We start from the raw sequence: 57,671 nt of genomic DNA, 5'->3' as shown, positions 1-57,671 counted from the left end.
AGTGGCTCTATGAAGCCGAACTGCGCGACGGCGGCGCAAGCTACAAAGGCTTCATCAAGAACATCCAGAAAGAAGCCCTCAAGCGCTTCAGCCCTGAGCTTCAACAAAGCATCGCCAAGCTCCCCAGGCCCAAGGCCAAAAAGGAACCCGTTTACGTGGCCAAAGGCCCCGGCCAGGCCTGGACCGTACAGACAGCCCTTGCCGCCAGCCAGGACCTCAGCAAAGCCAGCTATGAGAATGGCCGCAAGATGTTCCACGCCACCCTCTGCATCCGCTGCCACACCCACGGCAATGCCGGTGGAGACTCCGGCCCCAACCTCACCAATCTCTCCACCCGCTTTAGCAAGAAAGACATCCTCAAGGCCATTGTCGACCCCTCCGCGGAAGTCTCTGAGCAATACCACTTCCAGCAGATCAACCTCAAGGACGGCACCAGCCTCTTCGGCAAAGTCCTCTCCCGGGACGACAAACAAACCGTCATCGCCACCACCGCCTTCGACCTCCAGCAGACAACCACCATCGATTCCAGCAAGATCCAATCCGTAGCCCCATCCACCACCTCCCCCATGCCTCCAGCCCTCATCTATTCATTGAATCCCGATGAATTGCGCGACCTGATGAAATTCCTGACTACCGGCAAAGAGTGAGATTTCAAGACGACATCTCTCTCTGGCAACGCTCTGTGAATGGATTATTCCAAGCTCTCAACATACACATACTAACGAAATGAAACCTACTCATGCACTCCTTGCTCTCCTCCCGCTGATCTCTCCGCTCACCGCCGCTGAAGATCTCTGCGCCCAGCCATCACCAAAGGAAATGGCCGATGAACTCGGCATCAAACTGCCTCGCTCTCCTTGGCACGTCGCTAACATCTTCTGGACTCTCGAAGAAGACGTCAAAAATTTTGAATCCTTCTCCCAGACCATCACCGTGGACAGGGATGTCCCCGATACCTACAACCTCTATATCTCTCCAGTCGGCAACAGCAAGATCAACGGCCTGCAGTTCTACGGCGGCATCCAGACCAACGTCAACGGATGGGACAACAAGGAATCCCGCACCCGCGTCCACCGTGGTCACGGCGCCATCTTCTCCCGTTGGTCCCATGACCAGAAAACCCCCATCGGCCTGGAGCACGTCCAGACAGCCGACCCATCCTGTCTGGTAGAGAGTGCCGGCTATGAAGGCGAGTTCGCCAGCGTTCGCCGCCCGATCAAGTGGGGCAAAGGCACCTGGACCTACGAAGTGCGCAAGGCCGAGACTGACGAGCAAAAGAACACCTGGTTCGAGTGCCGCATCAAATCCCCGGACGGCACATGGACACCGGTCGGAAAACTCCGCTTCGAGGGAGACAGCTTCACCTTCAGCAAAAACCTCTCCGCTTTCGTCGAGGTCTACAGCACCGCCAAGATCCGCCGCTCTAACATCCCGAAAGTCAACGTCACCTTCGGCTGGCCTCAAATCAACGGCAAGCCCGCCAAGGTCAAGAAGAGCACCGCCTTTTACCCGAACAAGCCCCCACAGGCCTCGCCTGACTGCGCCAAGATCAGCGCCAAAGGCGAAAACACCCTCGTCGAAGTAGGCCCCATCTTCAAACGCGACCCCAAAACCCGCTCCCACAAGCTAGAACACACCGCCCCGAAAGCGGAGTAGGTTGATTCATTATTCATCAACATGCACGTCCAGGCCTAGCTTCTTGAGAAGCTGATTGTACTTCTCAGTTTCTCCAGAGGCAAAGCCTGCGCCTAGCACAGAAAATTCCTCCAACTTCAGATTATTCGTCAGCGTTAATGCTGATAAAATACGGCTACACTGCATACAGAATAATCGTGTCCCTTTAACTCGAATAGATCCTTCTCTGAGTTCAATAAAGTTTCTCTCTGGTAGAATATCATGCACTCCAAAAGCGTGCATCAGCATCTTCATATCACCCTGCTTGAGATAGGGACTCACTCTGGTAATTTCCTCTAACTTTTTAGCAAGCCCAAGATCCTTCACCGTAAGCTCAGACATCTCAACAGGATCTACAAGAAACTTGTCCCTAACTTCTTGAACAACTTCAACATCCTGCGAAAAGCCAAAAAGAGACGAGAGAACGAAAACTAATACCATTGATAGGAGCATTTTACTTCTCATAACGTCATGCTTATCACCACCAAAGCTGTTGAGAAAGTTCATACACAAAGAAACTTCCCGCTTCAGCAAGCCTTTCCGTAACTTCCGTGTATTCCGTGGTCAATAAAACCACCGCATGCTGGCCTCTATCCTCCACGGTGGAAGCTACAAACCACCGTGATTGAAGATACTCTTCTTGCCCACGCTGATCTTGGCTTTGACCAGGAATGCCAGACCGATGAAGATCATGAAGATGGACCAGAACTGACCCTCGGTGATTTCAATCCCGAAGTAGGAACGGTTCACAATTTCCGGTTCGCGGAAATTCTCCATAGAAATGCGGAAGATCGCGTAGAAAATGAAGAACAAGCCTGTGAGCACCCCGTGCGCCAGCTTGGGGAACTTCATCCGTACAGCGAAGAGAATCAGAAATAGCGCAAGCCCCTCAAGAGCCGCCTGGAACAACTGGGACGGATAACGCGGCTCGAGGTATTGCCCCACGGCCTCCTTCACCTTATCGCTCTCCCTGATTCCCTGCAGCAAAGCTTCGCGGTTCAGAGCGCCGGTCTCAGGCCCTATACCCTGTCCCATCTCATTATAGAACTTGGCATAAGTGCCACGAGGGTCAGCATCCACTGCGGCAAGCATCGCCTGACTCACACGCTCAGACTCAGGAGCCCCAGGCTCCCACATCGTTTCAGGAAACTTCATGGCCCAGGCAAAACCACGGTCAATACGCCCATAGAGCTCGCCATTGATAAAGTTAGCGATCCGCCCAAACATCAAGCCCAAGGGAGCCACCACGCAGAGAGCATCCCCCAGACCAGTCCAAGACACCTTCTTCATCCTCGAATACACGAGGGTAAAAATCATCAACCCCAGAATCCCCCCGTGACTTGCCATCCCGCCTTCCCAGACGCGGAAAATCATCGATGGATCCTCCATTAATTCAGCCCTCTGGTAGATCAGTACATTCCCGATTCTACCTCCGAGAAAGACACCAAAAAAGGCTGCGTAAGCGATGAAATCCCCAGCCTGATTCCCCGGGAGAACCCACAGTTTCTTATTCCCCAGCCACTTCAGCAGGTAATACCCCACGACAAAGGCCAGCAAGTACGCCAGTCCGTACCAACGCAGCTTGATGCTATCCGTAATGCTGAAAATCACCGGATCCAGATCGTGAATATAAGTCGCTAACACGCCCGCACCCTAGATCCCCCATCGCGTATGTAAAGTGGTATCTCGGGGCAGAAAGGGCCCTTTATTCGCCGCAACTCCCCCGACCAGCCAACTGGTTTAAGACCAAACCAGATGCTTCCCTTAGCGAGATTTGAAAAGAAGGGCTAGAGTACCCATCCCCAACACACTCACAAAGCCTTATATCAACCCAGTCAAGTCATGAGACTTCTCCACATCCTCGCCTTCACCCTGCTCGCGGCCTCTAGCGCCCTCGCAGAGCACTACAAACTCTTCGTCCTGACCGGCCAGTCAAACTCACTGGGAGTCACTAATTTTGGCGAAGCCGACCCCACCTCCGGATCCGACCCGGCAGATGATCACGTAAAATTCTACTGGCACAATGTCGCGAGCGCCACCACCTCTCTGGGGGACTCCGGCGGCGTCTTCACCAGCCTGCAGGACCAGCAGGGCGGCTACTATCCCGGCAGCGCCACCCACTGGGGACCTGAGATCGAATTCTCCCGTACTCTCTACCGCGCCGGCGTGCGCAATTTTGGCATTATCAAAGCCAGCCGTGGCGGAGGGGGAAACACCCTCTGGTCCAAGTCCGCCGGTGGCCACATGTACTCCCACGTCGTGGATACCGTGACCGCCGCCACTACTACCCTCACCAGCAATGGCGACACCTTTGAAATCGTCGGCCTGCTCTACGTGCAGGGCGAGAGTAACACCAGCACCGAAGCCAGCATCGCGGATACCCGCTTTACCGAGCTCATCACCAGCCTGCGCTCGGACCTCCCCAATGCGACCAACATGTACGGCGTGATCGGCGGAATCACCGCCGCAGGTTCCTCCAGAGACACCACCCGTGCCAAGCACGCCTCCCTCGCAGCCGGCGATGCCACCATCAGCTACATCGACAATCTCGACCTCGAGCTGGGCGGCGACAACCTCCATCTCACCAAAGCCGCCAAGATCCGCTCAGGGGAGCGTTTCGCCCAGGAATTCTTCGCCCAAAACATCGTTTCCCGCTGGTACGGCAAGCTCGCCTTTATCGGTGACTCGATCACTCAGGGAGGAGCCGGTCACTCCAGCTACCGCTATCAGATCTTCAAGAACTTGGCAGAGAAGTCGGTACCGAAAAATGCCACCACGGGTTACCAGTTCGTCGGCTCCGTCACCGGGGCTTATCAGAACAATCCCGGCTCCACGGCCGATCACAACGGCCAGAGCTTCGACAATATCCACGATGGTCACTGGGGCTGGCGCGCCTTCTGGGAAAACGCCCGCGTCCCCCTCCCATCGGGCCGCTACAATACCAACAACCTCGGCCAAGGCACCTTGCTCAACTGGACAGGCCAGAGCCTCACCTTTGAGACCAGCGATGCCCCTACTACCAAGGCTTATACCGGCACCACCTACACGCCGGACACCGCCTCCATCCTCATCGGCATCAACGACCTGGCAGGCGGCTCCTCGCCCACCCAGGTGAGGGATGACATCTCCCTGATGATCGACCAGCTGCAGGCAGCCAATCCAAACGTCAGCATCTTCCTCAACCACGTCCTCCACACCAACCAGGCCGCCTCACTCCAGACCAATGTGGACACCACCAACGGCCTCCTGCAGGCACTGGCGGACAGCAAGACTACTGCCACCTCATCCGTCTGGGTCTGCGATCCCTCCACCGGCTTCGACCCCGTCACCATGACGCATGATAACGTCCACCCCAACCTCACCGGTGAGATCTACGTGGCAGCTCGCATCGCCGCCCGTCTTGGCCTCACGGAAACACCAGAGAACGAAGCTGCTGACAACTCGCCACCTCACGAGGAAAAAGACTGCTCCACCTTCTCTAACAAATATGAGGGGAATGAGATCTACGACGGCAGCAACTACATCAACAGCTGGACCGAAGTCACCCCAGCCGACACAGCAGAAAGCCTCGTCGGTGATGGTACCGACCTCCGCCGTGACCACACCGGCTACACAGGAGGAGCCTGGCTGGAAGGCACGAACACCGGATGGTCTGCGAACAATGACAGCAACTGGACGCTGGAGATCCGCATGAAGGTCACCTCCGCCGCCAATGGGATCGCTCTCTGGTTAGGCACTGGCAATGATATCGCCATGCCCGTCATTTACGATGACCGCACCACCTCTTTCTCCACCCGTTATGATGTAGCCCACACGAACAACGACGGAGCCTACCACACCTTCCGTGTGGCCAATGACGCTAACAACAACGTCTATCACCTCTGGCGCGACGGCGTACGCCTTACACCTGTAGCCGGCGTCAGCTATGACTCCACCAGCAACGACGAGAGACTCATCATCGGAGACACCACCAGCGGAAGCTTGGGAGACAACTACAACGTAGACATCGACTACATCTGCTACGACCAGACCGGAGCCTACCTGCCCATCCATGCCGATACAGATGGCGACGGCATTTCCGATTCATGGGAATACCAGTACTACGGAGACATCCTCAGTGCTGACGCCAGTGCAGATGAAGACAAGGACGACAAAACCACCCTGCAGGAATTCCTCGCCAACACCGATCCGATGGACAACAGCTCCCGCCTTCATCCTGACACCTTCTCTTGGGACCAGAGCGGAAATTTCTCCACCAGCGTCTATTCCTCATCCATACGCCTGTACTCACTCTACACCTCCACCGATCTCGGCAAGAGCGATCCCTGGACACTCGTAGACGGCCCGAAGCAAGGTAACGACACCTTCCTCATCCTACAAGACACCACCTCCGGGAACTCCGCCACCCAGCGCTTCTACCGAATCGAGGCCTCACTCCCCTAACAGATCACCCAGCACAATAATGCACCAAAAAGGCGGGCCGCACTGGCCCGCCTTTTTTATAGATCCGTCTCTGAAACTATCTGCATACTTGAGTGAGAAAACAGCCCCCAATCTCAGCCCACACGCTTGCGAACTGAACACTGGGAACTTTCCACTCCGCCCGCCAGGGCGGCTACAAATATTCCGTGAGAGCACTCACTGCCTTCTCATCAAGCGCTTTCACCACAGCCTTGGAAAGCTTCACCATCTCCAGGTAATCGTGCAAATTGATCATCGCATTATGGGAATGGATGTAGCGGGCCGGGGTTCCTAAAACGATGCTCGGAATCCCTTCGTTGGCGATATTGAAGGATCCCGCATCGGTTCCACCGCTGCTTCTGACCGTGACCTGATACTGGATGCCGTTTTCCTCTGCCACTTTACAGACGAAGTCCACCAGACGTGGATTCATGATCGCACTCGGGTCTTGCAGACGGATCTGCACCCCACCACCAAGCGCCCCCTGGCACTCACTCTTCGGGAAGCCCGGCGTATCATCCGCAGGCGGGCCTTCCAGCACGATGGCCACATCCGGCTTCACTTTATGAGCAGCGGCTTTGGCTCCACGCAGACCTACTTCCTCCTGTACCGTACCGGCAGCGATGAGCGTATTCGGGTGACCCTCCGCCACGATTTCCTGCGCCGCCTGGATCGCACAGGCCATGCCCACGCGGTTGTCAAAGGCCTTGGCCAGGTAGTGGCCATGCTTCTTCATCTCGGTAAACTCGCTCACGGGAGCGATCGGATCGCCCAGCTTGATCTTGAATTCATCCTCCACCTCGGCACGGCTCTCTGCTCCGATATCGATGAACAACGCACTCACGTCCAGCACCTTGGTGCGCTCGGACTCTGGCAGGAAATGCGGTGGCTTGCTGGAGATCACCCCGAGGATCTTCTCCCCGTCGCGATTCAGTACCTCCACACGCTGGCTCAGCAGGGTGTGGGACCACCAGCCACCGACGGGAACAAATTTAATAAAGCCATCCGGAGTAATATTCTGCACGCGGAAGCCAATCTCATCCATGTGACCCGCCAGCAATACGCGCGGGCCGCTACCGCTCTCGAAATACACTCCGCCCATTTTATCCGTACTCAGTTCCCCGCGCACATCCTCGAGTTCATTGACGAAAATCGCCCTGACTTCATCCTCATAGCCCGGTACACTGTGGGCTTCAGTCAGGTCCTTCAAAAGTGATACTGCCTTATCTTTCACGAAAAAAGACTACCCACCCGCAGCCAGTTATGTAAACCAAGAACCAGCAAGTGCTCCCCGAGCACTGCAAATAGTTTTTTATATCTCTATCACACTCCACTTCTTTGTTCAGTCATGGCCCAAGTCACCGACCTCCACGTAACCCAGAACATCCCGCTTCCGGCCCCGGCGCTACTCCTCAATGAGATAGCCCGCAGCCCTGAGCAGGCTGAGTTCATGGCACAGTCCCGCGAAATCATCCGTAACATCCTCAACGGCACCGACCCACGCTTCCTTCTCATCGTCGGCCCTTGCTCCATCCACGATACCAAGGCTGGAATCGAATACGCCCAGAAGCTCGCGAAGCTCGCCGAGGAGGTGAAGGACAAAGTCTACATCGTCATGCGCGTGTACTTCGAGAAGCCGCGTACCACCGTTGGCTGGAAAGGTCTCATCATGGATCCTAAGCTCGACGGCTCAGATAACATCCCGGAAGGTCTTCGCCAGGCGCGCACCTTCCTGCGCCAAGTCATCGACTGCGGCCTGCCGACAGCCACCGAGCTGCTCGACCCGATCACCCCGCAGTACATCGCGGACCTCATTTCCTGGTCAGCCATCGGCGCCCGCACCACCGAGTCCCAGACCCACCGCCAGATGGCATCCGGTCTCTCCATGCCACTCGGCTTCAAGAACACCACTACCGGTGACCTCATCGCCGCCGTCAATGCCATCAAGGCAGCTGGCAAGCCACAGACTTTCCTCGGCGTCTCCGAGCAAGGTGTCGCCTCCGCCGTCACCACCTCCGGCAACCCGGATTGCCACATCATTCTCCGCGGTGGAGACAAGGGGCCGAACTACGGTGCTGATGACGTAGCCACAGCCATCGAATACCTCACTGGCAATGGCGCTTCCGATGCGATCATGATTGACGCTTCCCACGCCAACTGCAGCAAGGACGACAAGAAGATGCCTGCCGTCTATCAGGAAATCGTCCGCCAGCGTGCCGCCGGCAACACCAAGATCATCGGCGCCATGCTCGAGTCCCACCTCGTCGCCGGCAACCAGTCATTCCCGCAACCACTCGAGGATCTCACCTACGGCCAGTCCATCACCGACAAGTGCATCGACTGGGCCACCACCGAGACCCTCGTCCGCGAAACCGCCGACAAGCTCTAGGCTGTTAGCACAAACAATCACCAACCCTGGAAGCGCATGCCCCCGCATGCGCTTTTTTGTTTCATCACGCCATCTATGAACTAACTGGCACGAATAGAAACAGGGAAAACCCAAACTCACGAAACATGAAATCACCCTACTCACCCCGGAGGGGTGATAGAAAGCAGCGCAAAGTCTGCTTCATCCTAAGCAAATGCTACCCTGGGTAAACGGTTACTCCCAACACACCCCCCCAGAGGGTGATGGATAGCGCGGGGTTAAGCAACCAAGAGGAGAGCCACCCTGAGTAATCGGCCGCACGACAGACCACCCCGGAGGGGTGATAGAAGGTAGCGCGGGGTTAAGCGCTGCGAAGCGTGCGTACCCCAGGATAGGTCCTTTTTTATAAAAACCACCCCGAAGGGGTGATGGATAGCGCGGGGTTAAGCATCCAAGGGGAGCGCCACCCTGAGTGATCGGCCGCACGACAGACCACCCCGGAGGGGTGATAGAAGGTAGCGCGGGGTTAAGCAACCAAGAGGAGAGCCACCCTGAGTGATCGGCCGCACGACAGACTACCCCGGAGGGGTGATAGAAGGTAGCGCGGGGTTAAGCAACCAAGAGGAGAGCCACCCTGAGTGATCGGCCGCACGACAGACTACCCCGGAGGGGTGATAGAAGGTAGCGCGGGGTTAAGCGCTGCGAAGCAAGCGTACCCCGGGATAGGTTCTTCTATATGAAAACCACCCCGGAGGGGTGGCAGAAGCGTTTTTACTCCAAATACTTCGGATCATACTTCACTCCCGCTTTCTCCAACATCATCCGATACTCCTCCATAAAACTCCGCTCCCGGTGATGCTCCTCCTGCCGACAAATATACTGCTTTACCTCCTCCAAAGCTATCGGACCCACCGAAAATGCTCCATAACCTTCCTGCCAGGCAAAGGGCTCCATAGATCGCCGTGATTTCATCCACTTTGAACTCTCCCTCTTCAGATCTCTTACGATATTAGCCACACTCTGGCTCGTACCCATCCCCAGCAAAATATGTACGTGATCCGCCACCCCTCCCACAGCAAGAGGAAGCGATCCGCCCCCCTTGGCACAACCACCAATGTAGGCATGGAAGTCTACAATCAAATCTTGCGTGATCCACGGCACCCTCTCTTTTGTCCCAAAAACCAGGTGAACATGCAGAGACGAATGAGTAGAGGACATAATACACTGTTAGACTCTCCCGTTGCGTGATTCCAGCATAATTCTCAGAACACCCTTCTGCCACCCCTCCGGGGTGGTGAGGAAAGGGGGGATCTATTTCCGGGGTACGCTCGCTGCGCTGCGCTTAACCCCGCGCTACCTTCTATCACCCCTCCGGGGTGTCTTCTGACTCCACACCCTTTTTGCTAGACCCGTCACAACGCCTGGATCTAGCATGTGCTGTCGTTTAACACCATGCAAGCCGCCACCCAAAAAACCAAAACCATCAGATACTGGGAACGCAGGCGCATCCTCTGGAACACTCTCCTCGTTCCTCCATCACTATTAGCCTACAAGGTGACAATCGACTTAAAGTCCTACTACGGAACACAATCCACCTTCGGCTGGCCCATGGTCCTCTGGCTCTTCTTCGTATACGCCATCGCTGCCAACATCTGCTACACCTTCGCCTATGTAGCAGAGTTCTGGGTCCTGGAAACCAAATGGGAACATTTCTACCACATACGCGGTCGCAAAATCTTATTTGTGCTCGGCACGCTGCTCGGCATGGCTCTCGCCTTCGCTGGAGGTATAGCCATTGCTCACGTCCAATACCCCATCTAACATAAATGCGATTCTATGAAAAAAATCCTACCACTCCTCCCCTTCTACCTACTTCTACTCTCCTGCAAAGAAGACAAACTCCCCACCGTCACCGTCTACGATGAAGTATCTTCATTTGCTGAAGCCGAAACCAAAACAATCACTGGAGCCAAACTCGTCTTACTAAAGGATATCGAGCCCTACTCGACAGTGAAAGTTGTATCCATAAAACAAGGCAATACCTCTGAACTTTCATCCTTTAGTTTAGCAGAAAAAGACGACAACGAAAAAGCCATCAGTCTCAGATTTCACCCCAATTGGGGAAACAAGAATACATGGTCAGTGCGTTACAGATCCCCCAGTTCAAGCACCCCCATATATAGCGAAGAACTCAAAACCGGATTCCGAGCCAGCTACGCCAATCGCAGCCGCTACGGCAGACTCCGAGAAAAAAAGGAAGTGCTCGATGCCTTTATGATTCTCCCTGAGAACACATTTTATGACGCCCAGCAAATCGACAAATACTTTATATGCCGCGGCATAGAATCCTTTAAAGAATTCTCCAAAACCCTTCCTGAAGCCAAGTTCATCCTACTAACACTCGAATAATCCTCGCACACTCACAATAACACCCGCCTCCGACTTCTGATAACACAAACCTCCGGCCATCCGCACCAAGTATGCCTGGACTCCGCATATTTAGCCTCTTCGCCCCCTTAGCGCTGGCCAGTCACCTGAGCGCCCAGGATGCCATCGTCTATCATGGCGCAATCTATCATAAAGACGCCCAAGCCAAGCTAGGCCGCGATGCCCAGGTTCTCATCCAACTCAAAGAGGCCGATACCTGGGACGAGGTGATCAAACTCGTCCAGAGTGACAAGCTCCTACATATCGCCCCGACAAACATTTCCGTTCTTTCTCCCAGTGGCAAACAGATCCCGATCACTACGCTAGATAGCCGGACTGGCATCAACCTTCTCCATCAGATCAAGAACAAGGAGGACGGCCCCATCAAAGACGCCGTCCACCTCAAACTACGTGAAGAGCCAGAGAAGAAGATTTCCTTTACGCAGGGCAAACCCAAGCACGCCCTCATCTCCATCCATAGAAAAATTAAGGCGAGTGTGGTCATCCAATACCTTGAGCAACTCCACCAACAAAAGGTCGCCTATCTTCCTATCGATCCACTTTAACCCCCTTAAGCCATGTCATTACATCCAGCCATTTTAGGGACACTTCTGGTAGTAGCCATGTTTGTCTGCTCTTTGATCGGAGTCGTCGTCGTGATTTCCGGCAGAAAAGACAAGAAGACCAGGCTCTAAGAACTGGAAGGGGGACGACTACACGATCACCCTCAATAATTCGAACACCCCGCCGCTGTCATTGTCTCATTCTTTATGCGTACTTTCTTAGTCATCCTACTCTCACTGACCCTACCTGCCATAGCTGACGAGCGGCCAAACAACATGGTTCGGGCGGAACTCAAGGCACAGCTCGTCGCTCTTGAGCTCGAGGTGAACCAGCTTCTCGCCAATGGCCTGGATCAGAATCACCCACGGGTGCGCACCCTCAACCAACGAGTCGGCGAACTGAAACAAAGCATCGTCGCACTCAAGCCCCCTGTGGAGGAGACGCTACTCTTTCTCCAAGGCACCACCGCCATCTCCCTCACCAGCAAGGAACCCGTAGAACTGCAGGAGCTACTCAAGCAGGGCTGGCGCATCCGCTCAGTCACACCAGCCGGTGAGAGCAAAGCCTATCTCTGGCTGCAGAAATAAAAAATAGGCAGGGCGGCCCATACCCAACAGACCGCCCTGCACTCCGCATTCAAACAAATCTTTCCTAGAGCAGGATTCCTCCTGACTCATCCTCAATCGTCTGGCATAACCAGCCGACCACTTCCCACATTACACACATCACGACACATAGCTGCTCCCGCAACTAATTCATGTTGCTGTGCGTAAGAAATACTCTCACACATCACGCTACATATCCCGTCAAAGCACTTCACATCTCAACCCAGCGTGAGCACTACTTGACACCCACCTCAAAAAACCCGAGACTCCCTCTCAGACAGGGGAGCCGACGAGGCTGAGAACGCGCACCACCGCACGTGACCCTTCGAACCTGATACGGTTAGCACCGCCGAAGGGAGTCGCATTTCACCAAACAAAAGAAATCCGTCCACCCGTCCGCACCCGCTGCCGACGGGTTTTTTCTTTCTCTCAAGCGGAGGAAGAAATAGAGTGAGCGCTTCCCGAAAGCGCACCGAAAATAGAATTCAATCCGAATGAGTAAAGACAACAGCAATGGATTTTTGATCATCGCCATACTCGGCGTAGGAGTTCTCGTCACCGGCGTCACCGCCATCGGCGGAGCCTTCTATTGCTTTGATGCCGGATTTGAGTCGTCCCCCACCGGTGCTGGTCTCTGCCTCATTGCTGCCGCCATCTCCTTCGTCGGCGGACTCATCGTATTCGAAAAATTAACCAGATAGCCCCCCTCACCCAATCGTCACTCTCAAAACGACCCGTCCCTATTAACAATTAACCAATAACTTTTAACCAATCATGTCCCACCACAACGACAACGAAATCACCCCGGACAACGCGCACCAGCGCTCCGACTACACCGGCAACTTCATCGAGAACATCGACAACTCTGACGAGATCGCTGCCATTGAGAACGACCCGACTATCTTCCCGAACTCCACCCGTATCTATGTGGAGGGACAGATCCACAAGGACGTGCGCGTGCCAATGCGTGAGATCCGCCTTTCCGATACCGAGCACCCGAACGGCCGCGTCGAGCCGAACGCCCCGATCCGCGTATACGATTGCTCCGGCCCATGGGGCGACCCGTCCTTCGAGGGCGATGTCACCCAGGGTCTCCCGGCGCTACGCCGCGACTGGATCCTCGGCCGCGAAGACGTGGAGGAATACGAAGGCCGCGAGGTCAAGCCAGTGGACAACGGCTACCTTTCCGAAAAGCACGCCGAGAAGTACAACGAAGGCAAGGCAGCCAAGAACAAGCTCAAGGAATACCCGGGCCTCAAGCGCAAGCCTCTCCGCGCCTCCGCCGGTCATCCCGTCACCCAGAAGTGGTACGCCGACCAGGGAATCATCACGCCGGAGATGGAATACATCGCCATCCGTGAGAACATGGGCCGCGTCGAGGAATTCAAAACCATCCACGACCGCTACCCGACTCTCGACGAACTCCCGGAAGACGCTTCTGACACCATCAAAGCCTTCGTCGCCAGCAAGAACTCCACCCCGGAAGGCTACGAAATGCCACGCCCGTCCGAGATCGATCCGTTCAAGCAGGTCTCCCGCAATGTGATGAACCACCAGCACCCGGGCCAGACCTACGGCGCTGAGATTCCCAAGCTCATCACCGCAGAGTTCGTCCGCTCCGAGGTCGCCCGTGGCCGCGCCATTATCCCGGCCAACATCAACCACCCGGAAAACGAGCCAATGATCATCGGCCGTAACTTCCTCGTGAAGATCAACGCCAACATCGGCAACTCCGCAGTCGCCTCCACCATCGATGAAGAAGTGGAAAAGATGCGCTGGGCCACCAAATGGGGTGCAGACACCGTGATGGACCTTTCCACCGGCAAGAACATCCACGCCACCCGCGAGTGGATCCTCCGCAACTCCCCGGTCCCGATCGGTACCGTGCCTATCTATCAGGCGCTGGAAAAAGTGAACGGCCGCATCGAAGACCTCACTTGGGAACTCTATCGCGACACCCTCATCGAACAAGCCGAGCAAGGTGTGGACTACTTCACCATCCACGCCGCCGTACTCAAGCGCTTCGTGCCGCACACCGCACGCCGCATGACCGGCATCGTATCTCGCGGTGGATCCATCATGGCCAAGTGGGCACTACACCACAATGCAGAGAACTTCCTCTACACCCACTGGGATGAAATCTGCGACATCTGCGCCGCCTATGACGTTTCCTTCTCCATCGGTGACGGTCTCCGCCCTGGCTCCATCGCGGATGCCAACGACTATGCCCAGCTCGCCGAACTCGAGGTGCAGGGTGAGCTCACCCTCCGCGCCTGGGCAAAAGGTTGCCAGGTCATGAACGAAGGTCCCGGCCACGTGCCGATGCAGCTCATCCAGGAAAACATGGAGAAGCAGATCGAGTGGTGCCACGAAGCTCCTTTCTACACCCTCGGCCCACTCACCACAGACATCGCACCGGGCTACGACCACATCACATCCGGCATCGGTGCCGCAAACATCGGCTGGTACGGCTGCGCGATGCTCTGCTACGTGACTCCTAAGGAGCACCTCGGCCTACCTAACAGGGACGACGTTCGCGAAGGCGTGATCACCTACAAGATCGCCGCCCACGCTGCCGACCTTGCCAAAGGTCACCCGGCTGCCCAGGAGCGCGACAACGCCATCTCCAAGGCCCGCTTCGAGTTCCGCTGGCGCGACCAGTTCGCCCTTGGCCTCGACCCGGCCAGAGCCATCGCCTTCCACGACGAGACACTCCCTGCCGAAGGCGCCAAGACCGCTCACTTCTGCTCCATGTGCGGACCGACCTTCTGCTCCATGAAGATCACCGCAGACGTCCGCAAGTACGCCGAGGAAAACGGTTTCACCGAGCAAGCTCTCGCTGAACAAGCTGGCGTCTAGCAACCAAATCACCAATACTTCATGCCCGCCCCACTCCTCATCATTATCGGCGGCCCGAATGGGGCGGGCAAAACCACCTTCGCCCGTGAGTACCTAACTCACGAAATGAAGGGACTGCGCTTCCTCAATACCGATGAAATCGCACGGGGCCTCTCCCCCTTTGATGTGGATGCCGTCGCCATCAAAGCAGGCCGAACTTTCATTCAAGAGGTCAAATCAGAGATCAAACAAGGCAATAGCCTAGCCATCGAGTCCACTCTCAGCGGCAAAACCCATGCCCAACTGATCGCGCGCGCCAAGAAAGCCGGATATAGGACAAGACTCCATTTCGTCTGGATCCCATCTATCCAGCTATCCAAGCAGCGTGTTGCCCAACGCAAGAAATTAGGAGGACACGATGTTCCCCTGAAAGATATTGAGCGTCGTTTCCCTAGGGTGATGCAAAACCTGACAAGTACCTACCTACCACTGGCAGATGAATGGACGATCTGGAATGGAGCTATCACTCCACCAAAAGTATTGGCAAACCATGATTCCCACACTATCCTGTCTGTAACAGAGTTCCTTGCAGAATGATCAACGTACGCAAAATCACCCTCAAAGGTATTCCCGAGAGCGAGATGGATGAGCAGACCAAGCTTGCCAATCGCGCGATGAAGCGTGCAGCCCGCAAGCTACGCGAAGATTACCGCCGCAAGGGCCTGCCACTCATTGTCGCGGACAAGGACGGCAAGATCATCCGCAAGCCGGCCTAACAACCACATTACAAGCTTTCCCCAAAAGCCCGCTCACTCCGAGCGGGCTTTTTATTTTTCTAAACAAGGCCCTCACAATGAGATCGACTAAGCACCCTCCGCAATCAATACTTCGGATGGTCCCGGACGCGGGACTTGCCCGCCGCTTGCCGGGAAGAAACTATGAACAAGACCTTCATCCGCGATGTGAGCACGGACGACCTCGAGAAACTCCTCCGCATCGAACAGGCGTGCTTTGAAACCGACCGCCTCAGCAGACGTTCCTTCCAACGCTGGATCACAGGCACCAACTCCATCCTCCGGGTGATTGAGCGCGACGGGCAGCTTGTCGGCTATGCACTGGTTCTGCTCCACCGAGGCACCCGCCTAGCCCGACTCTACTCCATCGCCATCAGCCATCCGGCCCGCGGGCAAGGCCTCGGCAAGAAGCTGCTGCAGGACGTCGAGGAAGCCGCCGCTAAACAGGACCGCTTCTTCATGCGCCTAGAGGTCAGCGATAACAACCAAGCCGCGCGTCAGCTCTACCAGTCCACAGGTTACGCCCCCTTTGAGGAAATCCACGACTACTACGAGGACCACAGTGATGCCGTGAGGATGCAGAAGCGCATCCGCCATCCCGACCTAGAGCACATTCCAAATCGTGTTCCTTGGTACCAGCAGACCACCGACTTCACCTGCGGCCCCGCCGCCCTCATGATGGCTATGGCCAGCATCCGGCCGGACATCGGCTTCACCCAGGAGCTTGAGCTAGACCTCTGGCGTGAGGCTACCACTATCTACATGACCTCTGGCCATGGTGGCTGCCACCCGCTAGGCCTCGCCCTTGCAGCCCACCGCCGCCACTATCACCCCAGAGTCCTGCTTAGCCACAAGTGCCCACTCTTCCTGGATGGCGTTCGTAGTGAACACAAAAAGGACATCATGCAGACCGTACACCATCATTTCCTCCAACAGGCGAAAGACAAGGACATCCCCATCCACTACCAACGCATCACCAACGCCAGCCTCGAGCAACACCTTCAGGCTGGAGCCGCCATCTGCATCCTCATCAGCAGCTATCGCCTCAACGGGGACAAAGCCCCTCACTGGGTCGTGATCACAGCCTCCGATTCACTCTGCTTCTACCTGCACGACCCTGATGTAGAAAAACTCACCCGCAGCCCCCTCGACTGCCAGTACATCCCCGTGGCCAAAAACGAATTCGCCAAGATGATCAACTACGGCAGCAAACGCTTCCACTCCGCAGTCATCCTGGAACCTCAAAAATAAGCCCGCACCTCCCAAGCGGGCTTGCTTTCATGACCTGAAATCCTCTGGCCTTATCTTCAGACCAGCATCATTGTTTATGACAGGCATGGCAACATGCCACACTCAAACATTTCACGCACTACTCATGAAGAAAACACGCAATTGCTCTCTATTGATTCCTCTTGCCAGCGCAGCTCTGTGCCTATCGGCAAGCGCAGGCGACCCAGCCAAAGACGTCTACCCGAAGCCTCAGAAGGTGAACCACCTCGGCAAAGCCGAAACCACCGCCGACATGCTCTCCGCTGACGCCAAGAAATTCCCCGCACTCGCCAGCGCACTCCAGTCGCGCAAGATCGAGCCCAAGGGATCTTTCGCCATCACCACCACACAAGGTGAGGCAGCGAAAGCCATCCTGCAAAAGGCCTCCGTCAACGATATCCCCGGCGCCTATGTCCTCGAAGTCTCTGAGACTGGCATCAAGATCGCCGCCACGGACGAAACTGGCATTTTCTACGCCACACAGACACTCGCCCAGATGATCGAAACCGACGGCAAGCTCACACATTGCTTAGTCGCCGACTGGCCGGACATGCCTTTCCGCGGGTCCATCGAAGGCTTCTACGGCAAACCCTGGGAACACCAGCGCCGCCTCAGCCAGATCCAGTTCTATGGCAAGTACAAGATGAACGCCTACATCTACGGACCGAAAGACGATCCCTACTCTGGCTTCAACTCCCACCACTGGCGTGACGAATACCCTGCCGAGCAGGCTAAGCAGATCACCGAACTCGTAGCAGCCGCCAAGCAGAGCCACGTCAACTTCATCTGGGCTCTTCATCCCGGTTCCTCCATCCGCTGGGATGACAAGGATGGAGACGGCACCCCGGATGACATCCTCGTGTCCATTAAGAAGCTCGAGGCCATGTATGATCTGGGTGTCAGATCCTTTGCCGTCTTCTTTGATGACATCGGCGGAGAAGGAGCCAAGGCAGAAATGCAGGCCAAGATGCTCAACCAGATCAACCGTGACTTCATCAAGAAAAAGAAGGACGTCACCCCACTACTCATGTGCCCGACTGACTACGCAGGTGGCCACGGCAGTGAGTACAAGAAAAGCCTCGGCGCAGCCCTGGATAAAGACATTGATATCATGTGGACCGGCCCCGGCATCTGCTCGGACATCCCATCCCGCGTCGTTCAAGAAGTCTCCCAGCACTGGCAGCGCAAGCCCTTCATCTGGTGGAACTGGCCAGTCAATGACTACTGCCGCTACAATCTCCTGTTAGGCCGAACCTACGGACTGGACAAAGCGAACAAAGGTAAACTCTCAGGCTTCGCTTCCAACCCGATGGACAAACCGGAGGCCTCCAAGATCGGTCTCTTCAGCATCGCCGACTGGGCGTGGAACGTAGACGCCTTCGAATCAGAAAACTCCTGGCGCGCCTCATTCCCGCGCCTCTACCCCGGCCTCGCCAAGCCGATGTTCCTCTTCGCCCAGCACAACTCGGACCAAGGCCCGAATGGCCATGGCTACCGCCGCGAGGAATCCGTAGACATGAAGCCCGTCGTGGACAACGCACTGGAGAAGTACCGTGAGACCAAATCCCTTCCACAGGAAGAAGCCGAGGTACTCATGAAGGAGTTCCGCGACATCACGGCCGCGGCCCAAGAAATCAGCAGCAAGCTCCCAGAGAGCGATCCCGCACTCTGGCATGAGATCGAGTACTGGGTGAAATCCTTCGAACAGCTCGGCGAGGCAGGGCAGGCCGCCATCACTCTGGCTACAGGCAAGGCTGGCAACGGCGAGGCCCATATGAAGCTCTTCTCCGCCATCGCCACAGCCAAGGCACGCCAGCAGGAATTCTCAGACGCGCAGAAGAAGCGCCACTTCGAAGAAACATTCCCGAGTGACAAGAAATGGGCCAAAGGCTGCAAGGTGGCCACTCTCGTGCTCACCCCCTTTGTGGACGAAATCTTCAAGACCGAGTGGGACAAAGCCTACAAGCTCCTCGGTGGCAAGAGCACCACTACCAGCGCCATCTACAAGGCATTCTCGAACGCCAAGGGTCTGGACAACATCCAGGCTGAGCGCAGCGGCAAGTACGTCAACCTCACCCGCATTCTTGAAGTCGTGAAGCTCGAGCCACAGCAGCACATCGGCCTCGCCCTGCCAGAGGGCATCTTCGCCACCTACATCCACATCAAGCTGGATAACGAAAAGGCTGCCGAGGCATGCAACATCGAAGTCTCCACCGACGGCTCCAACTGGAAACCCTTCAACGCCAGAAAAGGCAAAGGAGAGATCCAGAATCCAGTAAACGTGAATCATAAGATCCGCTTCTTCCGACTCGTCAACACCTCACAGGAGACCGCCGAGTTCCGCATCAACCAGCTCAAGTTCGACATCCCGGAAGACGCCAAGGAAAACTCCCTGGCAGCCACTGAGGACGGAAACCCCGCCACCTACTTCACCATGGAGAATGAGCAGACCTTCACTGGCCCCGATAAAGCCACCAAAGCCTTTTTCATCACGGACGCACCCAAGGAAGCTATCAAACAAGACGGTAACAAGCTGACCATCTCCCCAGCCGCGGGCAGCAAGGCACACGTCTTCGAGATCATCTGGCGCTAAGTCGACTTCATCCCCTCTTTCCTCAGCCGTACCCTGCTCAAGGGTGCGGTTTTTTTGTGCCGAGAAGTTCGTTTGCGAACAAGTATCCATGTTTTTTTAAAAGCACTGATTCCTTTTCGGAATCACTCATTCATAGGAATTTAGAATTCTATTCATACTCGCGCCGAGTGCTCCGATGACTGCGCAGCAGTTTTTCGGCGCCAGAACACAAAAAACACTCTTCACCATGAAACTCCAAAACCCACGACTCGTCGCAGCCGTCTGCCTCAGCTTGCAACTCAGCGGCTCGGCATTGGAAAGCCCGCTCATGGGCATATCCTCACCTGCAGGCCCCGCAGCCATTGCCCTTTCCTGGGAAGACATGTCCACCAGCGAGACTGGATTTGAAATCGAACGCCACGGCGGAGACAACAGCTGGGCACTCGTAGCCACCGTCCCCGCAAACTCCACCCATTACTACGATCGCGGCCTTAGTGAGCAATCCACCTACAGCTACCGTGTCCGCGCCATTGATTCTGGAAGCAGCTCAGCCTGGCACGATCTTGGCAGCGCCACCACGACCCTGAAAATGAATATCATTTTCTTCCTAGCCGATGACATGGGCTACAAGGATATCGCCGCACTCCGCAACCCATCTATTGATGGACCAAGTATCTACGAAACCCCTGCACTGGACCAGCTGGTAAGCGATGGAGTCAGCATTGATAACGCCTACTGCTCCGGTCCTCGCTGCGTGGTCGCCCGCCGCTCCATTCTCACCGGAAAATATGACTGGCGCCCGGAAGCCGTGCCAAACAACGATTTCTACATCGATCACGATGGTGATCCGATCGGCGGCGGCATCTACGCAGGCGGCACCACGGTCTCTGGCTCCCAATCAGGTGCCGGAGTCACCATCCCGGACAACGAAACCTATGGCGAGGCCCTCCAGTCCGCTGGCTACCGTACCTGCTACATCGGCAAATACCACCTGGGGGAATCCCCCTCTCTTGTGGCTGTCCCGGGCTACACCTTTGGCGACCAGCCCGCCCGCGGCCCACGCCAGCAAGGCTTTGATGTTTCCATAGCTTCAGGCCACGCCGGAGCTCCACCAGCATCCTACTTCTCTGTAGAAAACCAGCACGCCACAGGCTCCTACACCTTTGAGCTGCCAGACCTCGATGACACCAGCTGGGGAACCTCCGCACCAATCGCCGGAGAATACATCACTGACCGACTTACCCAGAAAGCCATCGGATTCATTTCAGACTCCATCAGCAATCATGCCAGCGACCCCTTCTGCATGACTCTGGCCCACTACGCTGTCCACACACCAGCAGAAGCCAAGACTACTGACATCGACTACTTCAAAAGCAAGAAGCAAGGCATGGCCTCCACCCTGGCCACCCACCCGATGGCCTCCACACCACTCATCACGGACTACTCCTCCAAAACCCGCATGATCCAAGACAACGTCGTCTACGCCGCCATGCTCAAGAGCTACGATGACTCTCTCGCCAGCCTGCGCGCCTATCTCGCCACTACCGACGATCCACGCAACCCAGGCAAGAAACTCTCAGAGACCACCATCATCGTGGTCTCCTCTGACCACGGCGGCAAGTCCACCACCCCAATCGCTGACGGCAAATCGCTGGAAGATGACTCCACTGACCCGGTAAACCCGGCACCGACTTACGTGGAGAGCAAGGGCGCTTATAAATCCGGCACACCAAACGCCTACAGCTCCTACCCCACCTCCAACTATCCCTTCCGCCAAGGCAAGACCTGGGTTTACGAAGGCGGTCTGAAAATTCCACTCATCGTCTACTACCCGGGCGTCACCCCGGCAGGCAGCCACTCTAGCTCCTTCGTTCACGGTGCAGATTTTTTCGCCTCCTTTGTGGACATGGCTGGCGGTAGCCAGTCCTCGGAATCTTCTGACTCAGTCTCCTTCATGCTCTCCGCTGCTCTTCCAGAGCTCTCCGCCCGCAAGGACCTGCACCACTTCTTCACCAATGCCAATACGGGCACAGGCAACCCAGCCCTCGCCGCCTACCGTAAGGGGGACTACAAACTCCTCTACTTCATGGTTCAGCGTAAGGTTGAGCTCTATAACCTAGCCGCGGACATCTACGAGCAGAACGATATCTCCGAGATCCGCCCGGATCTTGCCAAGGAAATGCTTCACCAGGTCTACCAGCAGTTCCTCGAAACCGGAGCCAAAATGCCTAAGCCTGGATCCAATACCTGGAAAAGTGAACAGGAGATCCTGGTCTCCAACGGCGTCATCAGCGCCCTCCCCACACCACCGGATGCAGCCCCATCCAACCTCACCGTCACCCAGCTCTCAGAGACAGCCCTGCAGCTCGACTGGACAGTAAATGCCACCAATGCAACACACGCGATCATCTACCGCAGCAGCCCGGATGAAGACGGAACCTACCGTGAGATAGCCTACGTCCCGGTCAGCCAGACCAGCTATATCGATACCCATTTCACCTCCATCGTCGGTCAAAAATACAAGTACCGGATCGAGCTAGAAAACCTCGGCGGATGGAACGGCTTCAGCATTGATGCCTCCGGGGAATTTTCCAGTGGCTCCAGCAACAATGGAGTGACTAATACCGGCAACACCGTCCACACACTCGTCTCCGACGACGCACTAGCCCTCCAACTCAACGATGATGATATCACCTCGGTCCCTGGGGAAGAGCGCATCATCTATCCCTTGCTCAACGACCTCGGTGAAGGTCAAATGACGATCACCTCTATCACCCAGCCTTCCACCGGCTATGCTACCACAGACGGAGAGACAGTCACCTTCCATGCTCCGGCAGAATTCGCAGGAGGTATCACCATAGACTACACCGTAAGCGATTCCGCTTCCCAGACAGACACCGCCACACTTTACATCGAGCTACCAGACGTCTCCACGGAGACTGGCCTTGTCGCTTGGGAATTTGACGACGCTGCGACTACTCAACTGGAGAACACTACCAGCACGACTGGAATTTCCTTCACCGGTACCACCTCCGCCAATGTAGCCACAGACGGCTCAGGCCTCCTGGTACTCTCCAACGACACCAAGAACCACAACCGCACCTCGCAGGACATCACCGCTACCCCATATGAAAACGGCTCCTACCGTTTCCGCTTCCGCGTGCAGGATGTCGATCTGAGCAACGCTGACAACGGCGCAGCCTTCGGCTTCTCCTTCAGAGACCAAGCCCTCACTTCAGACTTCGGCATCGTCCGATTCAAGAAGTCCGGCAGCGACATTATTCTGGAAGTCCGCAACAACAACCCAGCCAACAACAACGCCGTCACCCTCCACACCATCGCTGGACTCACCATCAACGATGCAGTCGTCACCTCCACTCTGGACCTCGACAACAAGACGATCTCCACCAGTCTGGAACTCAATGGCGGTGCAGCCATCGACCTGGCTGATGCAACAGCTTACACCGGAGCCCAGAAGCTCGACACCATCAAGTTCCAGGCCAATACCAACTCGGCTGGTGCCCTGCAGGCTAAGATCGACTACTTCCGCGTCTTCAGCGTCGCTACCGAGGGTCCACTTTACCAGGCATGGTCCGGATCCTTCGACTGGAACGGCGTCAAAGACATCCTCTCCACTGATGATCCAGACAAAGACGGTCTCTCCAACTTCGTCGAGTTCTCCATGGGCACCTCGCCGCTTAACCCGAATTCACCGGAGGATATCTTTACTCTCGTCCCCCAAGGGGACGGCCTAGCCCTCCAGTTCACCCCGTTCAGAAACACCTCAGCCATCAGTTACAAAGTGCTCTTCTCGGATGATTTGGTGGACTGGGGCAGCATCAGCAGCGTCACCATCTCCAGCAGCGCCGGACAGAGCACCACCGTGCCACTCCCTACCCTGACCAAAGCCTTCTCAAAAATACAAATCAAAGAGACGCTAAACTAAGCGCCCTGCCTATCACACGCACAACGAAGCTTCACCCAAAACACCAAGCCCGCTCGCCACGAGCGGGCTTTTCTCTTTCTCACAGCTGATTCCTGCCCAGCACTTACCAGAGAAAAAAGAAGTTTCTTATTAACATTCAACCAAGATGCCTCCTGTAAGACTGGTAGCCCCTTTCCATTCGGTGGTTGAGGTGCGCTATCCCACTTAATGACAAAAACACTCAACGCATACACACACATGAGAAACCTCACAAAAATATCTCTAGCTCTCTTACTCGCGAGCAGCCAGTCACAGGCGGCACTAACTTGGACGGGCAACAACAACACCCTCTACGCTGAATCCAACTGGGAGGCCGACGGCGGAGGCACACCTGCAGCTGACACCATCAATCCAGGTCAAGCGATCGACACAGCCATCACCGGCGGCCTCATCATCATCGGCGCCAGCGGAACCGGCTCTCCGAACAACTTCGGCACCAACAGCTTCAACATCGGTGACAACGACCTCATTCTTGAAGCTGGTCAGACACTCGCCTCCAGTGGCAGTTATGGCTTGGTAGCCTCCAACATCAGCCACACTTTCACCATCCAGGGCGGCAGCACCGTGAACCTCCAGTTCATCAACACGCTGACCATCACACTCGACGGAGCCTCCTCACTTACATTGAGGGGCGGCAACTCCCCACTTCCCGGCAGCTCTACAGTCAACTTTCTCGATACAGACAGCACCTTGAGCTTCCTCAACGAAGATCTTGCAAGCTTTCAGGCAGAGCATCAATCCGTCATCACCGTCGGAGGCAATGCTCTTGTATTGGGCTCAGATCCATATGCGATCGAAGCTGGAGACAACGCCGTACTCACTTCCATCAACGGAGGTCTCGGTACCCAGGTAAACGCCATTGCGATTCCAGAGCCCTCAAACACCGCTCTCATCGGACTCACCGGACTGGGTTTTATCCTCCGCCGCCGTAAATAACCCTACCCGTTTTATATTCCACTACTCACTCCAAAGCCCGCTCGCCACGAGCGGGCTTCTTGTTCTCTCACGCATTTTTTTCAGATTTCGCGTTAACATCCGGCACCTCTCCATCCTTTGGTGATAAGTAGCCTCTTTTTTTCCAGAAATAGAGACGACTTATCACTAAACACAATACACACATGAACAAACTCACAACCTATGCCCTGATGGCTGCAGCATCTACTGCCACCAGTCAGGCAGCTCTGACTTGGACTGGTGGAGGAGACGCAATCTCCCTTTACCAGGAAGCCAACTGGCAAGACGACCAAGGCTCTACACCGGGCGCCAACACCATCAACGGCGGCGCAGACATCACCGCTGACACCGGCGGACTCATTGAAATCTCCAGCGGCACCGGTACTCCCAGCAACTTCGGCGGAACTTTCCAGACAGGATCGGGCAACAGCCTGACCGTGGGCGGAGGCAAGACACTTGCATCTATCGGCAGATCTGACGTGACCGGTGGCGGCGCTGGCACCACACTCACCGTCGAAGGTGGCGCTACACTCTCCGTGGGTGATGTTTCCGGATTCGAGAACCACTCATTCACAGACTCCACAGTCAACCTATCTTCATTGACTACTTCTGGCGGCACCCTCAATTCCACCAATACCAGCTTCACCGCTGGTACAGCTGCGATCAATGATGCCACCACTGGCAATGTGGCCTCCCTGAACGTCACCTCCTCCTTTACATCCAATGGCACTGTAGGCGTCGTCTTCAATTCACTGACTCTGGACGGAGCCACAGCGAGCCTCACAGGCATGTCAGGTGACAGCAACGTCTACCTGACCAATGGTTCGACATGGGCCAGCACCTTCTTGACTCAAGGTGTGGATGTCTTCATCGACGCTACAAGCTCACTCAGCCTGGCTGGCGCTGGAGACCCCATCAATTCCCAGGCCGTTCAAACCACGATCAATCTGGAAGTCGGCGCTCAACTGACACTCGCTTCACTGGAGGAATTCACCGAGCAAGGCGCCGACATCTTTGTCAACGGCGTATCATTCGCGAATGATACAAGCATCCTCAGCTTCAACGGCACCACCGCAACCGCAGTCCCTGAGCCGACATCCTCAGTGATGATCGGACTGGTTGGTCTCGGCTTCATCCTTCGCCGCCGCAGATAAGCGACTAGCCTCAATATTTAAACTAAAAGCCAGCACCCTTCCAGGTACTGGCTTTTTTATATTCACACTATACTCAAAACAGGTCTTAGCGGCGACGACGCAGGATGAACCCAAGACCAGCCAAACCAATAAGCGCTGCACCAGAAGGCTCAGGCACAGCAGTCACACTGACTCCATCCCAAACAGCACCACCAGAGGAGCTATCAAGAACAATAGTCTCGAAACCTGTGCCTACACCAGCTGAGTGGAATGCAGTGGTTTCAGCTCCTGTGTTGTAAGTTACGCCGTCAGTGGAAATCCCTACAGTGTAGGCACGGTCCCCGGAATCCAAATCAGTACCAGTAATACGCACAAAGTAATCTGTTCCCGCTGTAATGGACTCGGCCACACGCTGCCCCCAAGCTCCGGAGAAGGTATCAATACCACCGCTGCTCAAGCGCATCGTAATCAGATCACCTGAATTGTTATCACCGCGCAGACGAATCCGCTGCGTGCTATTCACGCTCGTCAGGCGAACCGCGAAATCCAGCTGGAAATTGAAGACGTCATTCGCATCAGAGAAATCCTGAGCAAAGGTGGAATTGGTGCTGACTACGGACTGAGATCCGAGAATAGGATCAGTCGTTTCCGCATTACCAGTTCCACCAAAGGCATCCCACCCAGTCGTTACGGTACCATCCTCGAAATCTCCATTAACCAGAGAGATCGCTGCATTTGCTCCTGAGCTAAGGCCCAGGACCGTCATTAGTATGAGGTTATTCATTTTCATGTGTGCAAGTAATTAAGTGCGCTGACATCTACCCACACTTCCCCCTCATCCCGCAAGGCGCCCCATCAGTCACCTAGAGACATTCAATAGTCAGATTTTACCGCACCAGAATCACCCAACTTCTCCTCTGACCATTCTGTGAGAAAATTTTCCTAGCTAAATCTTGAATCAAGTTTACCTAGGAAAACTATGTCCATTTTGCAGCAAGAACTACAGCTGGGAGCCTTTACGCTCCGCAACCGTCTCGTCATGGCTCCTCTCACCCGCTGCCGCGCCAGCGAAGGACGTGTACCAAATGATCTGATGGCGGAGTACTATGCCCAGCGCGCCAGTGCGGGCCTGATCCTGTCTGAAGCCACTTCCATCAACCCAATGGGAGTGGGTTACCCTGACACACCTGGTCTTTGGAGTGACGACCAGGTCGAAGGCTGGAAAAAAGTCACCGCTGCAGTGCATAACGAGGGAGGCCTGATACTAGCCCAGCTGTGGCACGTCGGTCGTATCTCGGACCCTAGCTACCTGAACGGCGAACTACCGGTAGCCCCTTCAGCCATCGCCCCAGCTGGACATGTCTCCCTGATCCGTCCAGAGAAACCCTTTGTCACCCCTCGCGCACTCAGCGTGGAGGATATCAAAGCGACGACTGAAGACTACCGCACAGCTGCCCGAAATGCCAAACACGCAGGCTTCGATGGTGTGGAACTACACGGCGCCAATGGTTATTTACCCGAACAATTTCTCCACAGCTCCACGAACCACCGCACAGATGAATACGGCGGCTCCATCGAGAACCGAGCACGTTTCATGCTTGAGGCCCTTGATGCCCTGATCTCCGTCTGGGGCGCTGAGCATGTAGGCCTCCACCTCTCCCCTCAAGGAGACGCCCATGATGCAGGTGACTCCACCCCACTGGAGACATACAGCTATCTGGCCGAGCAGTGTAAGCAGCGCGGTATCGCCTTCATCTTCCTGCGTGAGGATCTCAAAGCAAACAAACGCCTCACCCCAGCCATCAAGCAAGTCTTTGGCAAAGGCATCATCGCCAACCAGGAACTCACCAAAGCTCAGGCAGAAAACCTCATCCAGACCGGAACGGCGGACGCGGTTTCCTTTGGTCGTCTCTTCATCGCCAATCCAGATCTCCCCGAGCGATTCGCCAAAGATGCGCCGCTCAACGAACCTATTCCTGAGACATTCTATGCTCAAGGCTCCGAGGGCTACACAGACTACCCATTCCTGGACAACGCCGCCTGCGAAATCTAATCCACCCTCCAACTCTCTTTGCCAGCCCGCCCTGCCTTCGTGTAGAGCGGGCTTTTTCATCACCCACACCCCCACCCGGCCCCTTCAGCACACCACTCGAAGCACAAACCACTCTATTGTAGTCAGACCGTGAAAAGGAGATAAGAGGAACGCTTTAACGCATTTGTACAATACACAACAAAGCAAACATGAAAAATACACTCCTATTCACAACCCTCATAACGGCTGCCAGCCTTAGCTCTGCCAGCGCTGTGACTATCAGCCAGACCAACTTGACTAACGACAGCGGCGTTGGTGACTACGGCCAGGAAATCCGCCTCGATTCCGCCATATTCACCACCTCCTCCACCTACAGCCTGGATGATGTCACCTTTTACAAAGGCGACCTCGGCGGTGGCTCAGCCACACTTTACATCGATGTTTATATGGCGAACTCCAGTGCGGAGAATGACTCAGACTTCGCGCCAGACACTTCCTCCGGAGTCACTTATCTCGGTTCATCTATCAACTCCTTCGACTATAGTTCGATCGCAGCTGGAGATGGTGGCACTAGCACTCTTGGTGGAGCCATGACCTGGAACTTCTCCGGGATCGAGCTCACCGTGGACCGCGACATCTTCCTCGTCTTCTCCTCTGACGACACAGCTGGAAATTTCGTGGGAACATCCATGAACACGAACACAGTGGGCGTTCCAGACTCATCCACCTATCTAAACATCGCAAATGCTGATTCCGATCCTCTATTCGGGGGCCTTGCCGACGCTTCAGACCAAGACCACGTCTACTCCCTGAACGTATCTGCCGTTCCTGAGCCATCCAGCACCGCACTCATCGGGCTTGCTGGCCTCGGCCTGCTTCTTCGCCGCAGACGATAATCCAGCACTAGAGCACCATCAAAAAAAGCCAGCCCCCATCAGGGAGCTGGCTTTTCTGTTAGTCTTTGAATGGGAGATGAACCTACTTCAGATCAAAACGGTCCAGTTCCATCACCTTCACCCAGGCCGCTATGAAGTCTTCCACGAATTTATCTTCGGAGTCTTCACAGGCATACACCTCGGCCACGGCACGCAGCACAGAGTTCGAACCAAACACTAGATCGGCACGGGTTCCGCTCCACTTTGGCCTACCACTCTCACGGCAGCTTCCCAAGAAGGCATTGCCGCAGGGTGAGACAGACTTCCACTCAGTTCCCATATCAAGCAGGTTCTTGAAGAAGTCATTACTGAGCTGCCCAGGCCTATCCGTGAGAACCCCAGCTTTTTCATCCCCCACATTCGCCCCCAACACACGAAGCCCACCGGTAAGGACTGTCATTTCTGGAGCTGTTAGTGTGAGAAGCTGAGCACGGTCCACGAACAAATGCTCAGAGGGAACACTGAACTTTCCTTTCAGATAGTTACGAAAACCATCAGCGATGGGCTCGAGAACATCGAAGGACTCCACGTCTGTCTGTTCCAGATTAGCATCCGCACGCCCGGGACTGAACGGCACTTCTACCTCACGCCCCGCAGCTTTCGCAGCCATTTCAATGCCGACCCCACCAGCCAGGACAATCAAGTCCGCCAGAGAGACCTGCTTGCCTCCACTTGCAGAAGCGTTGAACTCAGACTGTATCCCCTCCAGCACTCCTAACACTTTAGCTAACTGCTCCGGCTGGTTCACCTCCCAGTCCTTCTGCGGGGCAAAGCGGATGCGCGCACCATTCGCGCCACCGCGCTTGTCCGAGCCACGGAAGGTAGAAGCAGAAGCCCAGGCGGTGGAAACCAGTTCTGAAACACTCAGACCTGAACCCGCAATCTTGTCCTTCAAGCCTTTGACATCATTCGCATCTACCAAGGGATGATCCACGGCAGGAATAGGATCCTGCCAGACCAGCTCTTCCGCCGGAACCTCGGGCCCTAGATAGAGGGAACGAGGCCCCATGTCACGGTGAGTCAACTTGAACCACGCCCTAGCAAAGGCCTCTTGGAAGGCCTCATGATCTTCATAGAATCGGCGGGAAATCTTCTCGTAGGCTGGATCCACACGCAGGGATAGATCAGTGGTCAGCATCGTTGGACGATGCTTTTTGTTAGGGTCATGTGCATCAGGAACCGTCTCTTTGGCATCCTTAGCAATCCACTGATGCGCCCCCGCAGGACTCTGTGTAAGCTCCCACTCGTTTTCAAAGAGGTTCTTGAAGTATAGTTTACTCCACTTGGCCGGAGTCTGTGTCCAGGTGACCTCCAAACCACTGGTGATCGTATCTCCTCCCTTGCCGGAGCCGTAGGTATTCGCCCAGCCAAAGCCCTGCGCCTCCATCGGAGCTGCTTCCGTATCCGCACCGACGCTTTCTGCAGGCCCGGCACCATGACATTTACCAAAGGTATGCCCTCCAGCAATGAGTGCCACTGTCTCCTCATCATTCATCGCCATCCTGGCAAAGGTCTCACGGATGTCATGGGCTGCTAGGGCTGGATCCGGGTTTCCGTCCGGCCCTTCTGGATTCACATAGATGAGCCCCATCTGCACCGCAGCCAAGGGGTTCTCCAGGTTTCGCCCATCGTCTTGACTACCTCCTTCATCCCCCTCACCATAACGCTCAGCTCCACCCAGCCACTCGGTCTCGCGGCCCCAGTAGACATCCTGATCCGGCTCCCAGGTATCCTCCCGTCCCCCCGCAAAACCAAAGGTCTTGAAGCCCATACTTTCGAGAGCCACGTTACCTGTTAGAATCATTAAATCCGCCCAGGAGATCTTCCTGCCGTACTTCTGCTTGATCGGCCACAGCAAGCGTCGCGCCTTATCCAGACTCACGTTATCCGGCCAGCTGTTAAGCGGGGCAAAGCGTTGCTGACCACGGCCGCCGCCACCGCGTCCATCTCCCATCCTATACGTACCCGCACTATGCCAGGCCATACGAATGAACAAAGGCCCGTAGTGACCAAAGTCTGCCGGCCACCAATCCTGCGAGTCAGTCATCAGATTCGTCAGGTCTTTCTTAACAGCCTCCAAGTCGAGGCTCTCAAATTCTTTACGGTAATCAAAACCACACCCCATGGGATCAGATTTTTTCGAGTGCTGGTGAAGCAGCTCGATCTTCAAGCGGTTAGGCCACCAATCTTGGTTCGTAGTTCCGCCACCACTGGGGGCAGCCTGATGGAATGGACATTTGGATTCGTTACTCATCGTTCGGGGTTTCTCAGTTTTGTATATTCGAATGTTAGCAATAAAAGACAGCCTTCCTCATACAGCAAAGCTAACAACAGGTGCAAACATCTGCCGCACGAAAAAAATACGCCCTATAGACATAAGGCATTTCCCCGGATTGTAAACAAAACTCTAACCCTACCGAGGCGACTAGCTAAGATCGCTGCCGCGGAGCTGCGCCCAAGCTACCTGTCTCCATCCACTTCATCGAAACTTCCCGGTAGCCCAAAGGTTTCAAGCCCGACCTAATCCACTTTTCAAAATAATTCAGCATCTTAGCGTATGGAAATTGAGCATAGGTAATCGCGGGCTCCAACCAGTTTCCTCCTTCAAATTCCACCAGACTCACCACGGAAAGATCCTGAGGAATTCGGATCCCTCGTTTCGCACAAAATGCATACAGGCTCAGCAGATGGTGCCCTTCCATCACGATGACAGCGGTAGGCTGTAGCCTTGTAAACTCACGCTCCCACATTCCACTCCACACATCAGGCAGGTCCTCCGCCACTCTGACACAGTAGTCCGACCGGCGGCCTCGTAGGTTCTCCTGCTTCCCAGGAAAAGCGTCCACACTCAGAACTTCTTCACGGATTCCTCTATCGGGGTCCGTATACGAAAACATGATCCTCTCATGACCCATGGAATTTAACTTCTGGATAAGCCAAGCTATTTGACTTGAGAAACGAAAACCCATCGAGGTGATTTTCATACTGTCCGTAATCCCTCCACCACAGCAAAATACCGGCAGCATGTTCATTCCCACCTCAATCCATCGACGGCTCGCATTGTAAAACAAGATAGCATCCGCGGAATGCCTCTCGACAAGTCTTCGCAGGTACTTCGATGGCTCCTTATGATAAGCAAAGTCCACTTGCTCCATATTTACTGCAGTTCCATGACGCATCCACCTATCTGACATTTGCTGGAGCACCGTCCCGACCACCAAATCCTTAGCATCAATCCCCGAATAGAGCATCAACAAGGATTTTCGGTTCCCAGCTTTGACCTGACGCCGTGATGGATTAATTTTTCTCGCCTTGCGTCGCTCTGAGGGTAAGAGCCATCCATTCTGCTCCACCAAACGTAATGCCCTCTGCACCGTCTTCGGATTCACCGAATACTTTTTAGCCAGCACCTCCATCCCCGGCAAGGTCTCCGTCCACTCTCCGGCTTGAATCATCTCCTCGATCATTCGTGCCAGTTGCTCAGCTTTCGTCTTCAGAGGCAGCTTTCTCATCAGCCCTATTGCATCACGATCACGGCCAAAACTCAACCCACATCTACCCCCATAGAGAGGGTAGATGGACTACCAACAAAACTTTACAAAAAGCCCGCCTCTCATCAGAGAGACGGGCTTTTCTTTACTCCATACGCTGGGAAAGCCAGCCCTCCTCACAAGAGCCGACTTTCCACCGCATACCATTGTATACACAAAAAACTGTCTAACGCTTGGGCACAATCAGAGTGTAGGAATCAAAATCGAGCTGGGCCTTGAGCTGCTTGAGCAGGCCTGTACCGATGATTCCCCCGATCTCCATTCCTCCGGGCCCCTTCATCAGGCTCTGGGTATCGATCACATGAAGTTTCAACTCGGAGAGCTGGAAGTGCTTACCCATCACCGAATCTTTGACTCGGACAACCTTGACCCCTTGTGCCTTAGTCATCCCTCTCACTGCCACATCCTTGTCCTCGGTCTGTAGTTGCAGCTTCTCGACCAGCTTGGTGGAGATCACGTGAGCATTCGCTCCCGTATCAATCAGGAAGGCATAAGTAGTGTCCCCGATTTTTAAATCGATGTAAGGAAAGCTGTTTTCCCCCTCCATCAGAGGCAAAACAGTTGCTCCCTGCTGCTTCATCGCCATCTGATAAACTCCCTTGGGAGCATTGCCAGTCGGCACCAGAATACGCGGATTACCATAGTCAAAAACCCCACGCGCTTTCTTCATCAGTGGAGCGCCGAGCAATCCTCGGATCTCAGTAGGCTGACCACCTGTCTTGAGGTGCTCCAGGTGCTTCACGGGTAAGACTCTGGCGTTCTCTTGCTTCCCGACTTCCACCACATTCCCCACGGTGGATTTTTCTATCACTGCCCGGAAGGCTTTTCCATCTCCACCGACTCCTCGAGCCCTCCCTTGGGCGGTAAGCTCCTTGCCCATCGATTTTAAGAAATCCGTATCGTAGGCAAGTGTGTATGCGCAGCCTGTATCAATCAGAAAGCGGGCATTCGTATCCTCTACTTTTACTGTAGCGGTAAAGAGGCCGCCATTATCCGTGGCCTCCACTTTGATGGGTCTAAAGGTGAAAGCTTGTTCCGTGTTCTGCGCGCAGAGCGTCGTCAAGGCACAGAGCATGGCCATTGAAGTATACTTGAGTGTTTTGATCATATTAGAGTGTGTGTGCACTGCTAATTACGTGCGCAACTGCTACTTCTCAAAAAAGATTCACAACATCCTGCTACGCCACATAGAGGCGTAGACACTCCTTTCTCCCGACATCACCCCATTCCCCCAAGCCGTTGCCTTTCAGAAACTTCAACCTACTGAGCTTTTCAGCACCAACCCATAGCCCCAAAATAGGAGCACCAAGAATCAACCAATCTATCTTGCACCCCACTACACCTCTGTCAGCGTTCCAGAAATCTCACTCACCACACCTATGTCACGCAGCACCTATCTAGATACCTTGGAACTCGGAAACGCCAGCTCTGGCTGGTGCCAAATCTCAGCCAATCAATCCATCGGGGGCAACCCACTCCACATCCAGGGAGAAAACTTTGATCACGGCATCGGAGTCCACGGCAATTCCTCGGTCAGGCTCCAGCTGAATGGAACTGCCACAAAGCTGCAGGCAGACATCGGAATCGATACAGCCGTGGGTGAAGACTATGCCGCCGTCATCTTCAAAGCCTACGGCGACGGCAGGCTCCTCTGGGAGAGCGATACCTTCCGCCGCTCTGACTCAGCAATTCCGGTGGAGATCGACCTGACAGGCGTAAACGTTCTCGTCCTCACGACCACTGATCCGGCAGACAGCAATCACGCCATCTGGGCCAATGCCCGCATTGAGCACGAAGGCGACTCTCCAAAATGGTTAGAAGACTACTTCCTTCTGGAAACCGCTGAGACCACCATGGCATTTAAAATAGGAGGCAACCATCTCTATAGCCACTACTTGGGACCACGGCTTTCAAACGCTGCAGACATCCACCCTCAGTGGAACTACGCTTACCCCGCTCACCTCAACCAGCCTCTCACCGAATCCGCCATATCCCTCATCCAGGCCGACGGCAAAGTCTCGCTCGATCTCCACTACCGCGAGCACAAGCTTGTGAAAGAAGGGAACGCGGCCCACCTCACCATACTCCTTGAGGACCCGAGCTACCCTGTCAGCGTAGAGCTGCACTATCTAGCCCACGCTGCAGAAAACGTCATTGAAAGCTGGGCCACCGTCTCTAACCACGGCGAGCAACCCATCACGCTCAATCACGCCGCCTCCGGCTTCCTCAACCTCAAGCACAGCCGCTATCATCTAACCCGTTTCACAGGAGTATGGGGAGCCGAGGCGATCATGAGTGAAAACCTGCTAGGTCAAGGCGTGACCGAATTGCGCAGCCTCAGTGGCACTCGGACGGCACAAACTGCCCAGCCCGCATTCATTCTCTCCAAAGACCTGCCTGCCTCAGAAGAATATGGCGAAGTGATCATGGGCGCCCTCGCCTGGTCTGGCAACTGGCGCATCCGTATCGAGCAAACCGCTACCAAGCAGGTCTACATCCAGTCCGGCTACGCCCCCACACTCAGCCGCTATCAGCTTAACGCTGGAGAATCTCTGGAGACTCCCCGCTTCATATTCACCCACAGCACCAAGGGCAAGGGCCACGCCTCACGCAGCTTTCACCGCTGGGCGCGCAACAGCGGTATCCGAGGAGGCCACGAGCCACGCCGTATTCTCCTCAACTCCTGGGAAGGCGCCTATTTCAAGTTCGACGACAAGCTCATCAAGAACATGATCACGGATGCCGCCCGCGCCGGCATCGAACTCTTTGTGTTAGACGATGGTTGGTTTGGCAGCAAACACCCGCGTGACAATGACCGCGCCGGTCTCGGTGACTGGATGATCAACACCAGCAAGCTAAAGGACGGCATCCAGGGACTCATCGACCACTCGCACCAGGAGGGAATTGACTTCGGTATCTGGGTAGAACCCGAAATGGTGAACCCCAAGTCCGAACTTTACGAAACACATCCAGACTGGACCATTGAGCTACCACACCGCGACCAGCACCTCATGCGCACCCAGCTCGTGCTCGATCTCTCCAACCCGGCCGTGCAGGACTACATCTTCTCCTTTATGGATGAACTGCTAGGGAAACATCCCGGCATCAGCTTCGTCAAATGGGACTGCAATCGCTCAATCTCCCAGCCTGGCTCCAACTACCTCCCTGCCGACCAGCAGGAACGCCTCATCGTCGACTACGTCCAAGGCTACTACGCTGTGCTTGAGAAGATCACTAACAAATACCCCGATGTAACCTTCCAGGCCTGCGGCTCTGGAGGAGGCCGCACCGACTTCGGCGCCATGCGCTACCACCACGAGTTCTGGACCAGCGACGTGACCGACGCTCTCGAACGCATTAAAATGCAATGGTCCATCAACCACCTCTACCCGGCTATCGCCACGGCCAACCACGTCACTGAGGTCCCCAGCCACCAGACCAAGCGCAGCACACCTATCAAGTTCCGCTTCGATGTCGCCATGACTGGTCGTCTGGGCTTTGAGCTGCGCCCCGAGCGCGTACCCGAGGCTGACATGGCGTTCTCCATGAAAGCACTCGAAGTCTATAAATCCATCCGCAGCACCGTCCAGTTAGGCGATCTCTACCGCCTTTCCTCCCCCTACGAAAGCCACGTCGCAGCCCTCATGTACGTGAACGAGGAAGAGGGCCGCGCCGTCTTCTTCGCCTTCACCACGGGAATCTCACTCCTGAGCCCCTTCGACACTCTTCCACTGCAAGGACTCGATCCCGCCAAACGCTACCGCATCACCGAGCTCAACCCAGCCAAGGAAGGCAAGTTCATCTCCGGTTACCACGGCAAGGAGCTCGGTGGAGACGCTCTACTGCAGCAAGGCCTCGGCCTCCACTGGGGCAAGGGTGACTACCAGAGTCTGGTACTCCAGCTGGAAACAGTGGAACACTCAAACTAAACCACTGACCTGAAGAACCCCATTCCTCGCTGAAGCCAATGACGCTCCAGACATAAGGTCTAGCTCAAGGAATTTTGACCCCAACGGGGCCAAACCTCCCTCAATCCATTTTCGAAAATGAGCCACCGCCTTATGATGAGGAAACCGCATCATCGCAGGCTGTGGATGCAGCCACTCCAGGATCGATTCATGACTGATCAGACAAATCGAAAGCTGCTGGGGGATTCGAATGCCACATGACAGGCAATAGGTATATAGGGATGCCAGATGACCGCCATCTGTAAGAATGACGGCCGTTGGCTGCACACGGCCCAATTCCCTTCTCCAGAAATCAGGCCACACACCGGGGACATTCTCACTGTAGGTTGGACAGAGCGTATTCACTTCTGCGGATGATAAGCCTAGATTTTTCGTAAGCACCCTCTGACTTGCTGCACGCGTGTAATTAAGCTCATCACGGCAGGGCACCATGATGCTACGATGCCCCATGCTCATCAATAAGCGAATCACCTTTTCTAGCTGCTGATCGATTTCATACGCCGAATGACTAACACGAGCACTATCTGGCAACGAGCCACCCAGAGCATATGTGGGCAGCAATGACACGGCAGCCCCGATCCATGCTTTGGGCGCATTTCTTATCAAGATAGCATCTGCTGCATACTTATTGATCAGCTTCTTCAGAGTCCTACCTGGAATCTGACTGCGGCTGAAATCCACCGCAACCTGATGGGCGGGGCCGCAAGACAATTCCCAGATCCCCATTGCCTCCATGAACGCCGTCGCCTTGTCTGGCTGAACAGGCGACACCGCATCATGCAGAGCCAATAGCGTTTTGGGTACCTCACCACGGTCTATCACCTCACAGCTGTTAATTCTCCGCGTTTTACGAGGTTCGGTCGGCATCAACACACCGCGTCTCTCTAAAATTCCTATCGCAGTCACACAAGTACCACGGCTCACCCCAAATCGCTCGGCTAAGATACGTGTACCCGGCAACTCCTCCGTCCACTCTCCCGCCAATATCAAATTCGTTATTTGATCTGCCAATCGCTCCGGCAAGTGACTGCGGTCCAGCTTTTCCTTCATCTGACTATTGAACGCCTGGACCAAACTTTAGTCCAGAACAATCACCTTTCCTCGCATTGCCCGCCAATTGCACATGACACAGAATTACAGCCACTTGCTCAAATTGAGCACCCAACACTGAACACAAAACCACTCAATCAATGTCATGACAATAAAACACACCCTCACCATCATCACCTCACTGGTACTCGCAGGAGCTGCTAATGCAGCAGTCCTCGCTCGCTGGACACCGACTTCTGGAGACAATATCACAAATCCGGACTACTTCAACGAAGGCAGCACTCCTTCGGCAGACGAGACCGCCTCCTTCCTCACAGTATCTACCATCGACCGCGTAAACAACCCTTTCAACGCCACAAACTCGGCAGCTCGGTGGGTTGGGCGTTGGGATGACGCCGTCAATCGCGACGCGATCAATGACAATTACACCGAATTCACGATCACTCCAGATTCAGGATACCAGGTGTCCTATGAGAGTTTCACCTATGATGTAGCCAATGCAGGCGACTACACTATGTATGTCCGTACCAGTCTGGATAATTTTGCAAGCGACATCGCCTCCGACACGCTTGATGATACAAGCACGGACAAACGCTTCATTGTAGATTTGTCATCCGAAGGCTCACTCACTAATCAAACCAGCGACGTCACCTTCCGTCTCTACATCGTCAAAAACGATGTCCTCACCGACAACACACTCGGTTACCAGCCTTTGATTGGTAATAACTCTGACCCTAGTCTTGGCTTCATCGTGAACGGTACCGTCAGCTCTGTGCCTGAACCATCCAGCACAGCTATGCTTGGCTTTGCCGGACTCGGGTTGATCATGCGTCGTCGCAGATAATCGATTTCATTCTTATCCCATTTCAACCTCCAGAGGGCTTCTTCGGAAGCCCTCTCTTTTTGCCTACGGACATCCACAAGCACAGCCAAGTTGTGACTCTCATATTCTTTGCAAGTATTTGCATTTGGTATATGTGTAGGAAATAGGTGTTAGTTTACGTGCGTGTCTCAGCCCACCAATTGGCATACGCACAAACTACCTGTGCCCATCTCCACCTTTCCATTGCAGCATGATAGAGCATCCACATCCAGCTTCTCACCAAAGCCCTCAAACACGACGGGTAAGACATCTAGCACTACTCGCCATTACATCGGCCTGCCTCGCTGCACCGAGTTTGGCTCAAGAGAAGCCGAAGCCTGTCGTGGTGACCAAAGCGGAAAAGTTAGAAGGCTTGGAAAGCAAGATCACCCTCACTGGCACGGTTACTTCCCCGCGCCGCTCCCGTCTTTCTTCCCGTACAGACGGACTGATCAACAAGCTCAATGTCGATTCTGGACACACCGTCAAAAAAGGCGATGTCCTCATGGAACTGGACACAAAACTCGGCGAACTGGCACTCTCACTCATCGAAGCCGAGCAGGAGCAGGCCGAGATCGAGCTGGCCAACGCCAAACGTCTTGTCGATGAGGCCGAATCACTCGCCAAGTCCGGCGCCTTCCCCAAGTCCGAAGCCATCACCCTCTCTACCAACCTTCGCATCGCCGAAGCCAAGCTCAAGCAACTCAAAGTCCGCAAAGGTCTCCAAGAGGAAAGGATCGCACGCCACAAGCTTGTCGCCCCCTTTGATGGCATCATCGGACAAAAACTCTCGGAAGCTGGTGAATGGGTCGCTACCGGCACTCCTGTTTTGGAGCTGGTGGAAATGACGAACCTGCGCTTCGACATCCAAGTTCCGCAGGAGTTCATAGGCCGGGTCAAAAATGCAGAATCGGCTCTCATCACCCTCGACGCCTTTCCCAACAAGGCATTGGAGGCCAAGCTATCCTACGTTGTCCCCGTAAAAAATGCCATCTCGCGTACTTTCCTAACAAGACTATCCATCTCTGACCCAGACAGCATCGCTGGTCCCGGCATGTCCGGTACAGCCACACTTGCCGCTCATCATAAGAATGGCCTGGCGGTCCAGATCCCTAGGGACGCCGTAGTCCGCTTCCCGGACGGCAGCGCCAAAGTATGGATCGTGCAGCAATCAGACTCCGGCTCCAAGGTCGTTTCCCGGATCATCAAGACCACGGGGGAGCTAGGTGTAATGGCCAAGGTCATTGAAGGCCTGAACGGCGGCGAAACCCTCGTCCTCAAAGGCAACGAGGGACTACAGGATAACCAGGCGGTAAACATTCTGCCTGAGAAGGAATCCACCAAGTGATACGATGATCCGCTTCTTACTCAAGCACGGCACACTGGTCGCCGTCACCGTCATCATGCTAATGGTGCTGGGCATCGTCGCCGCCACCCGCGTGCCGGTACAGATGATCCCGGACCTGGAGACACGCATCATCTCCATCGATACCCGCTGGCCCGGCGCCACTCCGCAAGACGTGGAGAAGGAAATACTCATCGAGCAGGAGGAATACCTCCGCGGACTCCCCAACTTGAAAAGGATGACCTCCCTCGCCTCCACCGGGCGCGCTGAGATCGAACTGGAATTCCCCTTCGGCACCAATGCCAATGAAGCTCTCTTGGAAGTCAACAACGCGCTCAGCCAGGTACCCTCCTACCCGGAAAATGTGGACGAGCCAGTGTTGCGCTCCGATTCCTTTTCCTACAACCCCTTCCTCTCTTTCCGTATCGTCCCCGTGAAAGGCAACCCGAAGGGACACGACATCAACATGATGTTAGACTTCGTGGATGACAACGTACGCCCGGCACTAGAGAGAATCGAAGGCGTCTCTCAAGTCCGCGTCAATGGCGGTGCCGAGCGTCAAATCCGCATCATTGTCGATGCAGCCAAACTCGCCGAGCGCAAGCTCTCGATCAACGATGTACGCCAAGCCATCCGTGATCGTAATGTCGATGTCTCCGCTGGTGACCTAGACAGTGGCAAACGCCGCTATCTGCTACGCACTGTCGGCCGCTTTCACACCCTCGATGATCTCAGAGAGCTTATCATCGTCCGCCGAGGTGATTCCATCACCCGCCTTCAAGACATAGCCACTGTGGAACTCACCCATGCCGAACTGCGCAATCTTTCCTACAGTGAGGGCGAAGCGAATATCCGGCTCTCCCTCGTCAGGCAGACCGGCTCCAATGTCATCGACATCAAAGAAAAAGCCCTGCCCGAAATCGACCGCATCAACCAAGAGATCCTACTCCCAGAAGGGCTGGAAATGACCCTCTCCAATGACGACGTCCAGTATGTCCAGAGTTCTATCGACAACGTGGTGAAGAACATCGCCATCGGCGCCAGCCTCGCCACCCTCGTGCTCTTCCTCTTCCTTCGCTCCGGTTCCGCCACCCTCATCGGCATGTTAGGCATGCCCGTCTGTATCGTTGCTGGCTTCATCGGTCTGTTAGTCATGGACCGTACCATCAACGTCATTTCCCTCGCTGGCATCGCCTTCGCTATCGGCATGACTATAGATAACACCATCGTGGTACTCGAAAGCATCGAGGTGGAACGGCGCAAAGGCAAGACCCGCATGGATGCCGCCCACGATGGACTCAAGGCCGTGTGGACCGCTGTTCTCTCTGGCACCATGACCACCGTGCTGGTCTTCCTGCCCATCCTCTTCGTGAAGGAAGAAGCCGGCCAGCTTTTCTCAGACATCGGCATCGCCATCTCAGCCTCCATCATTGTTTCCATGCTGGTCGCTACTGCCGTAGTGCCTGTTGCCTTCGCCTACATGCCCGGCCTGAAAAGGAAGAAGGACGGAGCACACAGCTTTGCCGAAAAGCCGAAGAAAGAGCCACGCCTGATCAAGCCCATCGGCTGGCTGATCAGCAGTGCATGGCGACGTGCCATCTGCATGCTTCTCACCCTCGCCGCCACCGCAGCCGCCTTCCTTTTCCTCACGCCTCCCGCCGAATACCTGCCGGAAGGAGAGGAAGCCAAAGCTTTCTCTACGATGATCGCACCGCCCGGCTACAGCCTCAAGGAGATGGAGAAAGTCGCCCTGGAAACCCAGGAGAAATTTCTCCCCGCACTCAAGGACGACCCCGCCAACTTCGACTCAGGGGAATCCAAGATCCCTGCACTCGACCGCTTCGTCGTCATCGTCCGTCCGGAATCCATGCGCGTCATTGCCGTCACGAAGAACCCCAAGCATATCGACCCATACATTGACATTATCGATGAGCACTTCCGTTCCTACCCCGGCATGCGCGCCTTCTCTGCCCGCGGTTCCATCATCTCCAGCAATGACGGCGGCACCCGCGCCGTCGCGCTTGATATAAGCGGGCGCGACCTGCCAGAAATCTACAACACCGCTCTCGAAGTCTACCGGCTCAGCCGCGAACACATTAAAGAGGCCCAGATCAACTCCAGACCATCCTCTCTGACTCTTGGACAACCTCTGCTAGAGATCAAACCCAAGTGGGAGCGTCTGGAGGAACTTGGCTTTGAACCCCGAAATTTCGGCTTCGCCGCTGCCGCACTCAGCGACGGCGCCTTCGTCGATGAGTTCTATTTCAATGACGACAAGATCGACATCTTCCTCTTCAGCAAGGCTGAGGAACGCCAGAACATCGAGGACATCACCACACTGCCCATCTATAGCCCACGGGGTGGCGTCATACCCGTAGGCGCTATCGCCTCCATTGAAGAGACTGTCGACACCGCGGAGATTCGCCGTGTCGATGGCCGCCGGACAGTCACCCTCTACATCATACCGCCTCGCTCCATTCCTCTGGAAACCGGGGTCCAGACCGTGCGGGAAAACATTGTTCAGCCGCTGCGTGAGTCTGGCGCCCTACCACCCGGAGTCAGCATCAACCTAACAGGAGCAAGCGACCAACTGGATTCCACCCGCAAATCGCTCGGCCAGAACATGTGGATCGCCGTGGTGCTCTGCTACCTTCAGCTCGTGGTCATCTACCGCCACTGGGGTCATCCTTTCCTCATTCTCACCACAGTTCCCATCGGCATCAGTGGAGGTATTGTAGGACTCTGGCTGCTCAACTACATCGGCGGGATGCTCCCCTCTATCGGCCTAGCACCTATTCAGCAGCCATTCGACATGATCACCATGCTGGGCTTCCTGATCCTCTTGGGAACTGCGGTCAACAACCCCATCCTCATCGTGGAGCGAACCATGCAGAACTATCGTGAGAACGGCCTCTCGCCGCTGGAATCGGTGAAAGACGCCGTTTCCTCACGCCTCCGCCCGGTGCTGATGACCACCTGCACCACCCTCATGGGCCTCGCCCCGCTGGTCTTCATCCCGGGTGCTGGCACCGAACTCTACCGCGGTCTGGGAGCCATCGTTCTCTTTGGTCTCGCCTTCACCGCCTTCATCACCCTCACCTTCTTACCTTCCATGCTGGTACTCGTCCTCAATATTACTCAGAGGATCTGGAATAAACCTCCAGATCTAGTCACCGAGTAACATGACACAGGCAGATGACAGTTTCTCAAAAATGAATAGTTATACTAAACCTGAAACTTAATCCACATGAAAACACTCTTACTCACCCTTCTTCTGGCCTTGCCACTCGCTCAAGCATGTGAATCAGCCCCCTCCGAGGCTCCCAGCAAGCTGCCCAACATCATTTTCATCATGGCCGATGACCTCGGCTACAATCACCTGAGTTGCTACGGCCAAAAACGCCTAACTACCCCGCATATCGATGCTCTCGCAGCGAAAGGTATCCGCTTCACAGACGCCTATGCCGGCTGCACAGTCTGCGGCCCATCCCGCTCCTCACTCATGACAGGCCTCCACTCAGGCCACATCCCCTACAAGGTGAACAAAGCCATCGTCGACATCACTGACAGTACGCCCACGGTCGCTGAAATGCTTAAAAAAGCAGGCTACCGCAATGGAGCCTTTGGTAAATGGGGCATTGGAGGACAAGGCAGCGGACAAACACCTCTGGATCGTGGCTTCGATACCTTCTACGGCATGCTCGACCAAGGCCACGGCCACCGCCACTACCCATCCTTTCTCATCAAGAATAACCGTAAAGATCCACTCCCTAACAAAACCATGGGATCACGCGGAAATACCTCCAGTAATCCAGCCGACCGCAAGCTCCATACCCACGATGCCTTTACCGTCGCAGCACTCGATTTCATCGGTGACCAGAAAAGAAAACCCGCTCAACCCTTCTTCTGCTATCTCGCCTTCACTCTCCCTCACACAGAGATCATCGCCAATGACACCACGATCAACACGCCGGAGTTTGATGCAGAAAAGTGGCCTGAAACCTACACTGCTGATACCGTTTCTCACATCCGTCAGCCTCAGCCTAGGCGTCATTTCGGTGCTGAAATCCGCATGTTAGACAACTCCGTCGGCGCCATCATGAAGAAACTTGACGAGCTTGGCATCCGCGAGAATACCCTCGTCATCTTCACCTCCGACAACGGAGGTCAACTCAAGAAAGTCTGGGGCTCAGCACCCTCTACCTACTTCCAAGCGAATGGCATACTGCGCGGCGGAAAAACGGATTGTTATGAAGGCGGCCTGCGCGTGCCCATGATCGTTTACTGGCCCCAGCGGTCCCCGCAAGGCACAGTATCCAAGCTCCCTACCTACTTTGCCGATTTTCTCCCCACCGTCTGCGACCTAACAGGTCAAAAACCTCCTCAGGACATCGATGGCTTATCCATTCTCCCCACACTTACTGGAAATGCCGGCAATCAGGCGCAACATGAGTTCTTATTCTGGTCACACCAAGCCAAACGTCTTGACCACGCGGTACGCAGTGGTCCCTGGAAAGCCGTCAAGCGCGGCAACAACCCTATCGAGCTCTATAATTTGGATATCGATATTTCTGAGCAAAATGATGTCGCCAAGAAACACCCTGACATTGCTTCTGAAATGGAGAACATCATCTCTCAAGAATACACTCCAGACCTCAAACACCCCGGCCCATCGGCCAAATCCCCCGTTTATCCGCAGTTTAACGAATAACACTCACATCACCATGAAAGCATTATTCCTGACGCTAATACTAGCTACCCCACTTCTCGCACAGGTCTCTACCGAAGTCGCCAACTCCCGCTCCACTGTTCCTGCCGAGCGCACGGACAAATGGGCACCATCCTGGAAAGAACGTCACGAACTACTCGTCAAACGCGCCAATACCAACACCAAGGACTACCAGCTTGTTTTTGTCGGCGACTCCATCACCCACAGTTGGGAACGCGCTGGAAAGAAAGTCTGGGCAAACAATTTCGCCAAGTTCGGAGCGCTTAACCTCGGCATTGGTGGTGACCGCACCGAACACGTGCTCTGGCGCCTCCAGAATGGCGCCTGGCCAAAGGACCTCAAACCCAAGGTCGCCGTCGTCATGATCGGCACCAACAACACCGGCTTTGAGAAAGGACAGCCTGCGGAAGAAACTGCCGCAGGCATCCAGCTCATCATCGATGAAATTCACCAGCGCTCCCCGGAGACTCAGATCATCCTCCATGCTATTTTCCCGCGTGGTGCCAACCCTAAGGACGGCAAACGCGTAACCAATAACAAGATCAATACTCTCATCTCCAAGCTCGGTGAGCGCGACTACGTCCACTATGCGGACATCGGCAACAAGTTCCTCGACCCCAAAGGCCAACTCCCCAAGGTCATTATGCCTGACCGCCTCCACCCCAATGCCAGAGGCTACCAGATCTGGGCCACCGCCCTTAAACCCGAACTTGAGAAGCTCGGCCTGAAGGAAAAGCCTTAGACCGGACCCATTTCTACACCACTCTAAGCAGAGACGCATTTCAGCAAAATGCGGATACCGTTGCGTTCTACACGCAGACATATCCGCATTTCTATGAAAACACACAAGATCCTTCATCTATCTCTCGGTCTAGCGCTGCTAACTCCAGCGCTGGCAGACGACACCCCAGCCGCTCCACCCAAGCGAAACCAGGTCGAGAAAGGCCAAGGATACCACAAGCTCAAACTCAGCGATACCAAAGGCTCACACCTCCTCACGGTGGTCGGAGTCGAGGACAGGAAAGCCGCTTTCTTGGTCGATAGTGGTGCTTCCCAGGAAATCGTCGTCACAGAGAAGCTCGCCAAATCCCTCGGCAAGACACTTGAAAATGCTGGAGAAGTCCAAGGCATCACTGGTAAAGGGAAGCTCTACTCCACCAGCTTTGACAAAATAAATATCGGCGGTGCGATTGTCCTCAAAAATAAAAAGGTCATCGCCTCCCCCATCCCGCTCGAAAAAGATTTCGGCACTGAGGAACTCCCCTTTGGAGGGCTGCTGGGATCACAGTTCCTCTATCTATCCCGCGCCATTGTAAGCTATTCGGAGAACACCTTCTTCATCCCGACAAATAAAATACCATCCTCTCTGCAGCGCCAGTCTTGCCTGTCCAAGGGAGGTTGGGCACTGCCACTGCACCGTAGCCCGCAGGGCCTCCCCTTCCTCTATCTGAACATCAATGGCAAAGACTACTCCTTCCTCATGGATACCGGTGCTGGCTCAGACATTATCGACGCCAAATTAGCAACCGAACTTAAGGCCGAACTTCGAGACAGCAATCACAAGGTACGAGGCGGCACCCTCGGACAACTGGACAAACTACAGATCGCACGCCTTCAGAACGTCACCTTTGCGGACAACTTCATCCTGCCGCAGGCAGAATTTCTCGCCATGCCGCGCACTGTCGAGCTTTCCCTTCCAGAAGGCGCACCACCATACGGGGGCATCATTGGGGCACCCTTTCTCAAAGCAAGTGGGGCAGTCGTAGACTTCGGCACTGGCTCCATCCTTCTCTCATCAATGAGCCAGCCAGAGGCCATTCGCAAGTTGATCAGCAATGTCTCTGCAGAAGCCAGCGACGAGCAACTGGATGCCGCCGTCAAACAGACTCAGGAATTACAGCAGGCTCTCAAGAAGGAGAGATCGGCTCCAAAGACCTCACGACGCTTCGACCTACGTGGCCTCAACGCTGAGTCCACAGACGAGGAAATCCAAAAAGCTCTCGAGAAGGGCGGCCACCCAACTACGGCCACCTTCATCAAAATGATCCGCAAGCAACTCCAGAGTCTCAACGATAACAAAGGTAATGCTGTAGGCCTCTCCTTCCAACCTGGTTCCACCAGGGAAGAAATCCGCGAGACCATGCGCAAAGCAGGCGTGCCGGTGAACGAAAAACAAGTCGAGCGCGTCTTCAAAACACTGCAGGCATCCAAAGCAGCCAAACCTCTTGAACTTACCGTTCCTGAAGGCACCCATAAGCTTGCCATGACTTTGGAACCAAGCGGCAAGAACTACTGGACCGTCAAATCCAGCATCAACGGCAAGGAAGCCATTCTCATGTTAGACACCGGAGCTCAATCTACCGTTCTGGATTCCGGCAGTCTGAGCAAGCTCGGTCTTGAAGCTGGAAAAGATTCACTGGCATTCTCCAGAGGAGCCGGTGGTCTAGCCAACCTCAACACCGTCACCACAGAGACTTTCCAACTCGGAAAAGCCACTGCCAACAAACAGGAGTTCAGAAGCACTAACCTGCATAACAATGGTTTCGACGCCCTACTGGGTGGTGACTATTTCTCTCAGATTCACGCCGTCATGGATCTCTCAAGCAATGAACTTTACTACAATAAGAACCGCAAGATCGAGCTCGCTGAGATCACTCAGCGCTCAGACTTGAAACCACACCCTCTACACATCGCCAAAAATCACATTACCATTGATGTCTTGATCAACGGTAAGCCAGCACACCTTCTGCTAGATACAGGAGCCTCCTCCACCATCATCTATTCCGATGCGGCAGAACGCCTCGGGCTAGACTCCTTGAAAGTAGATGGCCGTGTCAGGGGAGCAGGCGGAATTAATCAAGCCTCTATCGGAGTGCATAGCATCGACCAAATGCAGATCGGTGCAGCCACAGTAGACAGCATTCCAGCCCTCATCGGAGATATTGGCAAAGTCAAGAACGAGAAAGTAGACGGAATCCTCGGCGCAGACGCCCTGCTCTCCTTCAAGCCGATTCTGGACTACGGCAGTCAGCAGCTGTTCATCCCCGCCGGTGAGTACGACATGCACCTCTACACCAAGACAGGTACCAAACTGCTCGGCTCCGATGAAGAACTCGCCAAGGCCTATGCTGACGGCACCTTCATCGGCTTCGGCAAGATCAAGCAGGTCGAACTCTTCAAACCCGGTCAGAAGAAGTCCGGCACTCCAGACGGCATGCGAGCGCTCAACTTCACCTACACTATCCTCAAAGTTATTAATGGAGACAAGGACCTCCTCAACAAAGAGGTGAAGCTCCACTATTACCTTCCAGAAGATGCAAGTCTGGATCAAGATCTCGCCCGCTATATCAGCCGTAACAGCACCCCTCTGCTTATCGGCCTACCAGACAAAGCCGAGAACAGAATGCCTCTCAAAAACGCGATCTGGATTCCTGGCTCTCTTGCCGGCAAACAACTTAAAAGACTCAACAAGCAATAAACCATAGGGCCTCATCTTCCTCAATAAATCTGAGCAAGCATAATCACACCATAAAAAAGCGGTACAGCCTCACACTGTACCGCTGGAATAGTATTACGATTTATCTCAATCGATTATCGTCTGCGGCGAAGCACCAAGCCCAGACCAGCAAGGCCGATCAGAGCAGTGGAGCTAGGCTCTGGAACAGCTGTACCTGTGAATGAACCCCCGTTGTCTGTGAAGGTGAAGAGATCATTCACGTTAGACCCTGTCACCTGCACACCATTCACATAGATGGCACCACCCTGGGTGTCTGCCTGCTCAGTGAACTCAGCAAGAGTAGGGAGGGTCAACTTACCACCGATCGCAAGGAAGATGTTTGTTTGATCAGTCTGGGAGTTGATCGGGTCACCACCACCTCGGAAAATGATCTCACTGGTACCATCCACATTCACATCAGCACCAGTAGTAGCAAACTGTGTGTTGAGAACAGAGCCATTGGCCAGATTGAAAGTAGAGGCAGCACCAGCAGCCACACCTTTGATGCCTGAGGTACCAGCGGCACCGTTAACAAAGATGTCTGAGTTATCAAGGGTCAGGCTGAAGCCGTCGTTGATCAGGATGCCTTCACCGTCGACGGTGGTGACTCCTGTGGCGTTGCTGATGACAACATCATCGTTGAACGCTGTATTTGGATTGAATTCACCGGCAGTCACGGAGGAGCCTCCGAAGTCCCAGTTCGCATCATTCCAGAAGTTTGTGTCAGCTGCACCTGTCCACACGATTGCCGCATTCGATGCGGTAATCATGAATCCCGTGACAGCGATAGTGAGTATTGTAGATTTATACTTCATGGGTTCTATTTCATATTGTTATGAGCTCCCCTATGACGGGCAAAGAGAGAGTACAACTAAACTAGGATCAAGAGTGCTTCGACGTTAACAGACTTCCTGGAATTCTTTTTTTCTTGAAGTCTCCAGAGACATTCTTTTCACAAAAAAGCGGCACCACCTTAGGCAGTACCGCTGATCAAAACGTATCTCTTTAACAGAATCTAACTACCGCCTCCGGCGAAGGATAAAACCGAGACCAGCAAGCCCGATCAAGGCTGTGGAGCTAGGTTCAGGCACGGCTACAATCGATGCGATTTCCCCCTGAGTCAGAGCGGTATCGTAAATACGTACATCATCGATCCCGCCATTGAAGCCACTAGTGGCGTAGTTCTGGCTCGAGTTGCCGATCGAGGTATTGATCCCACCAGCCACCGTATTGATGGCCTGTGCTGCACTGGTATAGGAACCCACTTCAACACCATTCACATAGAGCTTGGCCTCGCTGACATCTGTGGTGGTGTCGGTATTAAAATCATCGATCACTACGGCGACGTGAGTCCAGCCTGCACCACGCAAATCAGCCCCACCATAAGTATAGCCACCTTGGACTTCGAAGCGGATCGCCCCTGTGGTATCAAGACGGAACGAGGCACGCTCTCCAGTAAGATTCGTTCCATAGGAGAAAATATTTCCTGTATGCGGCTGGCTGGCATCAGCATTGATCCAGGCCATGATCGTCCTGCTGGAGCTACCCACAGGCAGATTGCCTTGTACGGTAGTATCCACAATCACGTGAGGATCATTGCCTGTTCCTGTAGCATCAAAATAGGCATGGCCCCCGCCTTGTGGGCTAGCTCCGATTCCCGCGGAGTTATCGTAGGCGCGTACGGAGGCGCCCCAAAACGTTCCACTGTTGGTGCCGGAGACTGTTTCGTATGTCGTATAGGAACCGTTAGTCGGAGAGCTTGTCGGCACTCCCTCGTCAAATTCCCATTGAGCTACCAGAGCCGCGCTCGCACTGTGCGTCAGCCCAATAGCCGCCAATGTAATGAGTAGATTTGGTGTAAGTTTCATTGTCTGCGTATTAGTTCACCCCCCTAAAACCACGTCATTAAGCCGTTGAATACAAAGGATGCATTTCTACAGGACGCCACACATCCATTTGTTAACAAGCCGCCTCAAAAAAACTCAAAGAAATCATTTATGTCATTTTGAGAAACTCTGCAACATTCTCTATTTCACCTCAGTAATAGTCGGCTACGCACCAAAGCACACGCATACACTCAACCATGAATTTCTCTAAAGGCTTACTCCTCTCACTGGCACTAGCGGGCACCTCACTGGCTCAGATGCCGCAGAACTACCAACTCAAGCAGGACTGGCTCTTAAACAACACCAGCTTCAAGGCTGAGATCAAAACCGGTCCAAGCACCATCACCCTCAGCAATGGCCTCTTCGAACGCGTCATCGACACCAAGCTCGGCACCACCACCGCGTTCAACAACCTAATGACAGGACAGACCGTCATCCGGGCTGTCGAGCAGGAGGGCTCCGTCACTATCGATGGTGTCACCTACTCCATCGGCGGCGTCACCGGTCAGCTCAATCGCGCCTTTATTGATGAAGCGACCCTCAAGGCACAGAAACCTGCCAAGAATGCCCTCACCCTCGTCGGTCACGAGATCGGCGACCCCAAAGAGCGCCTCCAGTGGGGAAAAATCCGCCGTCATGCTCCAAACGTCGTCTGGCCACCGAAGGGCAAGTATCTCCGCCTCGACTACCGCCTGCCTGAACCAAGCGCTAGCGATCTAGCAAGCTCAGTCACCACAGCCTCTGCACTTGGCCGTAAACTACTCTATAACGACGAATTCAAGAAGATCGACTCCGGCTGGAAGATTCGCACCAGCCCAAAGCACGAGCGATCCTCTTTTGAGAACGAGGGCAAGCCGGGAGAAATCTACACCCTGCCTGACACTGCCGTGGTTGCCGAGCGTCCACTCCCGAAAGGAACCTCACTCGTGGAGGCTGAGATCAATGCCGGCACAGACGACTCATCCTCCTGGGGGCCAGGCATTGCACTCGTCTACAAGGACCGCGTAGTCAAATTCAACCTACGCCCGGCAGGCCTCGCCAATGTGAACCGCCCCGTTCTTGGCATCTGGGATGGCACCAAGGAACTTCCCAATGTCAGTGGCAACGAAAAGATCGATCTCTCCAAGGACTGGACTCTGCGTATCCGCATCGAAGGACTGACTCTCCACTTCGAGGCGAGGCCCTCAGGCGGCCAATGGAAGAGCTACCATACGCTGCCGATGCCCGTTCAAGCAGGGCAAGCAACTGCCTTCCGCGTTGGTAAGCTCGACATGAAAGGCGGCACGACTGACCGTGACGCAGACGGAGAGCTCGTCCGCCTCCGTATCAACAGCATCTCTTTCTATTCCATGTTCGATCAGAACAAGCTGCAACATCTCGCTGAAAAAGAAAAATCCCAGCGAGACGTAACCGTTTCTGTTCATTACGAGATCTACGACGGCATCCCAGCGCTCAGCAAGTGGATCACCGTTTCTAACAACACAGATAAAGACATCAACTTGGACCGCTTCAACGCCGAGACACTCGCCGTTGTCGAAAAGAACAACCTCGTTGAGTCGCGAGCCGGTCGCCCGATCGAGCACCCTGATGTGTTAGACGTAGAAACAGACATGGCCATGGGCGGTCTCGCCGCAGAGAACGCCGACCGCTATTCCGTTTTCTGGAAAACTGACCCAGCCTTCAAGACCCAGGTGAACTACCTGCTTAAGACGCCCTGCCTCCTCAAAGTCGAGCCCGCTCGCGGACCAGACCAAACCATCAAGGCCGGCGACACCTTCGAGAGTTTCTATACCTTTGAGCTCGTGCAGGACTCGACGGACAGAGAACGCCGCGGCCTAGCCCGCCGTAAACTCTACCGCACCATCGCTCCCTGGGTCACAGAGAACCCGATCATGCTTCACTGCAAGTCCTCCGACCCAAAGGTCGTCAAGACTGCCATCGACCAGGCTGCGGAGACTGGTTTTGAAATGGTGATTCTCTCCTTCGGCTCCGGCTTCAACATGGAGAACGATTCTCCTGATTACCTTGCCCAATGGAAAGAGGTGAACGACTACGCCAAGAGCAAGGGTATCGATCTGGGCTCCTACTCACTCTATTCCTCCCGCCGCATAGGTGGCGGCAACGACATCGTTCCACCTAAGGGAGTCCGCCCCACCCACGGCAACTGCCCGTCCATCACCAGCGAATGGGGGCAAAAATACCTCGCCAAGCTCTACAACTGCTTTGACAAGACAGGATTCACCGTCTTCGAGAACGACGGCACCTACCCTGGTGATGAAGACACCACTGCGCGCCCACCACTCCAGAAGGGCCTGAGCGATTCCCGCTGGGTGCACTGGAGACTTTGGACAGATTTCTTCAAGCACCTCCGCGCCAAAGGCGTCTTCATGAACTTCCCGGACTACTACTACCTCAACGGGGCTAACAAATGCACCATGGGATACCGCGAAGTGAACTGGTCCCTCCCACGTGCCATGCAGCGCATCCACACCCGCCAGAATATCTATGATGGCACTTGGCTCAAAACTCCCTCCATGGGCTGGATGTTCGTCCCTCTCACTCAGTACCATGGCGGCGGCGCAGCGGCCACCATTGAGCCACTCAAGGAGCACCTCCCCCATTACAAGACCATGATGCTCTCCAATCTCGCGCTCGGAGTGCAGGCCTGCTACCGCGGAACTCGCATCTATGATACGGAGGACACCAAGCAAATGGTCACTGAAGTCGTTTCCTGGTTCAAGATGCACCGCGACATTCTTGAATCCGATCTCATCCATGGCCGACGCGCGGACGGGCTCGATCTCGACTGGATGCTGCACGTCAATCCCCAGCTCAAGGAAAAAGCACTTCTCGCCGTTTTCAACCCCACGGAGAAAGAAATTACCAAGCAGATCGCCGTCCCGCTCTACTATGCTGGCCTGAGCGGCAATGTCCGCTTCAGCATCGATGGCAAACAAGCCGAGAGCACCACACTGGACTCCAACCAGCGAGCCTTCATCACTATCAAGGTTCCAGCTAAGGGATTCTCTTATGTGATTTTCAAATAACTCACATAACCAGTACACGAAATCGTTTCGTGACGTCGATAACTCACTGCAATAAAAAGCCTGCTAGTACACTTGGTACGGCAGGCTTTTCTGTTCACCGCTTAGACTCCTTTACGCGCCGGGCCTATGCTTTCACCCTTCCGTAACTCAACTTGCAAGAAGTTCTTTCCTACGGACTCCAAGCCTCCTCGCATCCAGCTTTTGAAAAGCTTAATCGCCTTCTTGATCGGAAAGCGCGTCATCACGGGAACCGGCTGCATCCACTCGAACCTCTCATCGTAACTCAAACTCAGTACCGACAAATCTCTGGGAATCTTGATACCCACTTCCGCGCAAAAACCATAGAGCGAGAGCATCGCATTGTCATCTAACAACATGACCGCTGTCGGGTTCACCTGCATCAAGGCCTTTTTCCAGTATCCCCTCCATGCCTGAGGCACCCTCTCGGGAAACACCTGCACCAGTTCATCCATCTCGGACTGAGTCATGGAATCACCAAACACGCTCCGGTAGGCATTCTGGATCGCATTGACCAACTCTTCGTTAGGTGTCGGAACAAAGATCTTCCTGTGTCCCTGATCCACAAAAAACTGAATCAAGGGGACCAATTCACTATCCAAGGCGAAGCTACACAAACTTAAACTGGGGTTCGCAGAGAACGCCCCTCCAAATTGAAAAGTGGGTAACCTTCTCGCTGCCTCGGTAGACCAATGTACCGTCGGGGACATCAGGACGACAGCATCCGCCCCATAACGATCGATCACCCCGTCAAGCACTCGACCCGGCTTCTTGTAACGGCCAAAATCTACCCTCGCCCAGCTGACAGGTCCGCCGTTTGCCTCCCAACTGTCCTGCACATCTCTCAAGAGAAGAACGTCCTCCACGGGTAGCGGTGTATTCGCTTGATGCAGGATCAGCAGACGTTTGCTGGCTGCCTTGGCCGCAGGCTTAATGTCCTGAGTAATGATCTTACGCCGCTTGCCTGACTCAGCATCAGCCAGCAGCCCTTTCTTACTCAACACATTCAAAGCAGCCGAGGCCGTCTTCTCATTCACGCCGTAACGCTTTGCCAGAATTCTCCTTCCCGCCACATAGCCCTTCAATTGGCCTGTGCGAATCTCTTCCTCGAGTTTGTCTGCTAGGACTACGGCTAGCGGCTTGCGTTCGATCGGCTTCGACATACGAAAAATAAACCCCATAAACGCAAACCTGTCCAGCCAAAGCGGCACCCTAAAGGAACCGCTTCATAGAAGTTAGCTACTCCCCCTTCTGCCAGGGAAGCTGTGGCCACCAGTTCTGCTGGTTGTGGTTAGGCTGGGCGGCACCCGGCGTAGAACGGCCTTGCTCCACATACTTTTTCAGAATCCCTTTCAGCTCTGCCACCACCTCTGGATTGGTGTTTACGAGGTTGTTGATTTCCTTTGGATCTTTCACCAGGTCGTAGAGCTGCCAATCCGGTAACCCTTGCTTCTTAGCCTGAGCATCTTTGGGAGCACTCCAGCCGCCGGAACCCGGGCAGAAGAGAATCTTCCACCTACCCTTGCGCACCACAAACTGCCCTGTAATCGAATGACAAATCACCGCCTCATGCAGCGGCTTGGTAACACTAGGATCCTTGAAGACCTCTAACAGGCTAACACTATCCTCCGCCGCGGTCTCTGGCAGTTTGTAGTCAGTAGCGTCCGCACAGGTAGCCATGATATCTACCAAAGAAATAGTCTGCTCACTCTTGGCGCCTGGCTTGATCACCCCGGGCCAGACGGCGATAAACGGCACACGGTGTCCGCCCTCAAAGGCATCTGCCTTGTATCCTCGCCAGTGCTCCTGCAGCTCCACACCTTTCTCACGCAGCTCTTCGAACTTTGCCTTCGGCGAGGTACCGTTGTCCGTAGTAAAGATCACCAGCGTGTTCTCAGAGATTCCATTACGCTCTACCGCCTCAAGCACTTGACCCACGCACCAGTCCGTCTCCATCAGAAAATCCGCGTAAGCACTGATGCCACTCTTGCCCTTGAACTGCTCTGAGGGAGCAATCGGTGTGTGCGGGGAAGTCATCGGGAAATAGAGGAAAAACGGATCATCCGTCTTCGCCTTCTCATCGATGTACTTCACGGACCTGCGTGTAATCTCCGGCAGCACGTCCTCCAGCTTCCAGCCCTTCAGGCCTATACCATTGTTAGATCCATAGTGCGCTGCAAACTTAAGGTTCGTATCCGGCACTCCGCTCATCTTTCCATTTTCAATCCACACAAAGGGCGGCCAGTTCGGCACATCGTCACCGAAGTAGTAATCAAAGCCACAGCCCATCGCTCCGCCTTCGATCGTACCCGTAAAATCAATCTCACCCTGCTTCTGGGTGTAGCCTCCCCCCTTCTTCGGCCAGTTCCAGCCCAGATGCCACTTGCCGATGCAGGCCGTATCATAGCCCTGCTCCTTCAGCATTCCCGGTAAAGTCAGTCTACCTTCCTCAATCAGCGGACGTTCCCACTTCCCGACAATCCCTGACTTCAAACGGCTGCGCCAGGCATAGCGACCAGTCAGCACGCCATAACGCGTCGGCGTACACACCGCCGAGCCAGAATGGGCATCCCCGAAGGAAATCCCCCCCTTCACCATCTTATCCAAGTGAGGCGTCTTGATACCCAGCTTTTCATTCAGCTCCGCCACCGAGTCCACCCCCATGTCATCCGCCAGGATCACAATGATATTCGGCTTCTCCGCTGCCTGCGCCGCCACACTCACCATCGCTGCAGCTAGCACAGCACCTACTCTTGACCCCATTCTCCTGGTAAATTGATACATCATAAATAACCTGATTACACCCACTATACCCCGCGAAGCAGCCATACTTGTACACCTAAGACACAAATTGTAGAGAACACACAAATGCTGCTATTCCAGCATTTAATCTTTCCAACCAAAGCATGGCGTGCTAAACAGGACAGTGAACCCCGTTTTGCAAAACCATGTTTCGTTACACGATCATCCCAGCAGCCATAGTCCTGGCCTCCTGCAGCACTAGCTCCAAGCTCAACTCCCCAGTCTCGCTACCCGACGCGATCCGTACGCTACCACCAGACGCAGTAGCCGGCATGTCACACAAGGGGAGGAAGGCATTCATCGAACTCATGCCGAAGCATGAAGGCGTCGACACCACCGCACGGACACTACACTACTACAGTGATAGTCCGGAACGCTACCCAGACCCATCATCCATGTTCTTCCTGCGCCTTTTCGAGGACGAATCAGGACGCACGATTGCAGCCAGCCATACCGCCCGCCCCCACGGCATCGGCACATCTCCAAGTGAATCGGACACCTTAGTCTACCGTCTCGAGAAAGGGCAATGGATCAACATCACCAGCACTGCCATTCCCGAACAAACTCGGACTTGGTGGTTCAAATTCAACCAGGTTCCCAGCCCCTGTGGCCCGTATCTCAAAGACACACTCAAAAATGAAAAAGCCGTTTACAGGATTGGCAATCCAGCTGGGTACCTTAGCTGGAAAGACAATGCTTTCCGACTAAGCACCTCCACATTATAGCCGCACCATCGTGCGCAATCCCCTCATCCTTATTCTTCCCCTCTCCCCCATTCTATGCTTCCCTCCACTTCACACCTATGGAGGAGAACGAAGCACCACGAGAAGAAGAGTCCCAGGAGGAAAATAATCAGGAACGTGTCCTGCGTATCCGCCTCAGAACAGAGTGCCCCTGCGGTAGTGGCAAAGCCTATGTCGACTGCTGCCGTGACTACCATACAGGCAAACGTGCGCCGGAGACTGCGGAGCAACTCATGCGCTCCCGCTACACCGCCTACTTCTTCCGTCTGGCTGACTACCTCGTCGGCACCCAGCATCCTGATACTCGCCCACGCGGTATCCGCGAAGAGCTGGAACAGACCATGCCTGACATGATGTGGCGCTCGCTTAAGATCCTCAGTACCAGCAAAGGCCAGAAGGCAGACAACAAGGGTAAGGTCGAATTCGTCGCCACCCTCCACCACGAGGGCAAGCTCCTCCAGCACCACGAGAAGTCACGCTTTAAAAAACTCAAAGGCAAGTGGAAGTACCTCGACGCGAAGGGCTAACTGTAGTTTATTAACCGATGGCTTCGGGACTACCCCATCTCATTGAGCGCACCACCGCCCAGTTCGAGAAGAACTTCGGCTGCACCCCCACGCTCCTGGCCGCAGCTCCCGGGCGCGTCAACTTGATCGGTGAGCATATCGACTACTGCGATGGCTTCGTGCTCCCCTGCGCTCTGCCTCTCTACACCCTGATCGCTGCGGCCCCAGCAGCAGAGGATCATCTTATCACCCTTGATGCCGGCAAGAAATTCCCTCGCACTACCATCGACCTGCGGGAACCCGTCAACCCCGGAGAACCTTTCTGGGCAAACTACCTCAAGGGCGTCCTCGCCAGCTTCCTGGAGTTCGACAGTCCACGCCCTCTTGGCTTTAACGCCCAGATCAGCACCAATATCCCACTCGGTGCCGGTCTCTCCAGCAGCGCCGCTCTGGAAGTAGCCTTCGCCACCTTGCTGGAACAAATCACCGGCCATATCCTTACCAAGAAAGAAAAAGCCCTGCTCGCGCAAAAGGCGGAGCACGACTTCGCTGGCATGCCCTGCGGCATCATGGATCAGTTCGCCTCGGCTTACGGCGAAGAAGGGCACCTCGTTCTGATCGACTGCAAGGCAGAGGAAGCCTCCCTCATCTCCTTCGAACGCAACGACCTGGACCTCGTCATCTGCAATAGCATGGTTTCCCACTCGCTGGCGGATGGAGAGTACGCCAAGCGCCGTGCCGATGCCGAAGAGGCGCTTCGCCGCAGTGGTCAAACTAGCTGGCGGGATCTGTCTCTGGCTGACCTACCTAAACTCGAAAAAGCCTGCCCGGAACGTATTTATCATCGCGCACGCCACATCATCACCGAGAGCAAACGGGTGATCGACGCTACCAAGGCTCTCAAAGACGATGATTTCCTCGCTTTCGGCCAATTCATGTACCGCAGCCATTCCTCGCTACGTGATGACTACGAAGTCTCCTGCCCGGAGCTAGACCTACTGGTCGATCTTGCGAAGGAAGCCGGACCCGCTGGAGGAGTACTAGGATCACGCATGAC

The 57,671-nt window shown here is 54.8% G+C and carries 43 protein-coding genes and 1 riboswitch (2 of these 44 cut by a window edge); of the genes, 30 read left to right on the top strand and 13 right to left on the bottom strand.

Annotated features, from left to right (window positions below; all coding sequences use genetic code 11):
* Positions 1–647, top strand: partial view of a 3-keto-alpha-glucoside-1,2-lyase-like domain-containing protein gene (locus tag BUB27_RS16420; protein ID WP_143184973.1) — the 3' end only. Its footprint begins 2,437 nt before the window's first position; 647 of the gene's 3,084 nt are visible here — the last part of the coding sequence; its start codon lies beyond the left edge, outside the window; it ends in the stop codon at positions 645–647.
* Positions 648–726: 79 nt separating this feature from the next.
* Complete coding sequence (locus tag BUB27_RS16415) at positions 727–1,656, top strand: DUF3472 domain-containing protein (protein ID WP_143184972.1); 930 nt, start codon at positions 727–729, stop codon at positions 1,654–1,656.
* Between the two features lie 9 nt (positions 1,657–1,665).
* Here the strand turns inward: BUB27_RS16415 and BUB27_RS16410 are convergent, their stop codons facing one another.
* Positions 1,666–2,181 carry a hypothetical protein gene (locus BUB27_RS16410; RefSeq protein ID WP_143184971.1) on the bottom strand — a complete coding sequence of 172 codons (516 nt, stop codon included), beginning with the start codon at positions 2,179–2,181 and terminating at the stop codon, positions 1,666–1,668.
* A 102-nt stretch (positions 2,182–2,283) separates the two neighbouring features.
* Positions 2,284–3,318, bottom strand: coding sequence for a prolipoprotein diacylglyceryl transferase (gene lgt / locus BUB27_RS16405; RefSeq protein WP_143184970.1), 1,035 nt, complete (start codon positions 3,316–3,318; stop codon positions 2,284–2,286).
* Positions 3,319–3,516: 198 nt separating this feature from the next.
* Between lgt and BUB27_RS16400 the strand changes: the two genes are divergently transcribed.
* Positions 3,517–6,117, top strand: a complete 2,601-nt coding sequence (locus BUB27_RS16400) for a sialate O-acetylesterase (RefSeq protein WP_143184969.1) — start codon at positions 3,517–3,519, stop codon at positions 6,115–6,117.
* Between the two features lie 172 nt (positions 6,118–6,289).
* On the opposite strand, the gene BUB27_RS16395 is transcribed toward BUB27_RS16400, so the two are convergent.
* Positions 6,290–7,369: a M42 family metallopeptidase gene (locus BUB27_RS16395; RefSeq protein WP_143184968.1), complete on the bottom strand. Its 1,080-nt coding sequence runs from the start codon at positions 7,367–7,369 to the stop codon at positions 6,290–6,292.
* 114 nt (positions 7,370–7,483) lie between these two features.
* Here BUB27_RS16395 and BUB27_RS16390 point away from each other — a divergent pair, with 114 nt between their 5' ends.
* Positions 7,484–8,524 (top strand): 3-deoxy-7-phosphoheptulonate synthase, encoded by a 1,041-nt coding sequence (locus BUB27_RS16390; RefSeq protein ID WP_143184967.1) that lies wholly within the window; start codon positions 7,484–7,486, stop codon positions 8,522–8,524.
* A 750-nt stretch (positions 8,525–9,274) separates the two neighbouring features.
* Here the strand turns inward: BUB27_RS16390 and tnpA are convergent.
* Positions 9,275–9,721 carry an IS200/IS605 family transposase gene (gene tnpA / locus BUB27_RS16385; RefSeq protein WP_143184966.1) on the bottom strand — a complete coding sequence of 149 codons (447 nt, stop codon included), beginning with the start codon at positions 9,719–9,721 and terminating at the stop codon, positions 9,275–9,277.
* A gap of 234 nt (positions 9,722–9,955) precedes the next feature.
* On the opposite strand from tnpA, the gene BUB27_RS16380 reads away from it, so the two are divergent.
* The 13 genes from BUB27_RS16380 (at position 9,956) to BUB27_RS16320 (ending at position 25,665) form a co-directional block, all read left to right on the top strand.
* Entirely contained in the window at positions 9,956–10,324 is a 369-nt protein-coding gene (locus tag BUB27_RS16380; RefSeq protein ID WP_143184965.1) for a hypothetical protein, read from the top strand.
* Between the two features lie 15 nt (positions 10,325–10,339).
* Positions 10,340–10,912, top strand: a complete 573-nt coding sequence (locus BUB27_RS16375; protein WP_143184964.1) for a hypothetical protein — start codon at positions 10,340–10,342, stop codon at positions 10,910–10,912.
* 71 nt (positions 10,913–10,983) lie between these two features.
* Positions 10,984–11,496, top strand: coding sequence for a hypothetical protein (locus tag BUB27_RS16370; RefSeq protein WP_143184963.1), 513 nt, complete (start codon positions 10,984–10,986; stop codon positions 11,494–11,496).
* A 204-nt stretch (positions 11,497–11,700) separates the two neighbouring features.
* Entirely contained in the window at positions 11,701–12,081 is a 381-nt protein-coding gene (locus tag BUB27_RS16365) for a hypothetical protein (RefSeq protein WP_143184962.1), read from the top strand.
* 287 nt (positions 12,082–12,368) lie between these two features.
* Positions 12,369–12,474, top strand: a riboswitch (TPP riboswitch).
* A gap of 119 nt (positions 12,475–12,593) precedes the next feature.
* Positions 12,594–12,800 (top strand): hypothetical protein, encoded by a 207-nt coding sequence (locus BUB27_RS16360; RefSeq protein WP_143184961.1) that lies wholly within the window; start codon positions 12,594–12,596, stop codon positions 12,798–12,800.
* 73 nt (positions 12,801–12,873) lie between these two features.
* Positions 12,874–14,958 (top strand): phosphomethylpyrimidine synthase ThiC, encoded by a 2,085-nt coding sequence (gene thiC, locus BUB27_RS16355; protein ID WP_143184960.1) that lies wholly within the window; start codon positions 12,874–12,876, stop codon positions 14,956–14,958.
* Positions 14,959–14,979: 21 nt separating this feature from the next.
* Positions 14,980–15,534: an ATPase gene (locus BUB27_RS16350; RefSeq protein WP_143184959.1), complete on the top strand. Its 555-nt coding sequence runs from the start codon at positions 14,980–14,982 to the stop codon at positions 15,532–15,534.
* The gene (locus BUB27_RS16345; RefSeq protein ID WP_143184958.1) at positions 15,531–15,713 is read left to right on the top strand and encodes a hypothetical protein; all 183 of its coding nucleotides are present in this window, start codon (positions 15,531–15,533) and stop codon (positions 15,711–15,713) included. Before BUB27_RS16350 ends, BUB27_RS16345 begins: the two co-directional genes overlap by 4 nt.
* A gap of 162 nt (positions 15,714–15,875) precedes the next feature.
* Complete coding sequence (locus tag BUB27_RS16340) at positions 15,876–16,982, top strand: GNAT family N-acetyltransferase/peptidase C39 family protein (RefSeq protein ID WP_143184957.1); 1,107 nt, start codon at positions 15,876–15,878, stop codon at positions 16,980–16,982.
* 124 nt (positions 16,983–17,106) lie between these two features.
* Complete coding sequence (locus BUB27_RS16335; RefSeq protein ID WP_159435033.1) at positions 17,107–19,593, top strand: glycoside hydrolase family 84 protein; 2,487 nt, start codon at positions 17,107–17,109, stop codon at positions 19,591–19,593.
* Positions 19,594–19,819: 226 nt separating this feature from the next.
* On the top strand, positions 19,820–23,518 hold the full coding sequence (locus BUB27_RS16330; protein ID WP_159435032.1) for a sulfatase-like hydrolase/transferase: 3,699 nt from the start codon (positions 19,820–19,822) through the stop codon (positions 23,516–23,518).
* A gap of 237 nt (positions 23,519–23,755) precedes the next feature.
* Entirely contained in the window at positions 23,756–24,493 is a 738-nt protein-coding gene (locus tag BUB27_RS16325) for a PEP-CTERM sorting domain-containing protein (protein WP_159435031.1), read from the top strand.
* Positions 24,494–24,675: 182 nt separating this feature from the next.
* Entirely contained in the window at positions 24,676–25,665 is a 990-nt protein-coding gene (locus BUB27_RS16320; RefSeq protein ID WP_143184953.1) for a PEP-CTERM sorting domain-containing protein, read from the top strand.
* A gap of 85 nt (positions 25,666–25,750) precedes the next feature.
* Here BUB27_RS16320 and BUB27_RS16315 read toward each other — a convergent pair whose 3' ends face one another.
* Positions 25,751–26,428, bottom strand: a complete 678-nt coding sequence (locus tag BUB27_RS16315) for a PEP-CTERM sorting domain-containing protein (protein WP_159435030.1) — start codon at positions 26,426–26,428, stop codon at positions 25,751–25,753.
* 195 nt (positions 26,429–26,623) lie between these two features.
* On the opposite strand from BUB27_RS16315, the gene BUB27_RS16310 reads away from it, so the two are divergent.
* Positions 26,624–27,697 carry an alkene reductase gene (locus tag BUB27_RS16310; RefSeq protein WP_143184951.1) on the top strand — a complete coding sequence of 358 codons (1,074 nt, stop codon included), beginning with the start codon at positions 26,624–26,626 and terminating at the stop codon, positions 27,695–27,697.
* 188 nt (positions 27,698–27,885) lie between these two features.
* Positions 27,886–28,572: a PEP-CTERM sorting domain-containing protein gene (locus BUB27_RS16305; RefSeq protein WP_143184950.1), complete on the top strand. Its 687-nt coding sequence runs from the start codon at positions 27,886–27,888 to the stop codon at positions 28,570–28,572.
* A gap of 82 nt (positions 28,573–28,654) precedes the next feature.
* On the opposite strand, the gene katG is transcribed toward BUB27_RS16305, so the two are convergent.
* The 3 genes from katG to BUB27_RS16290 all read right to left on the bottom strand — a co-directional run bounded on the left by katG (position 28,655) and on the right by BUB27_RS16290 (position 33,270).
* A complete protein-coding gene (katG, locus tag BUB27_RS16300; RefSeq protein ID WP_143184949.1) occupies positions 28,655–30,865 on the bottom strand; it encodes a catalase/peroxidase HPI in 2,211 nt (736 codons plus the stop codon).
* A 175-nt stretch (positions 30,866–31,040) separates the two neighbouring features.
* Positions 31,041–32,123: a substrate-binding domain-containing protein gene (locus BUB27_RS16295; RefSeq protein WP_143184948.1), complete on the bottom strand. Its 1,083-nt coding sequence runs from the start codon at positions 32,121–32,123 to the stop codon at positions 31,041–31,043.
* 205 nt (positions 32,124–32,328) lie between these two features.
* Positions 32,329–33,270, bottom strand: coding sequence for a pepsin/retropepsin-like aspartic protease family protein (locus BUB27_RS16290; protein ID WP_143184947.1), 942 nt, complete (start codon positions 33,268–33,270; stop codon positions 32,329–32,331).
* Between the two features lie 271 nt (positions 33,271–33,541).
* Between BUB27_RS16290 and BUB27_RS16285 the strand changes: the two genes are divergently transcribed.
* A complete protein-coding gene (locus BUB27_RS16285; RefSeq protein WP_143184946.1) occupies positions 33,542–36,091 on the top strand; it encodes an alpha-galactosidase in 2,550 nt (849 codons plus the stop codon).
* Here BUB27_RS16285 and BUB27_RS16280 read toward each other — a convergent pair.
* On the bottom strand, positions 36,083–37,180 hold the full coding sequence (locus BUB27_RS16280) for a substrate-binding domain-containing protein (protein WP_143184945.1): 1,098 nt from the start codon (positions 37,178–37,180) through the stop codon (positions 36,083–36,085). The genes BUB27_RS16285 and BUB27_RS16280 overlap by 9 nt on opposite strands.
* Positions 37,181–37,325: 145 nt before the next feature.
* On the opposite strand from BUB27_RS16280, the gene BUB27_RS16275 reads away from it, so the two are divergent.
* The 6 genes from BUB27_RS16275 to BUB27_RS16250 all read left to right on the top strand — a co-directional run bounded on the left by BUB27_RS16275 (position 37,326) and on the right by BUB27_RS16250 (position 47,594).
* The gene (locus tag BUB27_RS16275) at positions 37,326–38,024 is read left to right on the top strand and encodes a PEP-CTERM sorting domain-containing protein (protein ID WP_143184942.1); all 699 of its coding nucleotides are present in this window, start codon (positions 37,326–37,328) and stop codon (positions 38,022–38,024) included.
* Between the two features lie 229 nt (positions 38,025–38,253).
* Positions 38,254–39,390 (top strand): efflux RND transporter periplasmic adaptor subunit, encoded by a 1,137-nt coding sequence (locus BUB27_RS16270; RefSeq protein ID WP_143184941.1) that lies wholly within the window; start codon positions 38,254–38,256, stop codon positions 39,388–39,390.
* Positions 39,391–39,394: 4 nt separating this feature from the next.
* Positions 39,395–42,568, top strand: a complete 3,174-nt coding sequence (locus tag BUB27_RS16265) for an efflux RND transporter permease subunit (protein WP_143184940.1) — start codon at positions 39,395–39,397, stop codon at positions 42,566–42,568.
* Between the two features lie 66 nt (positions 42,569–42,634).
* Complete coding sequence (locus tag BUB27_RS16260; protein ID WP_143184939.1) at positions 42,635–44,098, top strand: arylsulfatase; 1,464 nt, start codon at positions 42,635–42,637, stop codon at positions 44,096–44,098.
* A gap of 13 nt (positions 44,099–44,111) precedes the next feature.
* The gene (locus BUB27_RS16255) at positions 44,112–44,858 is read left to right on the top strand and encodes a GDSL-type esterase/lipase family protein (protein ID WP_159435029.1); all 747 of its coding nucleotides are present in this window, start codon (positions 44,112–44,114) and stop codon (positions 44,856–44,858) included.
* 93 nt (positions 44,859–44,951) lie between these two features.
* Positions 44,952–47,594 carry an aspartyl protease family protein gene (locus BUB27_RS16250; RefSeq protein WP_159435028.1) on the top strand — a complete coding sequence of 881 codons (2,643 nt, stop codon included), beginning with the start codon at positions 44,952–44,954 and terminating at the stop codon, positions 47,592–47,594.
* Between the two features lie 113 nt (positions 47,595–47,707).
* Here the strand turns inward: BUB27_RS16250 and BUB27_RS16245 are convergent, their stop codons facing one another.
* Both BUB27_RS16245 and BUB27_RS16240 read right to left on the bottom strand, forming a co-directional pair.
* On the bottom strand, positions 47,708–48,427 hold the full coding sequence (locus tag BUB27_RS16245; protein ID WP_143184936.1) for a PEP-CTERM sorting domain-containing protein: 720 nt from the start codon (positions 48,425–48,427) through the stop codon (positions 47,708–47,710).
* Positions 48,428–48,631: 204 nt separating this feature from the next.
* A complete protein-coding gene (locus BUB27_RS16240; RefSeq protein ID WP_143184935.1) occupies positions 48,632–49,480 on the bottom strand; it encodes a LamG-like jellyroll fold domain-containing protein in 849 nt (282 codons plus the stop codon).
* Between the two features lie 215 nt (positions 49,481–49,695).
* Here BUB27_RS16240 and BUB27_RS16235 point away from each other — a divergent pair, with 215 nt between their 5' ends.
* Complete coding sequence (locus tag BUB27_RS16235; RefSeq protein ID WP_143184934.1) at positions 49,696–52,545, top strand: hypothetical protein; 2,850 nt, start codon at positions 49,696–49,698, stop codon at positions 52,543–52,545.
* A gap of 101 nt (positions 52,546–52,646) precedes the next feature.
* Here the strand turns inward: BUB27_RS16235 and BUB27_RS16230 are convergent, their stop codons facing one another.
* Positions 52,647–53,726 (bottom strand): substrate-binding domain-containing protein, encoded by a 1,080-nt coding sequence (locus BUB27_RS16230; RefSeq protein ID WP_159435027.1) that lies wholly within the window; start codon positions 53,724–53,726, stop codon positions 52,647–52,649.
* 76 nt (positions 53,727–53,802) lie between these two features.
* A complete protein-coding gene (locus BUB27_RS16225; RefSeq protein ID WP_200797154.1) occupies positions 53,803–55,326 on the bottom strand; it encodes a sulfatase family protein in 1,524 nt (507 codons plus the stop codon).
* Between the two features lie 185 nt (positions 55,327–55,511).
* Here BUB27_RS16225 and BUB27_RS16220 point away from each other — a divergent pair, with 185 nt between their 5' ends.
* From BUB27_RS16220 to galK, 3 genes are all read left to right on the top strand, one after another.
* On the top strand, positions 55,512–56,090 hold the full coding sequence (locus tag BUB27_RS16220; protein ID WP_143184932.1) for a hypothetical protein: 579 nt from the start codon (positions 55,512–55,514) through the stop codon (positions 56,088–56,090).
* A 77-nt stretch (positions 56,091–56,167) separates the two neighbouring features.
* Positions 56,168–56,635, top strand: coding sequence for a YchJ family protein (locus tag BUB27_RS16215; RefSeq protein WP_143184930.1), 468 nt, complete (start codon positions 56,168–56,170; stop codon positions 56,633–56,635).
* Positions 56,636–56,652: 17 nt separating this feature from the next.
* On the top strand, positions 56,653–57,671 hold the 5' portion of the coding sequence (gene galK / locus BUB27_RS16210; protein ID WP_143184929.1) for a galactokinase. 154 nt of this gene lie beyond the right edge of the window; 1,019 of the gene's 1,173 nt are visible here — the first part of the coding sequence; the start codon lies at positions 56,653–56,655; its stop codon lies beyond the right edge, outside the window.

The organism is Rubritalea squalenifaciens DSM 18772 (genome assembly GCF_900141815.1).
Classification (GTDB): Bacteria; Verrucomicrobiota; Verrucomicrobiia; order Verrucomicrobiales; family Akkermansiaceae; genus Rubritalea; species Rubritalea squalenifaciens.
Note: the sequence above shows the minus strand (reverse complement) of the source record. Positions and strands in the feature narration are given on the sequence as shown.

Excerpts from the sequence above, each read along its gene's own strand:
- BUB27_RS16415 (WP_143184972.1), top strand. The coding sequence starts at position 727 with ATGAAACCTACTCATGCACTCCTTGCTCTCCTCCCGCTGATCTCTCCG.
- BUB27_RS16410 (WP_143184971.1), bottom strand. The coding sequence starts at position 2,181 with ATGAACTTTCTCAACAGCTTTGGTGGTGATAAGCATGACGTTATGAGA.
- BUB27_RS16400 (WP_143184969.1), top strand. The coding sequence starts at position 3,517 with ATGAGACTTCTCCACATCCTCGCCTTCACCCTGCTCGCGGCCTCTAGC.
- BUB27_RS16390 (WP_143184967.1), top strand. The coding sequence starts at position 7,484 with ATGGCCCAAGTCACCGACCTCCACGTAACCCAGAACATCCCGCTTCCG.
- tnpA (WP_143184966.1), bottom strand. The coding sequence starts at position 9,721 with ATGTCCTCTACTCATTCGTCTCTGCATGTTCACCTGGTTTTTGGGACA.
- BUB27_RS16380 (WP_143184965.1), top strand. The coding sequence starts at position 9,956 with ATGCAAGCCGCCACCCAAAAAACCAAAACCATCAGATACTGGGAACGC.
- BUB27_RS16375 (WP_143184964.1), top strand. The coding sequence starts at position 10,340 with ATGAAAAAAATCCTACCACTCCTCCCCTTCTACCTACTTCTACTCTCC.
- BUB27_RS16370 (WP_143184963.1), top strand. The coding sequence starts at position 10,984 with ATGCCTGGACTCCGCATATTTAGCCTCTTCGCCCCCTTAGCGCTGGCC.
- BUB27_RS16365 (WP_143184962.1), top strand. The coding sequence starts at position 11,701 with ATGCGTACTTTCTTAGTCATCCTACTCTCACTGACCCTACCTGCCATA.
- BUB27_RS16360 (WP_143184961.1), top strand. The coding sequence starts at position 12,594 with ATGAGTAAAGACAACAGCAATGGATTTTTGATCATCGCCATACTCGGC.
- thiC (WP_143184960.1), top strand. The coding sequence starts at position 12,874 with ATGTCCCACCACAACGACAACGAAATCACCCCGGACAACGCGCACCAG.
- BUB27_RS16350 (WP_143184959.1), top strand. The coding sequence starts at position 14,980 with ATGCCCGCCCCACTCCTCATCATTATCGGCGGCCCGAATGGGGCGGGC.
- BUB27_RS16345 (WP_143184958.1), top strand. The coding sequence starts at position 15,531 with ATGATCAACGTACGCAAAATCACCCTCAAAGGTATTCCCGAGAGCGAG.
- BUB27_RS16340 (WP_143184957.1), top strand. The coding sequence starts at position 15,876 with ATGAACAAGACCTTCATCCGCGATGTGAGCACGGACGACCTCGAGAAA.
- BUB27_RS16335 (WP_159435033.1), top strand. The coding sequence starts at position 17,107 with ATGAAGAAAACACGCAATTGCTCTCTATTGATTCCTCTTGCCAGCGCA.
- BUB27_RS16330 (WP_159435032.1), top strand. The coding sequence starts at position 19,820 with ATGAAACTCCAAAACCCACGACTCGTCGCAGCCGTCTGCCTCAGCTTG.
- BUB27_RS16325 (WP_159435031.1), top strand. The coding sequence starts at position 23,756 with ATGAGAAACCTCACAAAAATATCTCTAGCTCTCTTACTCGCGAGCAGC.
- BUB27_RS16320 (WP_143184953.1), top strand. The coding sequence starts at position 24,676 with ATGAACAAACTCACAACCTATGCCCTGATGGCTGCAGCATCTACTGCC.
- BUB27_RS16315 (WP_159435030.1), bottom strand. The coding sequence starts at position 26,428 with ATGAATAACCTCATACTAATGACGGTCCTGGGCCTTAGCTCAGGAGCA.
- BUB27_RS16310 (WP_143184951.1), top strand. The coding sequence starts at position 26,624 with ATGTCCATTTTGCAGCAAGAACTACAGCTGGGAGCCTTTACGCTCCGC.
- BUB27_RS16305 (WP_143184950.1), top strand. The coding sequence starts at position 27,886 with ATGAAAAATACACTCCTATTCACAACCCTCATAACGGCTGCCAGCCTT.
- katG (WP_143184949.1), bottom strand. The coding sequence starts at position 30,865 with ATGAGTAACGAATCCAAATGTCCATTCCATCAGGCTGCCCCCAGTGGT.
- BUB27_RS16295 (WP_143184948.1), bottom strand. The coding sequence starts at position 32,123 with ATGAGAAAGCTGCCTCTGAAGACGAAAGCTGAGCAACTGGCACGAATG.
- BUB27_RS16290 (WP_143184947.1), bottom strand. The coding sequence starts at position 33,270 with ATGATCAAAACACTCAAGTATACTTCAATGGCCATGCTCTGTGCCTTG.
- BUB27_RS16285 (WP_143184946.1), top strand. The coding sequence starts at position 33,542 with ATGTCACGCAGCACCTATCTAGATACCTTGGAACTCGGAAACGCCAGC.
- BUB27_RS16280 (WP_143184945.1), bottom strand. The coding sequence starts at position 37,180 with ATGAAGGAAAAGCTGGACCGCAGTCACTTGCCGGAGCGATTGGCAGAT.
- BUB27_RS16275 (WP_143184942.1), top strand. The coding sequence starts at position 37,326 with ATGACAATAAAACACACCCTCACCATCATCACCTCACTGGTACTCGCA.
- BUB27_RS16270 (WP_143184941.1), top strand. The coding sequence starts at position 38,254 with ATGATAGAGCATCCACATCCAGCTTCTCACCAAAGCCCTCAAACACGA.
- BUB27_RS16265 (WP_143184940.1), top strand. The coding sequence starts at position 39,395 with ATGATCCGCTTCTTACTCAAGCACGGCACACTGGTCGCCGTCACCGTC.
- BUB27_RS16260 (WP_143184939.1), top strand. The coding sequence starts at position 42,635 with ATGAAAACACTCTTACTCACCCTTCTTCTGGCCTTGCCACTCGCTCAA.
- BUB27_RS16255 (WP_159435029.1), top strand. The coding sequence starts at position 44,112 with ATGAAAGCATTATTCCTGACGCTAATACTAGCTACCCCACTTCTCGCA.
- BUB27_RS16250 (WP_159435028.1), top strand. The coding sequence starts at position 44,952 with ATGAAAACACACAAGATCCTTCATCTATCTCTCGGTCTAGCGCTGCTA.
- BUB27_RS16245 (WP_143184936.1), bottom strand. The coding sequence starts at position 48,427 with ATGAAGTATAAATCTACAATACTCACTATCGCTGTCACGGGATTCATG.
- BUB27_RS16240 (WP_143184935.1), bottom strand. The coding sequence starts at position 49,480 with ATGAAACTTACACCAAATCTACTCATTACATTGGCGGCTATTGGGCTG.
- BUB27_RS16235 (WP_143184934.1), top strand. The coding sequence starts at position 49,696 with ATGAATTTCTCTAAAGGCTTACTCCTCTCACTGGCACTAGCGGGCACC.
- BUB27_RS16230 (WP_159435027.1), bottom strand. The coding sequence starts at position 53,726 with ATGTCGAAGCCGATCGAACGCAAGCCGCTAGCCGTAGTCCTAGCAGAC.
- BUB27_RS16225 (WP_200797154.1), bottom strand. The coding sequence starts at position 55,326 with ATGGGGTCAAGAGTAGGTGCTGTGCTAGCTGCAGCGATGGTGAGTGTG.
- BUB27_RS16220 (WP_143184932.1), top strand. The coding sequence starts at position 55,512 with ATGTTTCGTTACACGATCATCCCAGCAGCCATAGTCCTGGCCTCCTGC.
- BUB27_RS16215 (WP_143184930.1), top strand. The coding sequence starts at position 56,168 with ATGGAGGAGAACGAAGCACCACGAGAAGAAGAGTCCCAGGAGGAAAAT.